The sequence below is a fragment of the Streptomyces roseoviridis genome (assembly GCF_039535235.1).
GTDB classification, from domain to species: domain Bacteria; phylum Actinomycetota; class Actinomycetes; order Streptomycetales; family Streptomycetaceae; genus Streptomyces; species Streptomyces roseoviridis.
This window is the reverse complement of record NZ_BAAAWU010000001.1, coordinates 5,461,775-5,517,822: the sequence shown is the minus strand read 5'-3', so window position 1 is coordinate 5,517,822 and position 56,048 is coordinate 5,461,775. Positions and strand designations below refer to the sequence as shown.

General features: G+C 74.0%; 48 protein-coding genes (2 of these 48 running past the window's edge). 29 read left to right on the top strand and 19 right to left on the bottom strand.

Annotated elements, in window-relative coordinates; translation table 11 throughout:
* Positions 1-524: the 5' portion of a hypothetical protein gene (locus ABD954_RS24925; protein ID WP_345489053.1), read on the bottom strand. Its footprint begins 244 nt before the window's first position; only the first 524 of its 768 coding nucleotides appear in the window; its start codon is at positions 522-524; the stop codon falls past the left edge of the window.
* An 80-nt stretch (positions 525-604) separates the two neighbouring features.
* Here ABD954_RS24925 and cobS point away from each other — a divergent pair, with 80 nt between their 5' ends.
* Positions 605-1,369, top strand: a complete 765-nt coding sequence (cobS, locus tag ABD954_RS24920) for an adenosylcobinamide-GDP ribazoletransferase (RefSeq protein ID WP_345489052.1) — start codon at positions 605-607, stop codon at positions 1,367-1,369.
* Positions 1,370-1,523: 154 nt separating this feature from the next.
* On the opposite strand, the gene ABD954_RS24915 is transcribed toward cobS, so the two are convergent.
* From ABD954_RS24915 to ABD954_RS24895, 5 genes are read right to left on the bottom strand one after another with little or no spacing between them, the layout of a single operon-like run.
* Entirely contained in the window at positions 1,524-2,306 is a 783-nt protein-coding gene (locus ABD954_RS24915; protein WP_345489050.1) for an endo alpha-1,4 polygalactosaminidase, read from the bottom strand.
* Entirely contained in the window at positions 2,303-2,950 is a 648-nt protein-coding gene (locus ABD954_RS24910) for a spherulation-specific family 4 protein (RefSeq protein WP_345489048.1), read from the bottom strand. Before ABD954_RS24910 ends, ABD954_RS24915 begins: the two co-directional genes overlap by 4 nt.
* 10 nt (positions 2,951-2,960) lie before the next feature.
* Positions 2,961-4,718 carry a hypothetical protein gene (locus tag ABD954_RS24905; RefSeq protein ID WP_345489046.1) on the bottom strand — a complete coding sequence of 586 codons (1,758 nt, stop codon included), beginning with the start codon at positions 4,716-4,718 and terminating at the stop codon, positions 2,961-2,963.
* Positions 4,715-6,223: a GT4 family glycosyltransferase PelF gene (gene pelF, locus ABD954_RS24900; RefSeq protein ID WP_345489044.1), complete on the bottom strand. Its 1,509-nt coding sequence runs from the start codon at positions 6,221-6,223 to the stop codon at positions 4,715-4,717. Before pelF ends, ABD954_RS24905 begins: the two co-directional genes overlap by 4 nt.
* A gap of 39 nt (positions 6,224-6,262) precedes the next feature.
* Positions 6,263-8,401: a hypothetical protein gene (locus ABD954_RS24895; protein ID WP_345489042.1), complete on the bottom strand. Its 2,139-nt coding sequence runs from the start codon at positions 8,399-8,401 to the stop codon at positions 6,263-6,265.
* A 302-nt stretch (positions 8,402-8,703) separates the two neighbouring features.
* Between ABD954_RS24895 and ABD954_RS24890 the strand changes: the two genes are divergently transcribed.
* The 6 genes from ABD954_RS24890 (at position 8,704) to ABD954_RS24865 (ending at position 18,581) form a co-directional block, all read left to right on the top strand.
* A complete protein-coding gene (locus ABD954_RS24890) occupies positions 8,704-10,212 on the top strand; it encodes a leucyl aminopeptidase (protein ID WP_345489040.1) in 1,509 nt (502 codons plus the stop codon).
* A 287-nt stretch (positions 10,213-10,499) separates the two neighbouring features.
* Positions 10,500-11,888 carry a dihydrolipoyl dehydrogenase gene (gene lpdA / locus ABD954_RS24885; RefSeq protein WP_345489038.1) on the top strand — a complete coding sequence of 463 codons (1,389 nt, stop codon included), beginning with the start codon at positions 10,500-10,502 and terminating at the stop codon, positions 11,886-11,888.
* 62 nt (positions 11,889-11,950) lie between these two features.
* Positions 11,951-13,816 (top strand): 2-oxoglutarate dehydrogenase, E2 component, dihydrolipoamide succinyltransferase, encoded by a 1,866-nt coding sequence (gene sucB / locus ABD954_RS24880; protein WP_345489036.1) that lies wholly within the window; start codon positions 11,951-11,953, stop codon positions 13,814-13,816.
* Between the two features lie 123 nt (positions 13,817-13,939).
* Complete coding sequence (locus tag ABD954_RS24875; RefSeq protein ID WP_345489034.1) at positions 13,940-14,563, top strand: GntR family transcriptional regulator; 624 nt, start codon at positions 13,940-13,942, stop codon at positions 14,561-14,563.
* A gap of 298 nt (positions 14,564-14,861) precedes the next feature.
* Positions 14,862-17,573, top strand: a complete 2,712-nt coding sequence (gene aceE / locus ABD954_RS24870) for a pyruvate dehydrogenase (acetyl-transferring), homodimeric type (RefSeq protein ID WP_345489032.1) — start codon at positions 14,862-14,864, stop codon at positions 17,571-17,573.
* A 45-nt stretch (positions 17,574-17,618) separates the two neighbouring features.
* Entirely contained in the window at positions 17,619-18,581 is a 963-nt protein-coding gene (locus tag ABD954_RS24865) for a helix-turn-helix transcriptional regulator (protein WP_345489030.1), read from the top strand.
* 22 nt (positions 18,582-18,603) lie between these two features.
* Here the strand turns inward: ABD954_RS24865 and ABD954_RS24860 are convergent, their stop codons facing one another.
* Complete coding sequence (locus ABD954_RS24860) at positions 18,604-19,533, bottom strand: SDR family oxidoreductase (RefSeq protein WP_345489028.1); 930 nt, start codon at positions 19,531-19,533, stop codon at positions 18,604-18,606.
* 98 nt (positions 19,534-19,631) lie between these two features.
* On the opposite strand from ABD954_RS24860, the gene ABD954_RS24855 reads away from it, so the two are divergent.
* Entirely contained in the window at positions 19,632-20,153 is a 522-nt protein-coding gene (locus tag ABD954_RS24855) for a DUF4240 domain-containing protein (RefSeq protein WP_345492448.1), read from the top strand.
* A 142-nt stretch (positions 20,154-20,295) separates the two neighbouring features.
* On the opposite strand, the gene ABD954_RS24850 is transcribed toward ABD954_RS24855, so the two are convergent.
* Entirely contained in the window at positions 20,296-21,090 is a 795-nt protein-coding gene (locus ABD954_RS24850) for an SDR family NAD(P)-dependent oxidoreductase (protein ID WP_345489026.1), read from the bottom strand.
* 118 nt (positions 21,091-21,208) lie between these two features.
* Here ABD954_RS24850 and ABD954_RS24845 point away from each other — a divergent pair, with 118 nt between their 5' ends.
* The gene (locus ABD954_RS24845; RefSeq protein ID WP_345489025.1) at positions 21,209-21,844 is read left to right on the top strand and encodes a TetR/AcrR family transcriptional regulator; all 636 of its coding nucleotides are present in this window, start codon (positions 21,209-21,211) and stop codon (positions 21,842-21,844) included.
* A gap of 142 nt (positions 21,845-21,986) precedes the next feature.
* Here ABD954_RS24845 and ABD954_RS24840 read toward each other — a convergent pair whose 3' ends face one another.
* Positions 21,987-22,484, bottom strand: a complete 498-nt coding sequence (locus ABD954_RS24840) for a GNAT family N-acetyltransferase (RefSeq protein WP_345489023.1) — start codon at positions 22,482-22,484, stop codon at positions 21,987-21,989.
* 48 nt (positions 22,485-22,532) lie between these two features.
* Here ABD954_RS24840 and ABD954_RS24835 point away from each other — a divergent pair, with 48 nt between their 5' ends.
* Positions 22,533-23,534, top strand: coding sequence for a TIGR01777 family oxidoreductase (locus ABD954_RS24835; protein ID WP_345489021.1), 1,002 nt, complete (start codon positions 22,533-22,535; stop codon positions 23,532-23,534).
* Between the two features lie 195 nt (positions 23,535-23,729).
* Positions 23,730-25,055, top strand: coding sequence for an NAD(P)/FAD-dependent oxidoreductase (locus ABD954_RS24830; protein ID WP_345489019.1), 1,326 nt, complete (start codon positions 23,730-23,732; stop codon positions 25,053-25,055).
* A gap of 820 nt (positions 25,056-25,875) precedes the next feature.
* Here the strand turns inward: ABD954_RS24830 and ABD954_RS24825 are convergent.
* The gene (locus tag ABD954_RS24825; protein WP_345489017.1) at positions 25,876-27,357 is read right to left on the bottom strand and encodes an NsdA family TPR-like regulatory protein; all 1,482 of its coding nucleotides are present in this window, start codon (positions 27,355-27,357) and stop codon (positions 25,876-25,878) included.
* A gap of 529 nt (positions 27,358-27,886) precedes the next feature.
* Here ABD954_RS24825 and lipB point away from each other — a divergent pair.
* The 4 genes from lipB to ABD954_RS24805 all read left to right on the top strand — a co-directional run bounded on the left by lipB (position 27,887) and on the right by ABD954_RS24805 (position 31,016).
* Positions 27,887-28,684, top strand: a complete 798-nt coding sequence (gene lipB / locus ABD954_RS24820; protein ID WP_345489015.1) for a lipoyl(octanoyl) transferase LipB — start codon at positions 27,887-27,889, stop codon at positions 28,682-28,684.
* Between the two features lie 102 nt (positions 28,685-28,786).
* Complete coding sequence (gene lipA / locus ABD954_RS24815) at positions 28,787-29,740, top strand: lipoyl synthase (protein ID WP_345489013.1); 954 nt, start codon at positions 28,787-28,789, stop codon at positions 29,738-29,740.
* 345 nt (positions 29,741-30,085) lie between these two features.
* A complete protein-coding gene (locus tag ABD954_RS24810) occupies positions 30,086-30,295 on the top strand; it encodes an SCO2195 family GlnR-regulated protein (protein WP_345489011.1) in 210 nt (69 codons plus the stop codon).
* 10 nt (positions 30,296-30,305) lie between these two features.
* Positions 30,306-31,016, top strand: a complete 711-nt coding sequence (locus ABD954_RS24805; protein ID WP_345489009.1) for a DUF4191 domain-containing protein — start codon at positions 30,306-30,308, stop codon at positions 31,014-31,016.
* A gap of 90 nt (positions 31,017-31,106) precedes the next feature.
* On the opposite strand, the gene ABD954_RS24800 is transcribed toward ABD954_RS24805, so the two are convergent.
* The gene (locus ABD954_RS24800) at positions 31,107-31,574 is read right to left on the bottom strand and encodes an RDD family protein (RefSeq protein ID WP_345489007.1); all 468 of its coding nucleotides are present in this window, start codon (positions 31,572-31,574) and stop codon (positions 31,107-31,109) included.
* A 232-nt stretch (positions 31,575-31,806) separates the two neighbouring features.
* On the opposite strand from ABD954_RS24800, the gene glnA reads away from it, so the two are divergent.
* The 3 genes from glnA (at position 31,807) to ABD954_RS24785 (ending at position 35,368) form a co-directional block, all read left to right on the top strand.
* Positions 31,807-33,216: a type I glutamate--ammonia ligase gene (gene glnA / locus ABD954_RS24795; protein WP_345489005.1), complete on the top strand. Its 1,410-nt coding sequence runs from the start codon at positions 31,807-31,809 to the stop codon at positions 33,214-33,216.
* A gap of 245 nt (positions 33,217-33,461) precedes the next feature.
* Complete coding sequence (locus ABD954_RS24790; protein ID WP_345489004.1) at positions 33,462-34,184, top strand: cyclodityrosine synthase; 723 nt, start codon at positions 33,462-33,464, stop codon at positions 34,182-34,184.
* Entirely contained in the window at positions 34,181-35,368 is a 1,188-nt protein-coding gene (locus ABD954_RS24785; protein WP_345489002.1) for a cytochrome P450, read from the top strand. The genes ABD954_RS24790 and ABD954_RS24785 overlap by 4 nt, the downstream gene beginning before the upstream one ends.
* A 53-nt stretch (positions 35,369-35,421) precedes the next feature.
* Here the strand turns inward: ABD954_RS24785 and ABD954_RS24780 are convergent, their stop codons facing one another.
* Positions 35,422-35,697 (bottom strand): hypothetical protein, encoded by a 276-nt coding sequence (locus ABD954_RS24780; RefSeq protein WP_345489000.1) that lies wholly within the window; start codon positions 35,695-35,697, stop codon positions 35,422-35,424.
* Positions 35,698-35,835: 138 nt separating this feature from the next.
* Between ABD954_RS24780 and ABD954_RS24775 the strand changes: the two genes are divergently transcribed.
* Positions 35,836-36,195, top strand: coding sequence for an arsenate reductase family protein (locus ABD954_RS24775; RefSeq protein ID WP_345488998.1), 360 nt, complete (start codon positions 35,836-35,838; stop codon positions 36,193-36,195).
* Positions 36,196-36,204: 9 nt separating this feature from the next.
* On the opposite strand, the gene ABD954_RS24770 is transcribed toward ABD954_RS24775, so the two are convergent.
* Positions 36,205-37,062 (bottom strand): alpha/beta fold hydrolase, encoded by an 858-nt coding sequence (locus tag ABD954_RS24770; RefSeq protein WP_345488996.1) that lies wholly within the window; start codon positions 37,060-37,062, stop codon positions 36,205-36,207.
* Between the two features lie 50 nt (positions 37,063-37,112).
* Positions 37,113-38,024 (bottom strand): Gfo/Idh/MocA family protein, encoded by a 912-nt coding sequence (locus tag ABD954_RS24765; protein ID WP_345488994.1) that lies wholly within the window; start codon positions 38,022-38,024, stop codon positions 37,113-37,115.
* 608 nt (positions 38,025-38,632) lie between these two features.
* Here ABD954_RS24765 and ABD954_RS24760 point away from each other — a divergent pair.
* The 5 genes from ABD954_RS24760 to ABD954_RS24740 all read left to right on the top strand — a co-directional run bounded on the left by ABD954_RS24760 (position 38,633) and on the right by ABD954_RS24740 (position 44,401).
* On the top strand, positions 38,633-40,180 hold the full coding sequence (locus ABD954_RS24760) for a hypothetical protein (protein ID WP_345488992.1): 1,548 nt from the start codon (positions 38,633-38,635) through the stop codon (positions 40,178-40,180).
* Positions 40,177-41,343, top strand: coding sequence for an ARPP-2 domain-containing protein (locus ABD954_RS24755; RefSeq protein WP_345488991.1), 1,167 nt, complete (start codon positions 40,177-40,179; stop codon positions 41,341-41,343). The genes ABD954_RS24760 and ABD954_RS24755 overlap by 4 nt, the downstream gene beginning before the upstream one ends.
* Before the next feature lie 145 nt (positions 41,344-41,488).
* Entirely contained in the window at positions 41,489-42,520 is a 1,032-nt protein-coding gene (gene glnII / locus ABD954_RS24750) for a glutamine synthetase (protein ID WP_345488989.1), read from the top strand.
* A gap of 97 nt (positions 42,521-42,617) precedes the next feature.
* Positions 42,618-43,547 carry a DUF6891 domain-containing protein gene (locus tag ABD954_RS24745; RefSeq protein WP_345488986.1) on the top strand — a complete coding sequence of 310 codons (930 nt, stop codon included), beginning with the start codon at positions 42,618-42,620 and terminating at the stop codon, positions 43,545-43,547.
* Between the two features lie 320 nt (positions 43,548-43,867).
* A complete protein-coding gene (locus ABD954_RS24740; protein ID WP_345488984.1) occupies positions 43,868-44,401 on the top strand; it encodes a winged helix-turn-helix domain-containing protein in 534 nt (177 codons plus the stop codon).
* 69 nt (positions 44,402-44,470) lie between these two features.
* Here ABD954_RS24740 and ABD954_RS24735 read toward each other — a convergent pair whose 3' ends face one another.
* Positions 44,471-46,057, bottom strand: a complete 1,587-nt coding sequence (locus ABD954_RS24735) for a PepSY-associated TM helix domain-containing protein (protein WP_345488982.1) — start codon at positions 46,055-46,057, stop codon at positions 44,471-44,473.
* A gap of 55 nt (positions 46,058-46,112) precedes the next feature.
* Entirely contained in the window at positions 46,113-46,730 is a 618-nt protein-coding gene (locus ABD954_RS24730) for a hypothetical protein (protein ID WP_345488981.1), read from the bottom strand.
* 200 nt (positions 46,731-46,930) lie between these two features.
* Between ABD954_RS24730 and ABD954_RS24725 the strand changes: the two genes are divergently transcribed.
* From ABD954_RS24725 to ABD954_RS24710, 4 genes are all read left to right on the top strand, one after another.
* Positions 46,931-47,731 carry a tyrosine-protein phosphatase gene (locus ABD954_RS24725; protein ID WP_345488979.1) on the top strand — a complete coding sequence of 267 codons (801 nt, stop codon included), beginning with the start codon at positions 46,931-46,933 and terminating at the stop codon, positions 47,729-47,731.
* 160 nt (positions 47,732-47,891) lie between these two features.
* Positions 47,892-49,832, top strand: a complete 1,941-nt coding sequence (locus tag ABD954_RS24720; protein ID WP_345488977.1) for a hypothetical protein — start codon at positions 47,892-47,894, stop codon at positions 49,830-49,832.
* A 99-nt stretch (positions 49,833-49,931) separates the two neighbouring features.
* Positions 49,932-50,819: a metal-dependent hydrolase gene (locus ABD954_RS24715; RefSeq protein ID WP_345488975.1), complete on the top strand. Its 888-nt coding sequence runs from the start codon at positions 49,932-49,934 to the stop codon at positions 50,817-50,819.
* Entirely contained in the window at positions 50,819-51,886 is a 1,068-nt protein-coding gene (locus tag ABD954_RS24710) for a PDR/VanB family oxidoreductase (RefSeq protein ID WP_345488973.1), read from the top strand. The genes ABD954_RS24715 and ABD954_RS24710 overlap by 1 nt, the downstream gene beginning before the upstream one ends.
* A gap of 5 nt (positions 51,887-51,891) precedes the next feature.
* Here the strand turns inward: ABD954_RS24710 and ABD954_RS24705 are convergent, their stop codons facing one another.
* A complete protein-coding gene (locus tag ABD954_RS24705; protein ID WP_382745759.1) occupies positions 51,892-52,227 on the bottom strand; it encodes a hypothetical protein in 336 nt (111 codons plus the stop codon).
* A gap of 38 nt (positions 52,228-52,265) precedes the next feature.
* Here ABD954_RS24705 and ABD954_RS24700 point away from each other — a divergent pair, with 38 nt between their 5' ends.
* Positions 52,266-52,979, top strand: a complete 714-nt coding sequence (locus ABD954_RS24700; protein ID WP_345488971.1) for a TetR/AcrR family transcriptional regulator — start codon at positions 52,266-52,268, stop codon at positions 52,977-52,979.
* Here the strand turns inward: ABD954_RS24700 and ABD954_RS24695 are convergent.
* Entirely contained in the window at positions 52,964-53,296 is a 333-nt protein-coding gene (locus tag ABD954_RS24695) for a 5-carboxymethyl-2-hydroxymuconate Delta-isomerase (protein ID WP_345488969.1), read from the bottom strand. The two genes, ABD954_RS24700 and ABD954_RS24695, sit on opposite strands and share 16 nt — an antisense overlap.
* Positions 53,297-53,634: 338 nt before the next feature.
* Positions 53,635-56,048: the 3' end of a pullulanase-type alpha-1,6-glucosidase gene (gene pulA, locus ABD954_RS24690; protein WP_345488967.1), read on the bottom strand. It continues 2,887 nt past the right edge of the window; only the last 2,414 of its 5,301 coding nucleotides appear in the window; its start codon lies beyond the right edge, outside the window; its stop codon occupies positions 53,635-53,637.

The window sequence follows — 56,048 nt, the reverse complement described above, 5'->3', positions numbered from 1 at the left end:
AACTTGCCCTTCACCAGGGTGACCAGGACGAGCAGGAAGTTCAGGCCGAGGGTCAGGAGGAAGGAGACCCGGTCCTGGCGTTCCCGCGCGGTCATGTCGTCCACGCCGAGCGGCGAGAAACCGGCCAGGGTGAACAGCACCAGGGCGGCGGTGAGGACCACCACCTCGACGCTCTTGCGGCCGTCCTCCGACCAATAGACGTCGTCGAGGTGGAGGATCAGCGCGAACTCGTCCAGGACGAGCCCGGCGCCGACCCCGAAGACCACGGCGAAGACCGCCGAACCCACGCCGTGGCGGCCGCTGGCGACCGCGCCGAAGCCGCCGAGGACCGTGAGGACGACCCCCGGCACCACGTGGTGGATGTGCAGCCCGCCCGAGGAGACGTTGCCGAAGGGGCCCTTGCCGGCCCGGATGAGCCGGGTGACGGTCCGCGTGACCAGGAAGGTCAGCACGAAGGAGGCCAGGGCCAGGAACAGCGGGAGCTTCCCGGGTTCGACGATGTTGCGCCAGAACCAGTGACCCATGCCACCACCCTCTGCCGGTTGGTCAGATTTCTGACAGTATGGCCGATTTGATCGTCTGACCGGGGCACTACCCTGCGCGGATGGACGGCCTGCGTTTCGCCTTCGGCACCCTCACCGTGCTCCCCGCCCGCATCACCCGCTGGGACCGCGACGCGGCACGCGCCGGGATGCTCTGCGCCCCGCTCGCAGGCCTGGTCGTCGGCCTGGCCGCGGCGGCCGTCGGCGGCGGGTTCCTGCTCCTCGGCGCGGGCCCGCTGCTCGCCGCCGTCCTCACCGCCGCCGTCCCCGCCCTGATGACCCGCGGCCTGCACCTCGACGGCCTCGCCGACACCGCCGACGGCCTCGGCAGCGGCAAGCCGGCCGAGGACGCCCTGCGCATCATGAAGCAGTCCGACATCGGCCCCTTCGGCGTGATCGCGGTGCTCTTCGCCCTGCTCGCGCAGGTGGCCGCGCTGTACGAGCTGTACGGGCGGAGCTGGGCGCACGGCGCGGCCGCCGCCGCCCTCGCCGCGACCCTCGCCCGCCTCGCCCTCACCCACGCCTCCCGCCACGGCGTCCCGGCCGCCCGCCCCGAGGGCCTCGGCGCGGTCGTCGCCGCCACCGTCCCGCTCCGCGCCGCCGCCCTCACGACCGGCCTGGTCCTCCTGCTGTGCGCGGCGACCGGCGCGCTCTTCTCCTGGTACGACGCCCTGCGCACCCTGCTCGCCGCGCTCGCCGCGCTCTGCGTGTCGGAACTCCTGCTGCGGCGGTGCGTGCGGCGCTTCGGCGGGGTGACGGGGGACGTCTTCGGGGCGGTGGAGGAGACGGCGCTGACGGTGGGGCTGGTGGCGCTGACGCTGGGGTGACAGGCGGGGCGACCAGGCCGTGATCCGCGGGGCGGGCAACCTTCCGGCCCGCCGACCGGTCCCCTGTCCGTGAACCGCCGCCCCCCTCCACCGCGAGGCCGTCCTGACCGTCGGCGGCCGGACGCAGCGAGGTCACCTGCTTCGTCGCCTCCCGCTAGCAGGCCCTCCGCCACGCCCCCAGCTCGTACTCCTTGCGCATCGAGCTCAGGCCCAGCTGCCGCGACCGGGGACAGAAGTCCTCCGGGTCCAGCTCGTATTCGACGTGGAAGACCGCCTTGCCCGCCCGGACGAAGGGGACGAGGAGTGCGCACTCGTCGTACTGGGCGCACTGTTCGTTGACCGCGAAGTCGAAGTCGTCGACGAGCTCGGGAATCTGGTCGAGGTCGTTCTTCAGGGCGACGGCGAGGCCGCGGTCGTGGGCGAGACCCGCGATCAGGCGGTTGTAGCGGAGCTGGTCGGCGGCGGTGAGGGGGAAGCCGGTGGGGTGGGCGTAGCCGTCCATGTTGTCGGGTTCCACCGCGTCGAAGCCCTTGGCGCGGCACATGTCGAGACGGGCGGCCATCAGCGGGCCGAGCAGGTCGGTGCGGCGGATGTCGAGCCAGCGTTCGCCCGGCCAGCCGTTGCCCTTGCCGAGGACGGCCTTCGGGAAGCGGCCGGCGTCGGGGCGGAACTCCTCCCAGGCGCCGGTGGACAGGTAGCAGACCACCTTGCGGCCCCGGCGGTGCAGGTCGGCGACGGTGGCCGCGGAGTGGTCGAAGCCGTCGATGTCGTAGACGGGGACGTCCACCGTCGGGTCGAGCCGGCCGCTGAGCTGCCACTGCCAGGCCAGGCCGGGGCGCGGCTGCCAGCGGGGTGCGGGGCCCCGGTCGTCCGGGTCCGGCGGGGTCGTGCAGCCGGCGAGCACCAGCAGCGCGAGGAGGGGCAGAAGTCGTCTCACCGGGCGGGCTCCAGGGTGTGGGGCAGCGTGCCCCAGGGGTGGGCCCCCGTGCCGGGGACCGCGCAGCCGACCGGGGTGACGGGCCGGGCGTCGGCCGGGGCCGCGTACACCAGGTGACAGTAGTGGTCGGCGACCGGCAGCTCCAGGCCGCGGTACGCGTCCCAGGGGCCCTCGAAGGTGACGAGCAGGTCGGCGAGGGCCTCGTAGCCGAAGGCCGGGTGGGCGCCGTGGTTCAGCACGAGGGTGCGTGCCCCGGCGGCCCGGGCCGCGACCGTGAGCCGCCGGTAGTGCGGCAGCGCGGACGGCTCGGTCGGCACCTGGTCGAGGAACGCGCCGTCGGCCCCGTACCAGTCGCGGTGCCGGACCAGGTCGGCGACGACGTCGGGGTGCGGGCGCCGGCCGTAGTCGGTGTCCGCGTAGCCGAGGACGCGCACCCCGGCGTCCCGCAGCCGGGCGGCGACCTCGGCGAACGCGGGGTCGGGCGCCGGGCCCGCGCCGCTCGCCGGGTTGAGGACCACGCCGTACAGGGCGGGGGCCGCCGCGACGACGGCCGCCCACTCCTCGGGGCGGTCGGCGGGGTGCTCGTAGAACGGCACCAGGAGGGAGGGGGACGAGGAGGTCCCGGGAGTCGTGGAGGCAGTCACAGTCCGGCCCCTAGATGCGGTGGGCGGTCGGTCGAACGAGCAGCGCGCAGGTCAGCACGCCCAGCACGGTGGCCGCCGCGCCCGCGGCGACCGTTCCCGCCGCCGGGGCGAGGGCCTGCGCGGTGGCGGCGAGCAGGCACACCGCGGCCGCTCCGGCGACCGCGCCGAAGGCCTGGAGCAGCAGTCCCAGCCACAGCACGGCGCCGACGAGGAGCAGCGAGCCGGTCCTCGGGGCGGACACGGCCGCGGCGCCCGGCCACAGCAGCGCGGCGGTGACGCTGAGGACGAACAGCACCGCCAGGTAGCCGACGAGGCAGCGGGCCAGGGTGGCCGTGACGGCGCGCCGGAACGCGCGCGCCGTCGTCAGCAGCCGCAGCCGGGCCAGGGCCGTGCCGCGGAAGCGGTGCAGCAGCCATTCGGCCGGGCCCATGGAGAGGGTGAGCGCGATGACGGCGTCGGCGCCCGCGTACAGCACGAGCAGCCCGCTGCCGAGGCCGAACAGGCCGTACGGGAGGGAGGCGGCGAGCGGCGGTCCGGCCCGGCCACGAGCGGGGCGGGCGGCGCCGGGGCGGCGGGCTCCCGGGCGCAGCACCAGGGCCGCGAAGGTGACGGTCGCGGTGAGGGAGAGCAGCAGGAGGAGGACCCGCAACGCATCCGGCAGGTCGTGGCGGAACGCGGGGACCGCGCCGGCCAGTGGGAGGAGCGCGCACAGCAGGGCCCGTTCCCGGCCGAGGACGAGCAGGACGGTGGCCGCGGCCAGGTAGAGGGCCTGGCCGGCGCCGAACAGCGCGGCGGGCCCCTCCCCCGGCCGGGCGGCGAGGGCCGCGACGACCGCTCCGGCGAGCGCGCCCGCGGGGGCGCCGGTGAGCAGGGCGCGGACGGCGGCGCGGCGGTCGCCGAGGCCGAGCCAGCTGTAGGCGCGGTGGGCGAGCGCCTGGTTCCACACCCAGCCGGTGACGGCCCCGGCGATGAGCGGCACGGCGCCGGGCGGCAGCCCGTGGCGGCCGGGGCCGGTGGCGAGCAGCGGGGCGCCGAGGACGTAGGCCAGCCCCGGGAGGGCGAAGACCAGGCCGCGCAGCAGACATCCGGCGAGGCCGGTGTACCAGGGGCCCGCGGGCGGGGCCTCGGGGGCGGGGTGACGGCGCTCGGTCCTGGCGTAGAGGTCCTCGGCGAGGGCGAAGGAGTCGGCCCGGCCGTAGGTGAGGCGGATGTGGTCGTCGGTCATGCCGTCGGACTCGAGGATCGCGGCTATCTCGTCGGGATGGACGGCGGCGGCGGTGAGCGCGTCGAGACGGGCGGCGAGTTCGTCGAGCGGGTCGGCGGCGAGCACGCGGGCGCCCGCGGGGGCGGGGCCGGTGCCGGAGGCGGGGCCGGTGCCGGTAGCGGACGCGGGACCGGTGCCGGAGGCGGGACCGGGGCCGGGGCCTGCCGGGCCGGGACCGGACGCGGGACCGGGGCCTGCCGGGCCGGTGCCGGAGGCGGGACCGGGACCGGGGCCTGCCGGGCCGGGGCCAGGTGTGGCGGTGTGAGCGGCGCCCGCGCCGGGGCGGGAGGCCGAGCCCGCGTCCGGCGCCGCGCCACGGCCGGGAGCCGCCCCCGCGCCGCCGGAGGCCGGGCCCGGGCCCGCGCCGGGGCCCGCGTCCGTGCCGGAGGCGGCGGCGGTGCCGGTCGCCGGGGCCGTGGGCCGCGCCGGGGTGGTGCGTTGGCGGGGGATCGGCGGGAGGGCGTCCCGCATCGTGCCGTTGGTCAGCCAGAGGGAGCCGCTCATGCCCAGGCGCCTTCCATCAGGGCCGTACGCCAGGGGTCGGTGAGGCGGACCGTCCAGTCGTCGGGTTCGGGGCGCTCGGTGACGGGGCGGCCGGCGAGTTCCAGGTAGATGCGGCGGAAGCCGTCGACCGAGCGGTGCAGGGTGAAGCGGTCGACGACCCGCTGGCGGGCCCTGCGGGCGAGGTCGGCGCGGCGGGTGGCGTCGCGCAGCAGGTCGCTGAGGGCGGCGGCCATCACGGCCGGTTCGCGGGGCGGGACGACGAGGCCGGTGTCGCCGACGGCCTCGCGCACGCCGCCGACGTCGGTGGAGACGGTGGCCCGGCCGCAGGACATGGCCTCGATCAGGGAGAAGGGGAAGCCCTCGCTGATGGAGGAGAGCACGACGACGTTTCCGGCCGCGTAGGCCCCGGCGACGTCCGAGGCGCGTCCCTCGAAGGTGACGCCGTCGGTGACGCCGAGTTCGGCGGCCAGCTTCTCCAGGCGGATGCGGTAGTCCTCGTTGCCGGCCGGGACCGGGCCGAACAACCGCAGCCTCAGCTCGGGCAGTTCGGCCCGGCAGATCGCGTACGCCCGCAGGAGGGTCTGGACGTCCTTGATGGGGTCGACGCGGCCCACCCAGCTGAGCGTGGGGGTCTCCGGTTCGGGTCCGGCCCAGGGGAAGGCTGCGGGGTCGACGCCGTTGTAGACGGTGCGGATACGGTCGGCGGGGGCACCGCCGCGTTCCTCCCAGCGCCGGTTGTACTGGTTGCACGGGGTGATGAGGTCGGCCTTGCGGTAGCCGAGGGAGGTGAGCTCCCGGTAGAAGCCGAGCAGGAACGATTTGACGGGCCAGCGCTGCGGCTCGGTGCGATAGCCGAGGTAGCGCTCGCGCAGGTAGATGCCGTGTTCGGTGAGCAGGAAGGGCACCCCTTCGAAGTGCTGGGCGGCGAGCGCCGGGAGCGTGGCGAGTCCGCTGGAGACGGCGTGGGCGACGCGGCCTTCGGGGATCGTGGCGGCGAGCGGGCGCAGGGCGTGTTCCAGCAGGTCGGTGGCGGTGAGGGCGTCGTGGACGGTGGGCCGGGCCGCGGCCGTCGGCAGATGCGGCATGGTCCAGATCCACATCAGTGAGCGCAGGGACCGCTCGGAGCGCAGGGCGGTGGTGAGCCGTCCTTCGCGGGCGAGCGCGGCGAGGGCGTAGAGCCCTTCGCCGAAGTCGCAGCCCGCGGTGGGGTCGAGGAGGGAGAGCAGGAAGTGCTCGTAGGTGTCGAGGAAGCGGCGCCGGTCGCGGCCGCGCGGGGCCCGGCCCCGCTCCGGGGTGCCCCAGAGCGGGAACGAGGTGTGGTCGGAGAGGTTCGGCGGCAGTTCCCAGGCGACGGGTTCGCGGCCGCTGCCGGTGAGGGCGAGGACCTGGAAGTCGACCTCGGGCATGCCCCGGATCAGCTGGTCGCACCAGGTGCTGACGCCGCCGTGGACGTGTGGATAGGTGCCTTCGGTGAGCATGGTGACGTGGCGGCCACTGCTCGGCATGTGTGGTGTCCCCCCGGAACGTGAGCTGCTGGTGGCGGGTCAGGTGGTGGGCAGTCGCAGGGTGATGGCGCTCTGGAGCGCCTCCGGCGTGGTCCAGGCGGAGCGCGTGCCGGCGTAGGGGCTGCCGAACGGCGCGGTCCCGAGGAGGAGTTGCCTGCGGGTTCCCTCGGGGGCGGTGAGCGGGACGGCGACGCCGGCGGGCGCCCTGACGGTGACGGTGGCGCCGACGCGGTAGGCGGTGACCTGGCCGGCGGCGAGGGCCACCTCCCAGGCCGCACGGCGGTTCAGCTCGGCGCCGACGTCCCGCTGGCGGGGGTTGACGAGCGGGGTGTGGTCCGCGAACAGCTCCCGGTAGTCGGCGAGGACCTTGTCGAGGACGGGGTAGAGGAGGCGTTCCTCGGCCAGGTTGGACTGGTGGACGTAAGTAGGCCGGGGGTCGTTGCCGAGGACGTGGCGCAGGGCGGTGCGGGCCTCCTGCGGCACGATGTGGGTGGCGTAGCCGGTGGCGGTGTCGAGCGGCGCGGGCAGGCAGGTGGAGGCCGGATCGTTCTCGCAGGCGCCGCTGCCGCCGTCGGCGCGGGAGGTGTGGATCCAGTTGTACTCGTCGGCCATCTCCGCGGCGGTGCCCACGTTGTAGTACACGTTCATGGGGTGGCGGGGCACGGTCCGCGCGGCGTTGGGCCCGGTGCCGACGGAACGCTGCCGCGGTTCGCGGGAGTTGTCGCTCGCGGTCCACCGCACGCCGTTGTCGGCGAGCGCCGGCGCGAGGTTCGGGTTGTCGACGGGCTGCTGCGGCAGGGTCCTGAGGCCGGAGTGCTCGCCGGTGACCAGTTCGCCGCGGTCGACGGCGATGCCCTTGGCGTACGCCCAGTCGAGGTTGTCGCGGATCTGGGCGGAGATCTCGGCGCGGCTCACCCACTTCGTGGCGCCGGCGGCGTCCTCGGCGCAGGTCCAGGGGACGGTCCTGGCGTCCTGTACGCAGCCGAGGAAGGGATGGGTGTAGGTGTGGTTGATCCACCGGTACCGGTCGCGGTCGGCGATCAGGCGGGCGGCGAGCGGGTCGGTGCCGCCGTGCTCGGCCTTCCACTGCTCGCCCTGGCCGCCGTTGTAGACCATGTCGAGGAGGAAGCCGGAGGACGTCTGCCAGGCGGCTGCGTACGCGGCGTCGGCGGCGGTCATCCGGATCGGGTTCCCGCCGGCCCCTCCGTCGCCGCCGGGGCAGTCGAGGTCTCCGGGGGTGCAGTCGCGCACCGGGTCCCAGCGGGCGTCGGGGGCGAGGACGTCGTCGACGTGGACGGAGAGGTAGTTGCGGCTCTGGCCGAGGTGGACGCCCTGGGTGAGCCACTCGACGATGCCGCGGGCCAGGGCCCGGGACTGACGCTGGTGCGGGTTGTAGGCGAAGGTGACGACGAGTTCGCGCCGCCCGTCGTGGGCGTACTCGCCGATCAGGCTGATCCGTCCGCCGTCCGCGGCGGGCATGTCGAGGTAGCTGGTGTAGCCGGGCCGGGGGCGGCCCGCGTAGCCGTAGCTCTCCGAGACGCGCGGGTCGTTGTCCTCGAAGGTCAGCGTCCCGCGCAGGTCGCGGAAGGGGCCGGCCTTCCCGGCGGGTGTGACGTGGGCGCGGGCGCCGTCGAGGACGCCGGACCAGCCGCCGTCGGAGGTGTAGTCGAGGCCGACGCCGGGGTGGGCCCAGGTGGAGGCGTCGACCTGCGGGATGCCGTAGGCCCGCTCGTACGCGGCGAGCGCGGCCTGCTCGGCGGAGTCGGGGCCGAAGGCGGACTCGTGCGGCAGGACGACGCCCTGGTAGCGGGCGCGGGGCCGGCCGGTGGCGCTGTCGGAGGGCTCGCTGAGGAAGGCGGGGGTCAGCAGGGGCCGGCCGGGGTCGGTGAGGTCGAGGGTGCGGTACGGGACGCCGGAGCCCTTCAGCTCGGCGGTGATCGCCTCGATGGGGCTGCTGCCGTCGTCGACGACGAGCACCGTCAGGTCGATCCGCGGGACCGGGTCGGCGGCGCCCGCCTGCGCGGAGGGCACGACGGTGGCGAGCAGCCCGGCGGCGGCGAGCGCGGCGAGCCGGGAGGCCCTGCGGGCGGGCCGGGGCGCCCGGACCGTGCGGGAGGTGCGGAGCCCGCGGGGTGGGCGTGCGGTGGTTCTGGGCGTACGGAATCGGCCGGAGTCCATCGGTGGGTGTCCCCCTCGGCAGGCGCCCGCCGAGGGCGGGGCCTGTGGAGTCGTCGCAGACGGCGCGAAGGGCGGTGGTCTCCCTTGCGCGATTGAGGCGAGTCTGGGACGGGGGCGACGGGCCCGCGCCGTAAACCCGAAAGAGACACCACGGACGAGTGAATCAACGCCGCTGTGAGCGCGGTCGCCGAGCGAGCGTAGGCTCATTACCGGCGCTCATCGGGCCGAAATACGATGCGGCGGGCACGGTCGGCCCATCCCTCGACCGCCACAGAACTCAACGGAAGCGAGAATTCACCACCGTGACTGCTCTCACTCTCAGCACCGCCGGAGCGGCGACGCTGCGCGCCGACGCCGTCGTGGTCGGCGTCGCGAAGTCCGGCAAGACGCTCGTCGTGGCCCCGGGCGCCGAGGCCGTCGACAAGGCCTTCGACGGCGGCCTCGCCGCCGTCCTGGAGACCCTGGGCGCCTCCGGTGCCGAGGGTGAGGCGATCAAGCTGCCCTCCCCCGCCGGGCTCAAGGCCCCCGTCGTCCTGGCCGTCGGCCTCGGCTCCGCCCCCGAGGACGGCGAGCCCTACCGGACGGAGGCCCTGCGGCGTGCCGCCGGTACCGCCGCCCGCGCGCTGACCGGCGCGAAGAAGGCGGCCTTCGCGCTGCCGATCGCCTCCCCGGAGGAGGCCGGCGCCATCGCCGAGGGCGCGCTGCTCGGCGCGTACGCCTACACCGCGTACCAGGAGAACGGCCAGGGCGCGAAGAAGCCGCTGGCCGAGGTCGCCCTGCTCGGCGCCAAGCCCCGCGACAAGGCCCACAAGGCCGCCGCGGAGCGCGCGGTCGCCGTGGCCGAGGAGATGAACCGGGCCCGCGACCTGATCAACCAGCCGCCGAACGACCTGACCCCGGCCGCCTTCGCCGCCGCCGCGCAGGCCGCCGGCAAGGAGCACGGCCTCAAGGTCCAGGTCCTCGACGAGAAGGCGCTCACCAAGGGCGGCTACGGCGGCATCCTCGGCGTCGGCTCCGGCTCGGCGAACCCGCCGCGGCTGGTCCGCATCGCCTACACCCACCCGAAGGCGGAGAAGACCCTCGCCCTGGTCGGCAAGGGCATCACCTACGACTCGGGCGGCATCTCCCTGAAGCCGGCCGGCCACAACGAGACGATGAAGTGCGACATGAGCGGTGCGGCCGCCGTGTTCGCCACCGTCGTGGCCGCCGCCCGCCTGGGCCTCGCCGTCAACGTCACCGGCTGGCTGGCGCTCGCCGAGAACATGCCGTCCGGCACCGCCGTCCGCCCGGGCGACGTGCTGCGCATGTACAGCGGCAAGACCGTCGAGGTCCTCAACACCGACGCCGAGGGCCGGCTCGTCCTCGCCGACGCGCTGACCAAGGCCTCCGAGGAGAACCCGGACGCGATCGTCGACGTGGCGACCCTGACCGGTGCCATGGTGCTGGCGCTCGGCAACCGCACCTTCGCCGTCATGGCCAACGACGACGACTACCGCACCGCGATCCACGAGATCGCCGAGGAGGTCGGCGAGCAGTCCTGGCCGATGCCGCTGCCGGCGGACCTGCGCAAGGGCATGGACTCCCCGACCGCGGACATCGCCAACATGGGCGAGCGGATGGGCGGCGGCCTGGTGGCCGGTCTGTTCCTGAAGGAGTTCGTGGGCGAGGGCATCACCTGGGCCCACCTGGACATCGCCGGCCCGGCCTTCCACGAGGGCGCCCCCTACGGCTACACCCCGAAGGGCGGCACGGGGTCCTCGGTCCGCACCCTGGTGCGGCTGGCGGAGCTCACCGCCGAGGGCGAGCTGTAAGCCGTGCTCGGTACGGCCCCGGGGACGCGCTCCCCGGGGCCGTACGCGTACCCGGTCGCGTCCGCCCGCGACGAAATCCGTAGGTTCGTACGCCTCCGCCACCCGCCCGTACGGACGATCGGCCGTCTCAGTGCCCGGCCCCGCGTCCCGCCATCCGGCAACAAGTGCGAAGATGGGTTCTCGGCAGGACAGGGCCCCCACCACAGGGCCGAAGAAAAGCGGCCGGAACCAGCCGCCGCCCCGTCACCGAAGACGGGCGACGAGCGCACATGCATGGAGGACGTGACGTGGCGAACGACGCCAGCACCGTTTTCGACCTAGTGATTCTCGGCGGCGGTAGCGGCGGTTACGCCGCGGCGCTGCGCGGAGCGCAGCTGGGCCTGGACGTCGCACTGATCGAGAAGAACAAGCTCGGCGGCACCTGCCTGCACAACGGCTGCATCCCGACGAAGGCCCTGCTGCACGCCGGCGAGATCGCCGACCAGGCGCGCGAGGCGGAGCAGTTCGGTGTCCGTGCCTCCTTCGAGGGCATCGACATCAAGGCCGTGCACAAGTACAAGGACGACGTGATCTCGGGCCTCTACAAGGGCCTGCAGGGTCTGGTCGCCTCCCGCAAGGTGACGTACATCGAGGGCAGCGGCTACCTGTCCTCCCCGACCTCCGTCGACGTGGACGGCCGCCGTGTCGAGGGCCGTCACGTCCTCCTCGCCACCGGTTCCGTGCCGAAGTCCCTGCCCGGCCTGGAGATCGACGGCAACCGCATCATCACCTCGGACCACGCGCTGACCCTGGACCGGGTCCCGGAGTCCGCGATCATCCTCGGCGGCGGTGTCATCGGCGTCGAGTTCGCCTCGGCGTGGAAGTCCTTCGGCACCGACGTCACGGTCATCGAGGGCATGAAGCACCTCGTGCCGGTCGAGGACGAGAACAGCTCCAAGCTGCTGGAGCGCGCCTTCCGCAAGCGCGGCATCAAGTTCAACCTCGGCACCTTCTTCCAGTCGGCCGAGTACACCGAGAACGGTGTGAAGGTCACCCTGGCCGACGGCAAGACCTTCGAGGCCGAGGTGCTGCTCGTCGCCATCGGCCGCGGCCCGGTCTCGGCCGGTCTCGGCTACGAGGAGCAGGGCATCGCGATGGACCGCGGCTACGTCCTCGTGGACGAGTACATGCGGACCAACGTGCCCACCGTCTCCGCGGTCGGCGACCTGGTCCCGACGCTCCAGCTGGCGCACGTCGGCTTCGCCGAGGGCATCCTCGTGGCGGAGCGGCTGGCCGGTCTGAAGACCGTCCCGATCGACTACGACGGCGTGCCGCGGGTGACGTACTGCCACCCGGAGGTCGCCTCCGTCGGCATCACCGAGGCCAAGGCCAAGGAGATCTACGGCGCGGACAAGGTCGTCGCCCTGAAGTACAACCTCGCGGGCAACGGCAAGAGCAAGATCCTGAAGACCGCGGGCGAGATCAAGCTCGTCCAGGTCAAGGACGGTGCCGTGGTCGGCGTCCACATGGTCGGTGACCGCATGGGCGAGCAGGTCGGCGAGGCGCAGCTGATCTACAACTGGGAGGCGCTGCCGGCCGAGGTCGCGCAGCTCATCCACGCCCACCCGACGCAGAACGAGGCGCTCGGCGAGGCCCACCTGGCCCTGGCCGGCAAGCCCCTGCACTCGCACGACTGACGCCGACGTCATCTACGGGCGCGACGACCACTTTCCGCAATTCGTGAGGAGCAACTGAAACCATGTCGGTTTCCGTAACCCTGCCGGCGCTCGGCGAGAGCGTCACCGAGGGCACCGTCACCCGCTGGCTCAAGGCCGAGGGCGAGCGCGTCGAGGCCGACGAGCCGCTGCTCGAGGTCTCGACCGACAAGGTCGACACCGAGATCCCCGCCCCCGCCTCGGGCATCCTGGCCTCCATCAAGGTCGCCGAGGACGAGACGGTCGAGGTCGGCGCCGAGCTGGCCATCATCGACGACGGCTCGGGCGCCCCGGCCGCCGCGCCGGCGCCGGCCGCCGAGGCCGCTCCGGCTCCGGCCCAGGAGGCCCCGGCCCAGGACGCGCCGGCCGCCCCGGCGCCGCAGGCCACCCCGTCCACCGACGTCCAGGAGCCGGCTCCGGCCCCGACCGCCGAGGCGGCCGCCGGTGGCGGCTCCGCCCAGGGCACCGACGTCGTCCTGCCGGCGCTCGGCGAGTCCGTCACCGAGGGCACCGTCACCCGCTGGCTGAAGTCGGTCGGCGAGAGCGTCGAGGCCGACGAGCCGCTGCTCGAGGTCTCCACGGACAAGGTCGACACCGAGATCCCGGCCCCGGCCTCCGGTGTGCTGCTCGAGATCGTCGTCGGCGAGGACGAGACCGCCGAGGTCGGCGCCAAGCTGGCCGTCATCGGCGCCGCGGGTGCCGCCCCGGCCGCCGCTCCGGCTCCGGCCGCCCCGGCGCCCGCCGCCGCCCCGGCCCAGGAGGCCCCGGCCGCTCCGGCTCCGGCCCCCGCTCCGGCGGCCCCTGCCGCCCCGGCGCCCGCCCCGGCTCCGGCCCAGCCCGCCGCCCCGGTGGCCGCTCCGGCTCCGGCGACCCCGGCTCCGGCCGCTGCCGCTCCCGCCGCCGCTGCCCCGGCCCCCGCCTCCGGTGCAAGCACCGGCTCCGCTGGAGCGGCTGGCGCCGCGCAGGTCTCTGCGCCGGCGGAGGACGGCGCCTACGTGACCCCGCTGGTCCGCAAGCTCGCCACCGAGAACGGTGTCGACCTGGCGTCCGTCAAGGGCACCGGCGTCGGCGGCCGGATCCGCAAGCAGGACGTCCTCGCGGCCGCCGAGGCCAAGAAGGCCGCCCCGGCCCCCGCCGCCGCAGCTCCGGCCTCGGCGCCGAAGGCCCCGGCCCTGGAGGTCTCCCCGCTGCGCGGTCAGACCGTCAAGATGACCCGCATGCGCAAGGTCATCGGCGACAACATGATGAAGGCGCTGCACGGCCAGGCCCAGCTGACCTCGGTCGTCGAGGTCGACATCACCAAGCTGATGAAGCTGCGCGCCCGGGCCAAGGACGCCTTCGCCGCCCGTGAGGGCGTCAAGCTCTCCCCGATGCCGTTCTTCGTGAAGGCGGCGGCCCAGGCGCTGAAGGCCCACCCGGTCATCAACGCCCGGATCAACGAGGCCGAGGGCACGATCACCTACTTCGACACCGAGAACATCGGTATCGCGGTGGACTCCGAGAAGGGTCTGATGACCCCGGTCATCAAGGGTGCGGGCGACCTCAACATCGCCGGCATCTCCAAGAAGACCGCGGAGCTGGCCTCGGCCGTGCGCGCCGGCAAGATCACGCCGGACGACCTGGCGGGCGCGACCTTCACCATCTCCAACACCGGTTCGCGCGGCGCGCTGTTCGACACGATCATCGTTCCGCCGAACCAGGTCGCCATCCTGGGCATCGGCGCCACCGTGCGCCGTCCGGTCGTCGTGAACCACCCGGACCTGGGTGAGACGATCGCGATCCGCGACATGACGTACGTCGCCCTGTCCTACGACCACCGTCTGGTGGACGGCGCGGACGCCGCCCGCTACCTGACGGCCGTCAAGGCGATCCTCGAGGCCGGCGAGTTCGAGGTCGACCTCGGCCTGTAAGGCGCGGGGCCGAAAGGCAACGTAACAAGCCTCACCTGCGGCGCCCCCGTCCGGATGTGTTTCCGGGCGGGGGCGCCGCCGTATTGTCTAAGTGTCCAGTGACTCCCTAAGGAGCGGCCTCCCATGACCATGCCCGTCGTCCATTCGCTGCGCGAGCAGATCCGCGAGCACATCGTGGAGGGCATCGTCAGCGGCCGCTGGAAGCCGGGCGAGCGCATCGTGGAGCGACGGATCGCGACGGAGCTGGAGGTCTCCCAGACCCCCGTCCGCGAGGCGCTGCGGGAGCTGGAGTCGCTGCGGCTGATCGAGTCGGCGCCCAACAAGGGCGTACGGGTGCGCAATCTGACGGCGGCCGACCTGGAGGAGAGCTACCCGGTCAGGGCCGGTCTGGAGCAGATCGCGGCGGAGCTGGCGGCGCCCCGGCTGTCGGCGGACTGCTCGGCGCTGGAGCCGCACGTGGCGGCCCTGTACGAGGCGGACGCGGCCTCCGACGGCACGGCGCAGGTGCGGCACACGGTGGCGTTCCACCGGGAGCTGGTGAAGGCGGCGGGCAACGGCGTGCTGCTGCACACCTGGGAGGGGCTCGGCATCGAGGTGTTCACGGCCCTGTCGATCCGGTGGCTGGGCACGGTGCAGAAGTCGTACGCGGAGGAGCACCAGGAACTGGTGGAAGCCTTCCGCAGGGCGGATCCGAACATCGGGGCGCTGGTGAAGGCGCACGTGCTGGGCTGCGCCCCGCGCGCCTGACGCACCGGTCCCTTCCGGCCTTCGCGCGAGCGGGTCCGCCTTGACGGCGGGCCCGCTCGTTTGTGCGAGGGAGCTCTCAGAAGCCAAGGCCCACCTACGAAAACAAGGCACCGGGTGCCCTTCTTCACGGCACCCTGTGCCGACTTTGGCGCTTCGGGCATCTTTTTCTCTGCGAAGCTTTGATCGATCATCGATCGGCGGCTTACAGTCTTCGGCGGGCCGTACCCCGGCCCTCCGCCCTGTCCTGCCAGACAAGGCCCCCTTATCTCCACCCCCACCTGTCCGGAAGGCGGCGATCATGACCGATCCCGTAGGCAAGATTCCGAGCGAGCTCGACCAGCTCCCGGACCGTGACACCGAGGAGACCGCCGAGTGGGCGGCCTCCCTCGACGCCGTCACCAAGGCCGCCGGCCCGCACCGGGCCGCCTACCTGATGCGCCGCACGCTCCAGCACGCCGAGGGCGCGGGCCTGGCCCTGCCCAAGCTCCTGGAGACGGACTACGTCAACACCATCCCCACCTCCGCCGAGCCGGTCATCGACGGCGACGAGGAGATGGAGCGGAAGATCACCGCCTGGAACCGCTGGAACGCGGCCGCGATGGTCACCCGGGGCTCCAAGCACGGCGTCGGCGGCCACATCGCCACCTTCGCCTCCGCGGCCTGGCTCTACGAGACCGGCTTCAACCACTTCTTCAAGGGCAAGGAGTCCGGTGACGCCGCCGGCTCCGGCGACCAGCTCTACATCCAGGGCCACGCCTCCCCCGGCATCTACGCCCGCGCCTTCCTCGACGGCCGTCTGAACGAGACGCACCTCGACAACTTCCGGCAGGAGGCCGGCGGCAACGGCCTGCCCTCCTACCCGCACCCGCGCCGCCTGCCCTGGCTGTGGGAGTTCCCCACCGTCTCCATGGGCCTCGGCCCGCTCTCCGCGATCTACCAGGCGCGCTTCAACCGCTACCTGACCAACCGCGGCATCAAGGACGTCTCCTCCTCGCACGTCTGGGCCTTCCTCGGCGACGGCGAGATGGACGAGCCCGAGTCGACCGCCGCCCTCGCGCTGGCGGCCCGCGAGGGTCTGGACAACCTGACCTTCGTCGTCAACTGCAACCTGCAGCGCCTCGACGGCCCGGTCCGCGCCAACTTCAAGATCGTGCAGGAGCTGGAGGCCCAGTTCCGCGGCGCCGGCTGGAACGTGATCAAGTCCCTGTGGGGCAACGCCTGGGACGAGCTGTTCGCGCTCGACACCACCGGCGCCCTGGTCCGCCGCCTCCGCGAGGTGCCGGACGCGCAGGTCCAGACGTACCAGACCCGCGACGCCGCCTACATCCGCGAGGACTTCTTCGGCAAGGACCCGGCGCTCGTCGAGATGGCGAAGCTGCTGAGCGACGACAAGATCCTCGAGTGCTTCCACCTCTCCCGCGGCGGCCACGAGCCGCGCAAGGTGTACGCCGCGTACAAGGCCGCCGTCGAGTTCAAGGGCGCGCCGACCGTCATCCTGGCGCAGACCGTCAAGGGCTTCACCCTCGGTGAGGGCTTCGCGTCGAAGAACGCGAACCACCAGATGAAGAAGCTGTCGACGGACGAGTTCAAGAACATGCGGGACCTCCTCGGGCTCCCGATCTCCGACGCGCAGTTCGTCGACGGCGTGGTCCCCTACGGCCACCCCGGCGCCGACTCCCCCGAGGTCCGCTACCTCCAGGAGCGCCGCGCGGCCCTCGGCGGCCCGGCCCCGGCCCGCCGCGTGCACCCGCTCGCGCCGCTGCCCGCCCCCGCCGAGAAGACCTTCGCCGCCTTCGACAAGGGCTCCGGCTCGCAGTCCGTCGCCACCACGATGGCCTTCGTGCGCCTGATCAAGGACCTGGTCCGCGACAAGGAGACCGGCAAGCGCTGGGTGCCGATCGTCCCCGACGAGGCCCGCACCTTCGGCATGGAGTCGCTGTTCCCCTCGCTCGGCATCTACTCGCCGAAGGGCCAGACGTACGAGCCGGTCGACCGCGACCAGCTGATGTACTACAAGGAGGCCGTCAACGGCCAGATCCTGAACGAGGGCATCACCGAGGCCGGCTCGATGGCCGACTTCATCGCCGCTTCGACGTCGTACGCGACGCACGGCGAGGCGATGATCCCGTTCTACATCTTCTACTCGATGTTCGGCTGGCAGCGGACCGCCGACCAGATGTGGCAGCTCGGCGACCAGCTCGGCCGCGGCTTCCTCGTCGGCGCCACCGCCGGCCGCACCACCCTGACCGGTGAGGGCCTCCAGCACGCCGACGGCCACTCCCCGATGATCGCGGCCACCAACCCGGCGGCGCTGACCTACGACCCGGCGTTCGCCTACGAGGTCGCGGCCATCGTCAAGGAGGGCCTGCGCCGCATGTACGGCGAGGCGGCCGAGGGCGAGGACCAGAACGTCTTCTACTACCTCACCGTCTACAACGAGCCGATGCCGCAGCCGGCCAAGCCGGCCGGCGCCGGGATCGACGAGGGCATCATCAAGGGCCTGTACCGCTTCAACACGGCCGAGTCGGCCGGCCTGGAGCTGCCCGCGAACGCCTCGCGCATCCAGCTGCTGTCCTCCGGCACCGCCATCCACTGGGCCCTGGAGGCGCAGAAGCTGCTCGCCGCCGAGTGGGGCGTGGCCGCCGACGTGTGGTCCGCGACCTCCTGGACCGAGCTGCGCCGCGACGCGCTGGAGGCCGACGCGGCCCTCCTGCGCGGCGAGGAGCGCGTGCCGTACGTCCGCCAGGCGCTGGCGGGCGTGGAGTCCCCGGTCCTTGCCGTGTCCGACTACATGCGTCAGGTCCCGGACCAGATCGCGCAGTGGGTCGAGCAGGACTACAGCTCGCTGGGCGCCGACGGCTTCGGTCTGTCGGACACCCGTGAGGCCGCCCGCCGCCACTTCGGCGTCGACGCCCAGTCGATCGTGGTCGCCGCCCTGGCCCAGCTCGCCCGCCGCGGCGAGGTCCAGGCGACGGCCGTGAAGGAGGCGCGGGAGCGCTACGGCCTGTAAGGGCCACTCGAAAGAGGTCGGTCGAGCGGCACGCATGATGGAGTCATGCGTGCCGCTCGTCTCATCAAGATGGTCCTGCTGCTGCAGAACCGCCCGTCCATGACCGCCGCCGAGCTCGCGGCCGAGCTTGAGGTGTCGGAGCGGACCGTCACCCGCGATGCCCTCGCCCTCTCGGAGGCGGGGGTTCCCGTGTACGCGGACCGGGGCCGGGCGGGCGGCTACCGCCTGGTGGGCGGCTACCGGACCCGGCTGACGGGGCTCGCGCGCGGCGAGGCGGAGGCGCTGTTCCTGTCCGGGCTGCCGGGCGCGCTGCGGGACATGGGCCTTGAGGACGCGGCCTCGGCGGCCCGCCTGAAGGTGTCGGCCGCGCTGCTGCCGTCGCTGGCGGACGCTCCCCGCTCGGCGGCGCAGCGCTTCCACCTGGACGCGCCGGGCTGGTACCAGGAGCCGCAGACGCCCAGGCTGCTCGCTCCGGTCGCGGAGGCCGTCTGGGACGACCGGCCCGTGTCGGCCCGCTACCGGCGGGGTGACGGCGAGGTGGAGCGGGACCTGGAGCCGTACGGGCTCGTCCTGAAGGCGGGGGTCTGGTACGTGTGCGCCCGGGCGGGCACGGCGTGGCGGACGTACCGGGTGGACCGGTTCAGCGCGGTCGAGGTGCGCGAGGAACGTTTCGTCCGGGATCCGGACTTCGATCTGGCGGCGTTCTGGGCCGAGCGGTCCGCCGAGTTCGCGCGCTCGCTGCTGCGGGCCGAGGTGGAGCTGCTGCTCTCGGAGGCGGGGGCGCGGCGGCTGCCGTACGTGACGGACCGGGCGGCGGCCGAGGAGGCGCTGGCGGCGGGGGTCCGGGAGGCGGACGGCCGGGTGCGCGTCACCGTGCGGGTGGAGAACGAGGAGGTCGCCTTCGGCCAGTTGCTGGGGCTCGGTGCGGAGGCGGAGGTCCTCGCCCCGGCGGCGCTGCGCGAACGGTTCGCGCAGGCCGCCCGGGCCATGGCGGACCGCTACCGGTAGCCGGGCCCGGGCGGCGAACGGCCTACCGGTAGTCCTCCACCCGGGTGTCCGGGTCGCTCTCCTTGGCCAGCATGAAGCCCCAGGAGTCGGGCCGGGATCCGTCGGCGTCGGTGAAGCCGTACTCCCGCGCGAGCTGTCCGCTGTCGAGGGACCGGCCGTTCCAGCGGGCCCGGTCGGGGTCGGCGGCGAGGGCGGCGACGGCCCGGCCGACGTAGACGGGGGACTCGGAGACGGCGAAGTCGGGCAGTTGCCTCGTCGCCTCGCGCCAGGTGTCCTCGGTGACGCCGAAGTGGGCGAGCATCTGCTCGGACCTGAGCCAGCCGGGGCTGATCGAGACGGCCGTGCAGGCCGCGTCCGCGAGCTCCTTCGCGAGGCCGAAGGCCATCCGGATCGGGGCGTTCTTGGCGAGGTCGTAGAAGAGGTTCTCGCGGTAGTGGGTGCCGTTGTACGCGGTGGTGCCGTCGGTGACCTCGACGACGAGGCCGCCGGGGTGGCGGATGAGCAGCGGCACCAGGGCGTGCGAGGTGATCAGGTGGGTCTTCACGCCGAGTTCGAGCATCCGCAGGCCGTCGGTGAGGTCGATGTCCCAGGTCTTCTTGCCGAAGGTCGAGCCGATGAGGTGCTCGCCGCCCCAGACGTCGTTGACGAGGACGTCGAGCCGGCCGTGGACGCGGTCGATGCGGTCGGCCAGGTCGCGGACCTGCTCGGGCTCCAGGTGGTCGGTGGGCACGGCGATGCCCGAGCCGCCGGCCTCGGTGACGAGTTCGGCGGTCTCCTCGATGGTCTCGGTGGTGCGGCCGACCTCGCTGACCCGGTCGCGGGTGGTGCGGCCGGTGACGTACACGGTGGCTCCGGCGGCGCCGAGCTGGACGGCGATGGCGCGGCCGGCTCCGCGGGTGGCTCCGGCGACGAGGCAGACGCGGTCGGCGAGTGGCTTCGTTTCAGCGGTCATGCGAGGAGCCTGGCAGGAAAGTACGACATCTTCTGTCCGGATTGTTTTCGGCCCTTCGGCGTGCGTCACCGCGCGCGACCCACGATGCTGGTCCCGTGATGGACGAGACGGAGTTCTGGGAGATCATCGACTCCACCCGGGAGCGCGCCGAGGGCGACCCGGAGGAGCACGCCGACCTGCTCGTCGAGCGCCTGACGCAGCTCGATCCGGACTCCGTGGTCGACTTCGCCCGCCATTTCGAGGCCCGCTACAACCGCGCGTACACCTGGGACCTGCGGGGCGCGGCGGCGGTGCTGCTCGGCGGGGCGGGCGAGGAGGCCTTCGACTGGTTCCGCTGCTGGCTGATCGCCCAGGGCCGGGAGGTCTTCGAGGGCGGGGTGCACGATCCGGACGCGCTGGCGGAGCTGCTGGAGGACTTCGACGAGGAGATCGACGGGGACGGCGAGGAGCTGGGCTTCGCGGCGGACGAGGCGTACGAGCAGCTGACCGGCGCGGAGACGCCGGACCTGGGGATCCCGCCGCCGGGCGCGGAGCCGGAGGGCACGCCGTTCGACCTGGACGACGACGCCGTGCTCGCGGCCCGCTTCCCACGGCTGTGGGCCCGGTTCGGCCCCGGGTAGGGGTACGCGGGGGCCGGACCGGGCTCTCGTAGGGGTACGCGGAGGCCGGACCGGGCCCTCGTAGGGGTATGGAGGCGCCGGACCAGGCCCTGGTGCTACGGAGGCGCCGGACCGGACCCGGTCTCCGTCCTCGTCGGGGGGCTCAGAAGTGGGTGCCGCCGTCGACGCGGACCTCGGTGCCGGTGATGAACTTCCCGTCCTCGCTGGCGAGCATGGCGACGACACCGGCGACGGTCTCCGGGCCGGCGAAGCCGTGGCCGAGGGCGGGGGCGAGCTTGGCGAAGAGGGACCAGTCGGTGTCCTCGGGCAGGCCGGGGCCGACGGACTGCCGGCTGGCGCCGGAGCCGTCGGTCATGCCGGAGGAGATGGAGCCGGGCTGGACGGCGGTGAAGCGGATGCCCTGCTTGGCGTACTCGGCGGCGAGGGCGTGGGTCATGGACTGGATGCCGCCCTTGCTGGCCGCGTAGGCCGCCATGTAGGGGTGGGCGAACATCGCCGAGGTGGAGGAGAAGTTGACGACGGCCGGGCCGTCGCCCTCCAGGAGCGCCGGTATGGCCTCGCGGATGACGAGGAAGGTGCCGGTGAGGTTGATCCGGATCACCTGCTCGAAGGCGTCGAGGCCGGTCTCGTGGGTGTGCGAGGAGCGCAGGACGCCGGCCGCGTTGACGAGCACGTCCAGGCCGCCGAGGGCGGTGACGGCGGCGGCGACGCCCTCGCGCACGGAGCTCTCGTCGGCGATGTCCACCACGAGGGTGGTGAGGCGGCCGGCGGCGTCGCCCGCCTTGGCGACGGTGTCCTTGAGCCCGTCCTCGCTGATGTCGGCGGCGACGACGGTGCCGCCCTCGGCCAGCATGCGCAGCACGGTGGCCTGCCCGATGCCGGAGCCGCCGCCGGTGACGAGTGCGCGGCGTCCTTCGTAACGGGTCAGCTGGTTCATGACGGCAACCTCTCGATCTCAAACCTCCGGAACGGTGGCAACCGTACGCCTTAGTGGCACGTTTTGCCAGATCTGCACACTGTGCACGGATGGCAGCGGCGGGCGTACGCTGGGTGGGGTGAGCACCAAGCCCCCCTCCCTGACGGAGCGCCGCAAGGCCGCCACCCAGCTCGACATCGCCCGCGCCGCCGCGGAGCTGTTCACCGAGCGCGGGCCCGACGACACCACCGCCGAGGACATCGCCCAGCGGGCCGGGGTCGCGCTGCGCACCTTCTACCGCTACTTCCGCTCCAAGCAGGACGCGGTCGCCCCGCTCCTCGCGGGCGGCGCCGACCGCTGGCGCGCCGAACTCGCCGCCACCCCGCCGGGCACGGACCTGGCCGCGGCCCTGGAACGGTCCGTCGCCTCGTCCCTGGCCGCGGCGGGCGAGGAGGCGGCGGAGGGCCTGCGCTGGACCCGCGGGCTGCTGCGCGCGGCGGAGCACGACCCGGCCCTGCGGGCCGTCTGGTACCGGGTCAACCAGGAGTCCGAGGAACGCCTCCGCGACGTCCTGGCCGCCCTCGCGGGCCCCGACGCCGACCCCGTGGACCTCCGCCTGACCGCCGCGGCCGCCACCGCCGCGATCCGCATCGCGCTGGAGACCTGGGCCCCGACGGACGCGCCCCTACGGGGCGGGGAAGGACCGGCGGCCCTGGCGGTGCGGTGCCTGCGGGGCCTGACGGGCGGCATCCCGCTGCCGGGCCGGGACGTGTGATCCCGGGGCCGCCCGTGTTCCCTCCCGCGCCCCGGGGGGCCGAAGGCGGAGCGGTTGCCCGCCCGTGCGGGGCCGAGGGCCCGGCGGGCAGCGGCAAAGGGCAGCGCCCCCTGCGGACCGGTCCGGCGGGGGCGGCGCACGGTCAGTCCGTCAGCGGGCGGCCCATCAGGATGTCGTCCACGTAGGCCCCGTCCAGCAGGAACTCGCCCCGCAGGACGCCCTCGACCCGGAAGCCCTCGCTCTCGTAGAGGGACCGCGCCGGGGCGTTGTGGCCGAGCACGCGGAGGGTGAGGCGGGTGGCGCCGTCGGCGCGGGCGCGGTCCGCCGCGGCGCGCAGCAGGGCGCGGGCCACGCCCCGGCCGCGCGCGGCGGCGTCGACGGCGAGGCCCTGGATCTGGCGGACGTGGGCGTTGCAGGCCAGCCGGGTGGGCGGGACGACCCGGACGTAGCCGACGACCGCTCCCCCGAGCTCCGCGACCAGGAAGTGCTCGGGCCGGTGCCGTTCGTCGTAGAAGGGCCGGCCCGGCTCCGGAGGGGGCGTCACGGCGTGAAGCGGCGACCAGGTGGTGCGGTCCAGCTCGGCGAGGGCGGGCTCGTCGGCGGCTCGCGCCTCGCGTATCCGTATCTCGGGCACGATCATGGTGGTCACTGTGCCACGGCCGGCCGGCGAAGGGGCAGGATGGGCGCCATGCAGCCCTCCTCGCAGCAGCACTCCGAGCAGCCCGACGCGCCGCCGCCGCACTCGTCGCCACAGGCGGACCCGGGGCACCGGCCCCCCTCCCCGCCCCGGTCCTCCCGCCGGCGCGTGGCCGTCACCGGCGCGTCGGGGCTCATCGGCTCCGCCCTCGTGCGCTCCCTGCGCGCCGACGGCCACGACATCGTGCGGCTGGTCCGGCGGCCCGCCAGGACCGCCGACGAGGTGGAGTGGGACCCGGCCCGCCTGTACGTCGACACCGCCGGCCTCGTCGGGGTCGACGCGGTGGTCCACCTCGCGGGCGCCGGCGTCGGCGAGCGGCGCTGGAGCGACGCGTACAAGCAGGAGATCCGTGACAGCCGCGTGCTCGGTACGCGCGCGGTCGCCGAGGCGCTCGCCTCGCTCGCCGACCCGCCCGAGGTGCTGGTCTGCGGAACCGCGCTCGGCTGGTACGGCGACACCGGCAGCCGCGCGGTGGACGAGAGCGCGCCCGCGGGCGAGGGCTTCCTGCCGTCGGTGTGCGTGGAGTGGGAGGCCGCGGCGGCACCCGCCGAGGCGGCCGGCATCCGCGTGACGTACGCCCGCACGGGACTGGTGGTGGCCCGGGAGGGCGGGGCCTGGGGCCGGCTGTTCCCGCTCTTCCGGGCCGGGCTCGGCGGGCGGATGGGCGACGGCCGCCAGTACTGGAGCTTCATCTCGCTGCACGACGAGGTGGCCGCACTGCGGCACATGGTCGACACCCCGTCCCTGTCCGGCCCGGTGAACCTGACCGCGCCCGAGCCGGTCACCAACCGGGAGGTGACGGCGGCGATGGGGCGCGTGCTGCGGCGCCCGGCGTTCCTGCACGTGCCGGCGCCCGCGCTGCGGGTGGTGCTCGGGGAGTTCGCGCAGGACGTGCTGGGCAGCCAGCGGGTGCTTCCGGGGCGGCTGCTGGAGACCGGCTTCGACTTCGCCTTCCCGACGATCGACGACTCGGTACGGGCCGCCGCCCGCTGACGGCGCCCCGGCCACCGGCTCCTGACGCCCCCTCACCCCCGCGCACCGCCCCGTGCTCCCCCGTGCTGCCCGCACGCCCGTCGCGCGCGGCTTCCCTCCGCGGAGGCGGTGCCTAGTCTCTTGCGAACTCGGGCATTCCGGGGGCTGCTTGGGGGCATAGGCCCCACACAGCGCGACCGACCTGGGGAGGGGCACGTGCTCGACAACGCGGACGTCGTCGTCGTGGGAGCCGGGATCGCCGGCCTCGCGACGGCTCATCAGCTGACCGCGGCCGGTCTGTCGGTCAGGGTCCTGGAGGCCGCGCCGCGGGTCGGCGGCCGGATGGCGACGGACGTCGTCGACGGCTTCCGGCTCGACCGCGTGGGCCCGCTGTTCACCACACCGGAGCTGGACGGCGTGACCATGCGCCCGTTCGCCCCCGGGGTGCTGGTGCACAGCGACGGGCGGTACGGGCGCTGGGGCGCGCCGCACGCCCCGTGGAGCGTCGCCCGGAACGCCGGACGCGGGTCTCCGTACGCCCCCCGGGGCGCAGGGGGCGCACGCGGTGTGGCGCGCGCCCTCGCCGGCGCCCCCCGCAATCCGGCCGCCTCGCTCGACCAGGCGCGCCTGGGGGCGTCCCTGGTGCGGCTCGCCACGACCCCGGCCCCGCGGCTGCTGGCCCGCACCGAGCGGGCGGCGCGCGAGGCCCTGACGGCCCGTCTTCCCGCCCGTACCGTCCAGGGGGTGCTGCGTCCGCTGCTCGCCGCGCTGCTCGGCGACCCGGACCTGACGACCTCCAGCCGCCGGGCGGATCTGGCGCTGCGGTCCTTCGCGCGGGGCCGGCTCGGGGTGCCGGAGGGCGGTTCGGGCACGCTGCCGGAGCGGCTGGCGGCCGGGCTGCCGCCGGGCACCGTACGGACCGGGGTCCGGGTCACGGAGGCGTCGATCTCGCGGGTGACGACGGCCGAGCACGGGGTGTTCGGCTGCCGGTCGGTGGTCCTCGCGACGGGCGGGCGGACGGCGGCCGAGCTGCTGCCGGGCCTGCGGGTGCCCGACTACCACGCGGCGACCGTGCTGCACCACACGGCACCGGTCCCGCCGTCGGCCGATCCGCTGCTGCTGGTGGAATCCGACGCGGGCGGCCCGGTGGCGCACACCGCGGTGATGAGCGCGGTCGACCCGAGCCGTGCGCCGGCGGGCCGGACCCTGATCACCTCGACCGTCCTGGGCGTCCCGCCGGACGACACGGAACGGCGGGTCCGCAAGCACCTGGCCACGTTGTACGGCGTCTCCACGGACGAGTGGGAGCTGCTGGGCCTGCACCACACCCCGCACGCCTTCCCGGCGATGCGGCCGCCGTTCGACCCCGAGCGCCCGGTGCGCGTCCTGTCCGGCCTCTACGTGTGCGGCGACCACCGCGCCACCGGCACCCCGGTCGGCGCCCTCTCCTCGGCGCGCCGCACCGCCGCCGCCCTCCTTGCGGACCTGGGCCTGCGGGCCCCGGAACCGGAATCCACCGCCACCCCGGAGAAGGCGGCCTGACCGACCACGACGAGGGGGCCGGCCCCGCGCTCCCGGTGCCGTGCGGGAGGCGTTTCGACCGGGCTCGGCGGAGAGCGACCCGGGCCGCCGGCACGGCCCGGGACGGCGGGCCGACGGAGCTCGGCAGGTGGGGGCTCGGCCGGGCGGAGGGGGCTCGGCCGGGCGACGGCCACGCGGCTGCCCGCGGCACCGAGGCGGGCGCGTGACCCGCCTCAGTCGTGAACGGCCCAGCCGCGAAGGGGCCCGACCGGGCTCGGCCGGGCGAGGCGCGCGGTCGCCCGCACCGCCGGGCGGGCAGCCTGCCACGCCTCGACCGGGGCACGGCACGCGGCCGACAACTCTGCCGAGAGAGGAGGTCGACCCACCTCGGCCCAGCCCGGAGTAGGGGCTCGGCCGGGCGACGGCCACGCGGCCACCCACGGCACCGAGACAGGCGCATGCCCCGCCTCGGTCGTGCACGGCCCAGCCGAGAAGGGGCCCGACCGGGCTCGGCCGGGCGAGGGGCGCGGTCGGCCCCCACCGCCGGGCGGGCAGCCTGCCACGCCTCGACCGGGGCACGGCACGCGGCCGACAACTCTGCCGAGAGGGGAGGTCGACCCACCACGGCCATGACGGCCCCGGGCCGCAGGCCCAGCCCCGAGTAGGGGCTCGGCCGAGCGACGGCCACGCGGCCACCCACGGCACCGAGACAGGCGCTGTCCCTCAGCAGCCGTGAACAGCCCAGGCCGCAGGCCCAGCCGAGAAAGCGGCCCGACCGGCGCCACGGCCGACCGGCAGGCGCGCGGCTGCCCGCGGCACCGAGGCGGGCGCGTGGCCCGCCTCAGCCGAGGGCGGCCACCCGGTCGCGGTAGGTGCGCACGGCGGGGGCGTCGCGGTAGGGCTCCAGGCGGCGTTCGAAGTCGCGGACGTATTCGACGGCGCGTGCCGAGCGCATCTCGGCGGCCTGCTGGGCGGCCTCGGCGCCCAGGGCGCAGGCCTGGTCGAGTTCGCCGAGGGCGAGCCGTGCGGTGGCGAGGACGACCCGGCAGAAGAGGCGGCTGCGGGCATAGCCGGGGGCGCGGAGCTGGAGGGCGCGCTCGGCGTGCTGGGCGGCGGCCCGGTACTGCTGGAGGTCGCGGTGGCAGTGCCCGAACTCGTCGGCGAGCTGGGCCTCGTCGAAGGGCTTGGCCCAGTACGGCACCTCGTCGCCCGGCCGGGCCGCCTCCAGGGCGCGTTCGGCCCGGACGAGGGCGGCGCCGCAAGCCCGGGACTCGCCGAGCACGCCGTGCCCGCGCGCCTCGACCGAGTGCAGCAGGGCCTGGACGACGGGCGGGGCGGCGGAGCCGACGCCCTGCTGGGCGACCCGGGCGAGCTGGACGGCCTCGCGGCCGTGGCCGAGGTAGACGGCCTGGTGGCTCATGGTGACGAGGACGTACGAGCCGTAGGCCCGGTCACCGGCCGCCTGGGCGAGCCGCAGCGCCTGGACGAAGTACCGCTGGGCGAGGCCGTGCGCGGCGATGTCGTACGAGGTCCAGCCGGCCAGCCGGGTGAGGTCGGCGGCGGCGGCGAAGAGCCTGCGGCCGATGCTCTCCCCGTAGGTCCCGCGCAGCATCGGCTCGGCCTCGTGCTCCAGGTAGCGGACGAGGGCCTGGCGGGCGTGGCCGCCGCCGTAGGCGTGGTCGAGGGTGCGAAAGAGCTCGCCGACCGAGCGCAGGGCGGCGATGTCCCCGCTGGTGACCCGCTGCCCCGGGGCCCGGTCGGTGCCCCGCTGGCGGGGGACGGAGTGGCGGCCCTGGGCCGGGACGCGCGGGTCGGCGCCGGCGCCCGCGGTGCCCTTGGCCGCCGAGGCGGCTCCGCCGAGGGGCTCCCCGCGCGCGACCCGTTCGTCGGCCCGGCCGATCAGCCAGTCGCGGCTGGGGACGACGAGCCCGGCCGGGGTGAAGGCGATCTTCCGCAGCTCGGCGTGGCTGCCGGAGTCCTTGCGCCACAGTCCGCTGACGATGTCGACGGCCTCCTCGGGCGTCGCCGCGAATTCGAGGCCCGCGTAGACGGGTGCGCAGGCGTCGAGCCCGAGGTCCTGCGCGGTGAGCCGGCGGCCGAGGCGGCGGGTGAAGACCTCGGCGATCAGGGCGGGGGTGGTGCCGCGCGGCTGCTGGCCGCGCAGCCAGCGGGTCACGGAGGTCTTGTCGTACCGCAGGTCGAGCCCGTGCTCCAGGCCGAGCTGGTCCACCCGTCTGGCGAGGCCCGCGTTGGAGAAACCTGCTTCGGCGATGAGCGCGGCGAGCTGGCGGTTCGGGATGCGCTGCGGGGGTCGTTCCGTCATCAGCTGTGCGGTCTCCTGCCTTCCGGGCCCCGGGTGGCAGCCCGTATCGACCCTCATGGCCCTCATGGAACGGCGTGAATTTAGCGGTAGGAACCGCCTTCACCACCACCTCCGCCCCACATTCATCCGATCGTGTGAGGAACCGATGGAAGGGTTGCCGACGGCCGGTGACCAGCGGCGCAGCCGGGGGGACGGGCACCCGGCCGAGAGCCGGGGACGGGACGGCGATGCGGCGGGGACGGGACGGTGACGGGCGGGTCGACAGAGGCGACAGTAGGGAGGGCGCGAGAGGGAGAACCGATTCTCCCGGCGGGGACACGCCGTGACGTTCGGTGCCGGACGCCCGGCCTCCACGACCGTTTCCACGACCGTCCGTCACGCCCGCCCGGGTCCCGTACACCTGCCGGACGGCTGTTCGCGCCGTCGCCGTACAGTGGCATGGGCGCGAATGACGCATGGTGCCGAGCCGGCTCCCGCCCCGGGACGATCCCCGGAACCCGGCCCCCGGCACCCAGGAGGAGGCATTGCCGTGAGTGAGCTGCGATTCGTCCGTCTGGGCTTCGGCGAGGACGCCGTCGACTACCAGGTGGCGTGGGACAAGCAGCGCGAGGTGCACGCCGCCCGGTTCGCCGACGAGGTCGAGGACACCTGTCTGCTCCTGGAGCACCCGCCCGTCTACACCGCGGGCCGGCGCACGGAGGAGAGCGAGCGCCCCCTGGACGGGACGCCGGTCGTGGACGTGGACCGCGGCGGCAAGATCACCTGGCACGGCCCCGGCCAGCTGGTGGGCTACCCCATCCTGAAGCTGCCCCGTCCGGTCGACGTGGTCGCCCACGTCCGCCGCCTGGAGGAGGCGCTGATCCGCACCGCCGCCGAATTCGGTCTGGAGACCACCCGGATCGAGGGCCGCAGCGGCGTGTGGGTGCTCGGCGACCCGATCGAGCAGCGGCCCGCGCTCGGCGGGCTCTCCCTGGACTTCGACCCGCGGCTGAACGACGACGAGTTCGACCCGCGGCTGAACGGCCCGGAGTACGCCCCCTCCAACGCCGGGCAGCGGCGTGAGGACCGCAAGCTCGCGGCCATCGGCATCCGGGTCGCCAAGGGCGTCACCATGCACGGCTTCGCCCTCAACGTGAACCCGGACAACACCTGGTTCGACAAGATCATCCCGTGCGGCATCCGGGACGCCGGCGTGGCCTCGCTGGCCAACGAGCTGGGCCGGGACATCACGATCGAGGAGGTGCTGCCGGTGCTGGAGAAGCACCTGCGGGACGTCCTGGAGAACGCGGAGCTCAAGCCGCGGGAGATCGAGCGGGCCTCGGCCTGAGGAATGCCGAGCTCTGGCCACGGGTTGGCCTGAGCGTCAGGGCATGAGAAGCCATGGGCGTACCCTGGTGTGCGCCGAAGAATCGAAGCTACAGGAGCCGATGTGTCCGCAGTCGCACCCGACGGACGCAAGATGCTGCGCCTGGAGGTCCGGAACAGCCAGACCCCCATCGAGCGCAAGCCCGAGTGGATCAAGACCCGGGCGAAGATGGGGCCCGAGTACAACAAGCTGCAGGGCCTCGTGAAGAGCGAGGGGCTCCACACGGTCTGCCAGGAGGCGGGCTGCCCCAACATCTTCGAGTGCTGGGAGGACCGCGAGGCGACCTTCCTCATCGGTGGCGACCAGTGCACCCGCCGCTGCGACTTCTGCCAGATCGACACCGGCAAGCCGCAGGCCCTCGACCGTGACGAGCCGCGCCGCGTCGGCGAGTCCGTCGTCACGATGGACCTGAACTACGCCACCATCACGGGCGTCGCGCGCGACGACCTGGAGGACGGCGGCGCCTGGCTGTACGCGGAGACCGTGCGCCAGATCCACCAGCAGACCGCGGAGCGTGCCGCCGGCCGCACCAAGGTCGAGCTGCTGGCCCCCGACTTCAACGCGGTGCCGGAGCTCCTGGAGGAGGTCTTCGCCTCCCGCCCCGAGGTCTTCGCGCACAACATCGAGACGGTGCCGCGGATCTTCAAGCGGATCCGCCCCGGCTTCCGCTACGAGCGCTCCCTGGACGTGATCACCAAGGCCCGCGACTACGGTCTGGTCACGAAGTCGAACCTGATCCTCGGCATGGGCGAGACCCGCGAGGAGATCAGCGAGGCGCTGCAGCAGCTGCACGAGGCGGGCTGCGAGCTGATCACCATCACCCAGTACCTGCGTCCGTCCGTGCGGCACCACCCCGTGGAGCGCTGGGTGAAGCCGCAGGAGTTCGTGGAGCTGAAGGAGGAGGCCGACGAGATCGGCTTCTCCGGCGTGATGTCGGGCCCGCTGGTCCGTTCGTCGTACCGGGCGGGAAGGCTGTACCAGCAGGCGATGGAGCAGCGCAGCCGAGCCGGAGCGTAGGTGGGGGGTCCGCCCGAGGAACGAGGGCGGGCACCCGGCCGCAGCGGTGGCGAGGCGGAGCGCGACCGAAGACCCGAGCAGCGCAGCCGAGCCGGAGCGTAGGTGCGGGCACCCGGCCGCAGCGGTGGCGAGGCGGAGCGCGACCGGAGACCCGGTCCGTCCGTCGCGCCGGGCCGTCTGCCCCTTGTCCGCGCATCGGTGCGGTCGTCCGTACGTCGTACGGACGACCGCACCGGCGTGTCATGAGCTTCATCGGTGTTTGACCACCGGGTCACACCCTGGTAACACCAATCTGTGAGGCTGTTCTCACTCACCGCCATCAAGCGCTCACGGAGGCCCTCGCCCATGCAGGCCGCGCACATCCGAGCCCACGCGATTCCGTCCGTCACCGACGCCCTGAAGGCCGTCGAGTCCGTGCTGCTCGCCCGCGGGCACCGCACCGCCCGGCGTAACGCCTGGACCTCGGTTCTGGAGGACCGCCGGCACGCCAAGGACCGGGTGGAGGCCCAGCACGTCCTGGAGGCCGTGGCGGGCCGGGCTTCCCGGGCCACGTAAACTTCAGGGCATGGCGAGGAAGGCAAACACGGGCGGCGCTGACGCCGCGAACCCAGGGCGACTGAAGCAGATCGCCCTCACGTACAAGATGACCCGGAAGGCCGACCCGAAGGTCGGTCTCGTCGTCGCGGGCGTGGGCATCGTCGTACTCGGTGTCCTCCTCGCGATCGGCTTCCTGATCGGTCACCCGGTCTACCTGGGCATTCTCGGTTTCGTTCTGGCCTTCCTGGCGATGGCGATCGTCTTCGGCCGGCGTGCCGAGAAGGCGGCCTTCGGTCAGATGGAGGGCCAGCCGGGCGCCGCCGCGGCGGTGCTGCAGAACATCGGGCGCGGCTGGACGACGACTCCGGCGGTGGCGATGAACCGCAACCAGGACGTCGTGCACCGCGCGGTCGGCCGCCAGGGCATCGTGCTGGTCGCCGAGGGCAACCCGAACCGGCTGAAGACGCTGCTCGCGGCCGAGAAGCGGAAGATGGCCCGGATCGTCCCGGACGTGCCGGTCACCGACATCATCGTGGGCAACGACGAGGACTCGGGCCAGGTGCCGCTCAAGAAGGTCCGTACGAAGATGCTGAAGCTGCCCCGGGTGCTCGCGGGCCCCCAGGTGACGGCGACGAACGACCGGCTGCGGGCGATGGGTGACCTGATGAGCAACATGCCGCTGCCGAAGGGTCCGATGCCGAAGGGGATGCGGATGCCGCGCGGCGGCAAGATGCGCTGAGGCCCTGCCTGTGCAAAGGGGGGCGCCCCGGACCGATCCGGTCCGGGGCGCCCCCTTTTTCGCGCGTCACGGGTTCTCGTGTGTCACGGGTCAGATGCGCACCTGGACGGCGCCGGAGAAGCGGTCGTGCAGGCCGCGGCCGTCGCGGTCCCAGATGAGGGCCGGGAGGGCGAGGCAGACGAGGAGGCTGCGCAGGGCGACCCGGACCAGGCCGAGCCGGCCGCCGTCGACGGAGACGACGCGGAGCCCGAAGAGCCGCTTGCCGGGGGTGGAGCCGATGGTGCCGATGGTCAGCATGCTCAGGACCAGCAGGATGAGCAGGGCCCAGTTGCCGGTGGCCTGGCGATAGCCGTCGGTGATCAGGCCGTATGCGATCAGCATGCAGAGGGCCCAGTCGACGGCGAGGGCGCCGAGGCGGCGGCCGGGGCGGGCGATCGAGCCGGGGCCGTCCTCGGGCAGGCCGAGCTGCTGCCCGCGGTAACCGAAGTCCACGCCCGCTTGCTCGGCCGCGGCGCGCGGTCCGGAGAGCCATGATCCGAGTGCTTGCCTGTTGTCCACCCGACCACGGTACTGCGCCCGTTTTTGATCACTTCGGCCTGGGTCGGGCTCGGGCGGCCGGGAGCGCGGGGGCCGGGGCGGCGCACCCGCGCCGGTTAACTTCGACGAAACAAATGGGTCATGCTTGAGAAATCCCGTCTGCCTATGGTCGGGTCCTGCGTGTGCCACCGCACTGGCCGCACGACCGAGCTGCAACCCCGCCCCTCCCCGGGCCGGGAGTAGGAGGAGTTGGATGTTCCAGAACGCCGACGAGGCCAAGAAGTTCATTCAGGACAATGACGTCAAGATGGTCGATGTCCGTTTCTGCGACCTTCCGGGCGTGATGCAGCACTTCACGATCCCGGCGACGGCGTTCGACCCGTCCGAGGAGCTGGCCTTCGACGGTTCGTCGATCCGCGGCTTCCAGGCCATCCACGAGTCGGACATGGCCCTGCGCGCGGACCTGTCGACGGCCCGCCTGGACCCGTTCCGCCGCGACAAGACGCTGAACATCAACTTCTTCATCCACGACCCGATCACGGGCGAGCAGTACAGCCGTGACCCGCGCAACATCGCGAAGAAGGCGGAGGCGTACCTGGCCTCCACCGGCATCGCCGACACCGCGTACTTCGGTCCCGAGGCCGAGTTCTACGTGTTCGACTCGGTCCGCTTCGAGACCTCGGCGAACCAGGGCTTCTACCACATCGACTCCGAGGCCGGCGCCTGGAACACCGGCAAGGAGGAGGACAACCGGGGTTACAAGGTCCGCTACAAGGGCGGCTACTTCCCGGCCCCGCCGGTCGACCACTTCGCCGACCTGCGCGCGGAGATCTCCCTGGAGCTGGAGAACGTCGGCCTCAAGGTCGAGCGCCAGCACCACGAGGTCGGCACCGCCGGCCAGGCGGAGATCAACTACAAGTTCAACACGCTGCTGGCCGCCGCCGACGACCTGATGCTCTTCAAGTACATCGTGAAGAACGTCGCCTGGCGCAACGGCAAGACCGCGACCTTCATGCCGAAGCCGATCTTCGGCGACAACGGTTCGGGCATGCACGTCCACCAGTCGCTGTGGACCGGCGGCGAGCCGCTCTTCTACGACGAGCAGGGCTACGCGGGCCTCTCGGACACCGCCCGCTACTACATCGGCGGCATCCTGAAGCACGCCCCGTCGCTGCTGGCCTTCACCAACCCGACGGTGAACTCCTACCACCGCCTGGTCCCGGGCTTCGAGGCGCCGGTCAACCTCGTCTACTCGCAGCGCAACCGCTCCGCCGCGATGCGCATCCCGATCACGGGCTCCAACCCGAAGGCCAAGCGCGTCGAGTTCCGCGCCCCGGACCCGTCCTCGAACCCGTACCTCGCCTTCTCGGCGCTGCTCCTCGCGGGCCTCGACGGCATCAAGAACAAGATCGAGCCGGCCGAGCCGATCGACAAGGACCTCTACGAGCTCGCCCCCGAGGAGCACGCGGGCGTCGCCCAGGTCCCGACCAACCTCGAGGCCGTCCTCAAGGCGCTCGAGGAGGACAACGAGTACCTGCAGGCCGGTGGCGTCTTCACCGCCGACCTGATCGAGACCTGGATCGACTACAAGCGCACCCACGAGATCGCGCCGATCCAGCTGCGTCCGCACCCGCACGAGTTCGAGCTGTACTTCGACCTCTAAGCCGGAGCTCGCCAACCGGATCCGCCGAGGCCCGTCGCCCCCTCCCGGGGGCGGCGGGCCTCGCCGTTTCCGTGACGGGAATACGCAAGGTGACGAACAGGTGAACGACTGACGAACTCTCAGCTGTACCCTTGAGTAGGAGTCTCACGCTCCGCAACTGGTCGATAGCGTGGGGTCGTCGCGGCCGCCACACCCGGAGCACAGGGCTCCGCTGGGACTAGTTGGCGCGATGAGGACATCCGAACGTGACTCAGGCGGCATATGCCCCTGCCGAGACGCTCCGACTTCAGCCGTACACCGACCACTGCCGTGTCATCGCCGAAGAGGGCGCACACGTGGTCATCGGCGTCTCACCGGGAAACAGCTATTTCACCGCCCAACGGCTGCGCGATCTGGCGCGCTGGGGGCTGGACCACTTCGATCGGGTCGATCTCGTCTACACCGATCTGCATGTCGCCGACATGTACGAGGCCCTCGGCTACGGGGCCGACGAAGCGCGGCGCAAGGCCGTGAAGAACCTGCGAGGAGTACGGGCGAAGGTCGGCGCGGCCGTCGCCGAGACCGATCCGACGGGCGTCCGGGTGCGGGCCCGGGGGATGTCGGAGTTCGGGGCGGTGCCCGCGTACCAGGAGCTGCACCGGCGGGTGGTGGCGGCGGTGGCCGGCGACCCGGTGGTGCGGGAGACGTGTGACGCCCTCGCCGGGATCTTCCTGGCCGGGAAACTGACGCCGGGGCAGGAGATCAGCGAGCGGCAGCGGCAGGTGTGCCGGGCGTACATCTGCGCCGAGGTGCCGCTGTTCCTGGACACGCCCGCGATCCTCGGGGTGCCGTCCTCGCTCAACTGCTACCACCAGGCACTGCCGTTGGCCGACCTGCTGTACGCCCGGGGGTCCGGGCTGCGGGCCTCGCGCAATCAGGGGCACGGCATCCTCACCCCCGTCCCGTCCGCCGAAGGAGATGCGCGATGACCCGTCCCACCGTCGACCTGCCGGCGTTCCCCTTCGACTGGAACGGCACCCGGCTGCCCGCCGAGATCGAGGAGCTGCGGGCCGAGCCCGTGCGGAAGGTGCGGACCATCGCCGGGGCGGAGGCCTGGCTGGTCTCCTCGTACGAGCTGTGCCGCCAGGTGCTCGACGACCCGCGGTTCAGCCTGAAGGACACCTCGGCGCCGGGGGTTCCGCGGCAGTACGCGCTGACGATCCCGCCGCACGTGGTGAACAACATGGGCAACATCACGGGCGCGGGGCTGCGCAAGGCGGTGATGAAGGCCATCAACCCGAAGGCGCCCGGCCTCGAGGAGTGGCTGCGCGCACGGGCGGGCGCCCTGGTGGACGCCATGGCCGCCGAGGGGGCGCCCGGTGAGCTGCGGGGCTCGTTCGCCGACCCGTACTCGGCGGGCCTGCACTGCCGGATCCTCGGGATCCCCGAGGAGGACGCGCCGCGGCTGCTGCGCAGCCTGGACGTGGCGTTCATGAACGCGCCGCGCGAGATCGAGGCCGCCCGGCTCAACTGGGACCGGGACATCGCCTACATGGTCGAGCGCCTCGACGATCCGGCGACCACCGGGCTGATGGCGGAGCTGGCGGCGCTGCGCGACGATCCCGACTACGCGCACGTGACGGACGAGATGCTGGCCACGGTCGGTGTGACGCTCTTCGGGGCAGGGGTGATCTCGACCGCCGGGTTCCTGACGATGGCGCTGGTGTCGGTGCTGACCCGGCAGGACGTGCGGGAGGCGCTGACCGGGGGCGGCGGGGTCGCCGGGGCGATGGACGAGCTGCTGCGGGTCAACCTGTCGATCGGCGACGGGCTGCCGAGGCTGGCGCTGGAGGACGTGTGGCTCGGTGACGTGCTGGTGCGGGCGGGCGAGCTGGTGCTCGTGCTCGTGGAGGCGGCCAATCACGATCCGGACCGCTTCCCGGATCCGCTGGCCTTCCGGCCGGACCGGGAGAACGCCTCCGACCATCTGTCCTTCGGCGGCGGAGGGCACTACTGCCCGGCGACCGCGCTCGGCAAGCGGCACGCCGAGATCGCTCTGGAGACGCTGCTCGAACGGCTGCCGGCGCTCCGGCTCGCGGTGCCCGTCGAACAGCTGGTGTGGCGCACCAACTTCATGAAGCGACTGCCCGAGCGGCTGCCCGCCGCCTGGTGAGCCGTCCCGGGTGACGGGGCGCTGCCCGGCACGGGCCGGGCAGCGCCTGGGGGTCAGCGGCTGTAGCGGATCAGGGCGCGGACCATGTGGCAGGTGGTGTCGGAGGGCGGGTGGATGCCGAGCTGGGTGGCGGTCGTGCGTATCTTCGCGTTCGTGGCGCGGGAGGGCAGGTAGACGCCCGCGTCGAGCAGGGCGATCGCGAGGCGCATGGCCTTGAGTCGGCGGTTGTGGGTGACGTACCACTCGCGGGGGCGGCCCGCGGGGAGCGGCTTCTTCTGGAGGGGCTTCCAGGGTTCGAGGGACGGTGTCCGGATCATGGCGACTGCCATGGGCGACCTCCTGGCGAACGGTGGACGGGGGCCCTCCCCGGGACCCTCGCCTTCACCCTCGATTTTAGTGGTGACCACTGACAATCGTCCCTGGCCAGAACGGCTTTCGCGGGGTGTGCGGGCGGTACGTTGGGAGGCATGGAGATCTGGATCAACCCCGCCTGTTCCAAGTGCCGCAGCGCGCTGACCGTGCTGGACGCCGAGGGCGCCGACTACACCGTGCGGCGCTATCTGGAGGACGTGCCGTCGCCCGAGGAGATCCGGGAGGTGCTGGAGCGGCTGGGCCTGGAGCCGTGGGACATCACGCGGACGCAGGAGGCGGCCGCCAAGGAGCTGGGCCTCAAGGAGTGGCCGAAGGACGCGGAACACCGGGACCGCTGGGTGGAGGCGCTGGCGGCGCATCCGAAGCTGATCCAGCGGCCGATCATCACCGCCGACGACGGCACGGCGGTCGTCGCGCGGAGCGAGGAGGCCGTGCGGGACGCGCTGTCCCGTTGATGCTCCGCCTCAGGCGAAGTGGCGGGCGATCCGGGCGTGGGCGCCCGGTGGGGCTGCCACGGGCAGGGTGAAGTGGGTCGCGTCGGGCAGGGTCTCCGTCTCCACGCCGGGGGCGGCGGCCCGGGCCCGGCGGGCCACGGCGGCCGGGTCGTGGACGCGGGACCGGCCGGCGAGGAGGACCAGCGTCGGTGCCTCCAGGGCCGCCAGCCGCTCGGGCGCGGGCCTGGGACCGGTGACCGGGCGGACGGTGGGGACGGTCGCGGCCAGGGCCTGGAGTCGCCGCCAGTCCGGGTCGAGCACGGCACCCCGCGTCTCCCAGTCGAGCAGGGCGGTGACCCGGGCCGGGCCGGGGCGCAGCAGCACCGGCAGGGCGCGCAGCAGGAAGCGCGGGGCGTAGCCGGTGAAGCAGTTCGTCGGGTCGAGCAGCGCGAGGCGGTCGACGCGGTCGGGGGCGGCGAGGGCGTAGTGCAGGGCGATCCAGGCGCCGTAGGAGTGTCCGACGAGACCGACCCGTCCCGGCGCCCGGCCGCCGGAACGGTCGAGCGCGCCGAGCAGGGCGTCGAGCCAGCCGGTGAGGTCCCCGGCGGTGCGGAGGGGGCGGCCGGGGTCGGCGACGCTGCGGCCGGGTTCGCCGACGAGGTCGACGGCGTGGACGCGGTGGGCGGCACCCAGCGCGGCGGCCGTGCCGTGCCAGCCGGTGGCCGTGGCGCCGCCGCCCGGCAGCAGGAGGACGGGCGGGGCGTCGGCGGGGCCGTGGCTGATGAGGTGGGTGGTGCCGTACGGGGTGGGCACCCTGGTGGTCGTGGTGTCCCCCGGCCACCTGGCGAGGACGGCGTCGTAGGCCCGGTCGAACCGTTCCCGTGCCATGCGCGAGTCCTCTCCCCCGGTCCGCGTGGTCGGCACCCTACCCCCGCCCGTCAGACCGTCACCATGGGTGCCGCGGCTTCCGCCCGGGCCAGGATCTCGGTGAGCCGCGCCCCGAAACGCACGTCGCAGGAGTGCGGCTCGCCGGTCCGTATGGCCTCCAGGAGGGCGTCCACCGCGCCGCCGAAGGCGTCGAGGGCGCCGTCCCAGCCGGGCATCGTCGACCGGCCCCGCTCCCCGTACAGCGAGAGCGCGGCCTCGCTCGCCGCGGGCGGGGCGCTGAGGGTGAGCGTGGCCGTGCTGCTCGCGCCGGAGGTGTGGCGCAGCACCAGGTGGCGGGTGTCGGCGGGGCCGGCCGCGCAGGTGACGGATGTGACGTCGCCGAGGACCGGCAGGAACACGGACAGGACGTGCGGGCCCACGTCCCACAGGCCGCCCTTCTCGCGCCGCCAGGGCGAGGCGGCGTAGGCGCTGGCCGAGCCGGGGGCGAAGAGCGAGCCGAGCCAGTGCGCCTCGCCGAGGAACCAGCCGCCCACCGCCGCCTGTTCGTCGATCCAGCGGGCGGTGGCGGGGGCGAACCGCAGGGTGCAGAACACCACGGACGCGACCTGGGCCTTGGTCACCGCGTCGGCGACCTCGCGGGCCGTCGCCGCGGAGGTCGCCACCGGCTTGTCGAGGATCACGTGACAGCCGGCCTCCGCGGCGCGCACGGCCAGTGGCGCCTGGACGTCCGGCGGCAGGGCGAGGGCGACGGCGTCGCTCGCGGCGAAGAGGGCGTCCACGTCGTCGTGGGCCCGGGTGCCGCAGGCGGCGGCCAGCGCGGCGGCTGCCTCGGGGCGTCTGCCCCACACTCCGCTGAACTCGACGCCCGGGTGGGCGGCGAGGGCGGGCGCGTGCGTGCGCTCGGCCCAGGGGCCGGTGCCGAGGAGACCGATACGGGGCTTGCCGCCCGGGAGCTTCGTCATGCCCACCAGTCTGCCGGGCCGCCGTGGCTCCCGGCTCCGGGATCCCCCCGAGCGGTCCCCGGTCCGCCCCGGAGCGCACGCTCCGGGCGCGCCCCGCACCCCCGGCCGCCCGCCACGCGCCCCGACACCTCGCGCCCACCGTCCGGCCCCGTGCACCACGGCAACCAGCCCCACCGCGCCCGGCCCCGTGCACCACGGCAACCAACCCCACCGCGCCCCGCCCCACGCACCACGGCAACCAACCCCACCACACCCGGCCCCACGCACCACGGCAACCAGCCCCACCGCACCCGGCCCCACCGCGGGCCGGCTTCGCCACACCCGGCCCCACCGCGGGGCCGGTTTCGCCACGCCCGTCAACGCCCCCGCGCCCGCCGTCCGGCACCCGCCGTGCGCCGGGTCCCCGCCCCACCGTGCCCGCCCACGCCCCCGGTCGCCCTCCCCCGCCACCACCCGGATATCCGGTGGACCGGCGCCCCTCCCCCGGTGTTAGCGTGCTCCGGCCGGCCGCGGGACTCCGGTGCGACTTCCGGGACCTGCCTCTGAAGCAACGTATTCGCTGTTCGCGCCCCCATTCCCCGGCCGGCACCCGTGAACGGAGAGAAGGAATGTCGTCCGACCTCGTCGCCGCCGAGGACGTGCTCCTCTTCGTCAACGCGGCCGTCACGGCCACCGGCCAGCGGGAGTTCCGCGCCACGGCCGGGGAGCAGCGGCTCTCCCTGGCGTTCCTGCACGAGTACGTGCGGGTCAACTACCGCCCGCTGTACGCCGCCGCGCTCGCCCTCGACATCAACGACCACAACGCCGCGCTGATCGTCGAGGCGCTGCTGCGCACGCCGGCGGAGGCCGAGCCCCTGGAGGGCCGGCTGATCGCGGCGCGGCTCGCGAAGATGCCGCCGCAGCGCGTCTACCGGGTCTTCCGCGCCCTGCGCGCCGCCGGGGTGAACAACCGGCGCACCCGGGCGATCGTCCGCGACTGGCTGGCGGGCCGCCCCGATCTGGCGCACGACGCCGTGAAGTACCGGCCCGGTCTCAAGGCCGCCGCCCGGCACGCGCACCTCCCGCTTCCGGGCGGCCACGGCGGCGAGACCGGCGACTTCCTCTTCGCCCCGGGCCGTCGCGCCCGCTACGCACAGCCCGTTCTGGAGGCGTTCCGCCGGGCGCGCCACGAGCAGGGGGCGCTGTACGAGCTGCCGTTCACGGTGGCGGAGGGGTTCGCCGCCCGGCACGGGATACCGCGCGAGGTGTTCCTGGAGCGGATGGCGTCGCGGATGACGCGCCTGGAGCGGCTGCGGAACCGCCCCGCGGCGACCGGGGCCGATCTGTCCGTGATGCCGCTGACCCGGCTCGCGCTGTACGTCCTGTCCCTCCCCTTCGGGGAGCGGAGGGAGCGGCGCGCGGAGCTGACGGGGGCGCTGCGGGCGGCGGCGCGGCGCGTGGCCGGGCCGCACGCGGGGAGCTGGGGCCGGGTCGCGGCCGTGCTCGACGACAGCTGGTCCTCGTCCGGTTCGGCGGTGAAGCGGCGCCGGCCGCTGGCGGTCGCGCTCGGCTGCCACTTCCTCCTGGAGGCCCTGGCCGCGCCGGGCGCGTACACGGCGCACTGGACGTCCGGGGCGCGCGATCCGCTGCTCGTACGGCCCTTCGGCGCCACACCGCTCGGGATGCGGATCGTCGACGCCCTGGAGGACGCTCCGGAGCGTCTGCTGATCGTCTCGGACGGCTGGGACAACGCGCCGCCGGGGCTGGCGGGAGAGGTGCTGCGGGTGTGGCGCTCGCGGCTGGATCCGCAGCGGCGGACGAGCGCGGTCCATGTGAACCCCGTATACGACGCGGACGTCTTCGACGTGCGCCGGCTGGCTCCCGGGGTGCCGACGGCCGGGATCCGGGACGCGGAGGACCTACCGGCGCTGGTCGAGATCGCCCGCTTCGCTGAGGGCCGGGAGAGGCTCGCCGGGCTGCGGGCGTATCTGGACCGCCGGGTGGGGCTGTTCCTCGGCGGAGCCGGCGACGGCCCCGCGGACGGGCCCTTGGCCGTGGCCGCGGAGGGCGCCCCCGACTCGCCCCCGGACGGACCCACCGACGAGGCCCTGCGCGCGATCCCGGACGGGCCCTCGGACGGGGTCCCGGACGGGCCCCGGGAAGGAGGCGGGTGGTGACCCGGATCGATCTGGCGGGGCTGCGGGTGCGGCCCGCGCAGGTGTGGGGCGGGGTGCGGCTCGTGCCGCTGGTGCGGGACGAGCCGGTCGAGGGACTGCGGCTGCACCGCGAGGTGTACGCCCGCTGCGGCGCCACCGCCGTGGACGTCGGCGACGGCACCACGTACACGTCCTACGTCCCGCACGGGCTCGTCGCCGACTGGTCGGAACCGGGCGCGGCCGACGGCACCGGCACGGGCGCGCGGGGAGAGGCCGCCGTCTACGGGACGCGGCTCGGTGACGGCGCGCCGGTGGCCGCCGTCCCCGTACGGCGGCTCGCGCGGCGCCGGCACGGCGAGCCGCGGCTGCGGTTCCTTCCGCTGCACCTGGCCCTGGAGGGCTATCTGGCCCTGCACTTCGGCGGCCCGTCCGTGGTGTGGGACGAGTGGTCCCGGCAGGCGGTCCGGCAGGGCCTGTCACCGCGCGCGGAGGCCGCCTACGCGGGCTGGCAGGTGCCGGGGCTCGCGGAGGCGCTGCGGGTCTTCGAGATCCATCCGGGGCAGTGCGGGATGGTGCTGTACGTCGCCGACGCCCTGGCCGCGGCCTTCGTCGTGCCGCACCCGGAGGACTACCGGACGCTGCACCCGACCCTGGTGGAGGACCTGTTCGGGGAGCTGGTGCACCAGTACGGGCTGTACGGCGGCCCGGTGCAGGAGTTCACGGCCGCCCTCGACGGCGACCGCGTGCACTCGCTCGCGCAGCTCCGGGCGGCGGCGGACGCGCAGACGCGGGAGTGGGCGGCGGCGCACGACGGCCTGATGGCGCGGGACCTCCTGGAGACGCCGTATGCCTTCGAGCGGGTGTACCGGGCCGGACGGTTCGGTCTCTACCGGTTCCTGCCGCCGTTCCTGCGCTCGGGTCAGGAGCAGCACATCGGCGAGCTGATCACGGACCACCGGGGGCGGACGGCCTACCTGAAGACCTTCCGGCTGTCGGAGGCGCAGATCCGGCGGGGCTACCTGCTGCGCCGGCTCGCGGACTGCGACTGGCACCCGGGGCGTACGGCGGAGGCGCTCGGCACCTCGTACGCCGAGCTGGTGGCGCGGATCCGCAGGGCGGGCCTGGGGGAGCTCCTGGAGGCGCACGTGATCGCACGGCGGCTGCGCGAAACGCAGGAAGGCTGAGTAACACGGGGTTCACAATCGGGCAACCGACGGGAAATGCCGTGTTGCGAAGCTGCGAGCGCGCAGACACGCCACCGCAGCTCTCGCGACGTCGCGAGCCGCCGCCCCGCCAGCACCCGCAGCACCACGCCAAAGGATGAGGCCCGTGACCTTCAAGGCTGAGTACATCTGGATCGACGGCACCCAGCCGACCGCCAAGCTCCGTTCGAAGACGAAGATCATCCCGGGCGAGGGCCTTCCGCTGGAGGAGCTGCCGATCTGGGGCTTCGACGGTTCCAGCACCAACCAGGCCGAGGGTCACGCCTCGGACCGCGTGCTCAAGCCGGTCTTCTCCTGCCCGGACCCGATCCGCGGCGGCAACGACGTGCTGGTGCTGTGCGAGGTGCTCAACACGGACATGACGCCGCACGCGTCCAACACGCGTGCCGCGCTGGTGGAGACCTACGAGCGGTACGCCGCGCAGGAGCCGATCTTCGGCATCGAGCAGGAGTACACCTTCTTCGAGGGCACCCGTCCGCTCGGCTTCCCCGTGAACGGCTTCCCGGCCCCGCAGGGCGGCTACTACTGCGGTGTCGGCGTGGACGAGATCCACGGCCGTCCGATCGTCGAGGCGCACCTGGAGAACTGCCTCAAGGCGGGCCTGGGCATCTCCGGCATCAACGCCGAGGTCATGCCGGGCCAGTGGGAGTTCCAGGTCGGCCCGCTGGCGCCGCTGGAGGTCGCCGACCAGCTGTGGGTGGCCCGCTGGCTGCTCTACCGCACGGCCGAGGACTTCGACGTCGCCGCGACCCTGGACCCGAAGCCGGTGAAGGGCGACTGGAACGGCGCGGGCGCGCACACCAACTTCTCCACCAAGGCGATGCGCGAGGGCTACGACGCGATCATCACCGCCTGTGAGGCGCTGGGCGAGGGCTCGAAGCCGCTGGACCACGTCAAGAACTACGGCGCGGGCATCGACGACCGCCTGACCGGTCTGCACGAGACCGCCCCGTGGGACCAGTACTCCTACGGCGTCTCCGACCGCGGTGCCTCGGTCCGCATCCCGTGGCAGGTCGAGCAGGACCGCAAGGGCTACATCGAGGACCGCCGCCCGAACGCCAACGTGGACCCGTACACGGTGACCCGCCTCCTGGTGGACACCTGCTGCGAGGCCCTGGAGAAGGCCGGCCAGGTCTGAGACCGGGTCCGATCCGCACCTTCCGGGGAGGGGGTGCCCGCCGTCACGGCGGGCACCCCCTCCCCGCGTTGTCAGTGCCGTCTGCCATCGTGCACCCATGCTCGACATCACAGTGCGGACCGAGAACGGGGAGCGGCACGTCCGGCCGTCCGAGGAGGACCTGGCCGGGCTCGTGCGGCGGATCGGCGCGGAGGGGGACCGCTTCCTGATTCTGCAGCGGATACCGGACCTGCCGGCCGTGTTCGCGCAGGTCTGGCACGGCGGCTCCGGCCCCTACCAGGTGGAGCACCGGGCCGGGGCGCCCGAGCTGCACTTCGAGACGCGGCTGGACGAGCCGGCCCGGGTCGCGGAGGTCCTCACGGCATGGGCGCGCGGCGCCGCCGAGTTCGCCGCCCGCGGCGAGGCCGAGGGCGTCGTCTGGGAGAACATGGGCTTCCCGCCCGAGCCGGCGGCGCCCGAACTGCCCGAGGAGATACGGGTGCGGCTGGAGGCCCGGGTGCGCGAGCTGCTCGTCTGCGGCTACGACGACCGGGCCCGGCTGGCCGAGACGGCGGAGGACCACCTGACCACGCGGGACGAGCGGCCGGTGTCGCGGCGGCAGGCCGAGGAGCTGGTGGACCGGCTGTGGCTGGAGCGGGTCGCGGAGACGGCCGGCTGGGAGGGCACGACGGACCCGGAGCGGATCACGGCCGCGTTCACCACGCTCGGCGCCGCCGGGATCGTCGCCCGCGAGCACTTCACCTGCTGCCGCTCCTGCGGCCTGTCGGAGATCGGCATGGAGGACGGCGCCGAGGAGGCGCGGGGCTTCGTCTTCTTCCACACGCAGGGCACGGAGGGCGCCGCCTCGGGCGGGTCGCTGCATCTGCTGTACGGGGGGTTCGACGGCTCCGAGGAGACGACCGCGGCGGTCGGCGGGGAGGTGGCCGAGGCGCTGCGCGGGCAGGGCCTGACGGTGGAGTGGGACGGGGATCCGCGGCAGGCGGTGCGGGTGACGGGGCTGGACTGGCGCAAGCGGCTGACGGGTTGAGCCCTCGTCAGCCGAGGCCGTCGACGCCCTTTCGGGGGCGGTGTGACGTACCGGGGGCTGCCCAGCTCACTTCCCTCCTGGTTTAATAGGGATATGGCCAGCATGCAGAACGACACCGCGACGGGTCGCCCCGACCTCGAGCCGTTCTGGCCTTCCCGCCAGCACCACGACTTCGACCGGTGCTGTCGGCGCGTGAGGAACGCGTCGGCCCTCTAAAGCCCCGACCGGCCTTTCCGGTCCCGCGGCCTTCGGCCGACGCGCATGACGTACGCACGACGTTCCCCGTCCGTCCGTGACCCGCGCGAAAGAGCTGATTCCTCATGGCCCACACCCAGGCTGCCACCGCCACCCTGTCCACCGCCCGTCCCCGCCTGCGCGCCGTCGACCCCGACGAGGTCGCCGGTCTCGCGCGGGTGGCCGGCTTCCTGCCGCCCGGCGCCACGCTCCTGCCCGCCCCGCAGCACGCGCTGCCGGCACTGCCGGGCCGGCCGCCGATGGTCGGCTATCTGGTGCTGCTGCCCGCCGACCAGCAGCCGCCGGCGCCCGTGGGGGCGCCGGCGACGGACGCCGGGCAGGGCCCGGTGGTCATCGACGGGGTGCAGCGGATCGCCCGCGTCGACGGGCGGGCGCTCGACCTGACGTACCTGGAGTTCGAGCTCCTCGCCCACCTCGTCGCCCACCCGCACCGGGTGCACAGCCGTGACCAGCTGGTCACCACGGTGTGGGGATACGGGCACGTGGGCGACGGCCGGACCGTCGACGTCCATGTGGCCCGGCTGCGCCGCAAGCTGGGCGCCGAGCACCGCCACACGATCCAGACCGTGCGGCGGGTCGGCTACAAGTACACGCCCTGAGCGGCCGGTCCTCGGGCGGCCGGGCGGCCGGTCCTCGGTCAGCCAGGCAGCCGGGCGGCCGGTCCTCGGTCAGCCGGCCGACGCGCCCTGCTTCGCCCGCGCCTTCGCCTTCGCCCGTGCGACGCACCCGAGGGCGAGGTCGACGGCCAGGAACGCCACCAGGCTGATGCCGAGCAAGGGCACGAACCAGCCGGTCAGCGCGGTCGCCGCGAGCAGCGGCAGCAGCAGGGGCGCCGGGACCTTGCGCCACGCCCCGCGCGCGGCCGGGCGGCCCGGACGGCGCAGCCACCACATGCGGTAGCCCCACACGATCAGCAGGATCAGGGCGAGCGCGAGGGCGGCGAGCGCCAGCTGGTTGAAGAGGCCGAGGAAGACGCCCATGTGGGCGTCGATGCCGATGCGCGTGAGCTTCGCGAGCAGCGGGTACTCCGCGAAGCGGAGCTCGTCGAGGACGGTGCCGTCGGCCGGGTTCAGGGCGACCGAGTCCAGTTCCGCGGGGAACTGCTTGTCGGTCTCCTTCACCACGTAGCCGGCTCCCTCGGCGGGCGGCGCGACGGAGATCGACGGGCTGTCGATCCCGGCCGCGCGGGCCGCCTCGACGGCCTTGTCGATGCCGATGTCCGTGCCCGGGGCGGCGTGGGGCGGCACCGGGTGGTGGCCGACGCCGTGCCCCGCGTGCTCACCGCCGGCTCCGGCACCCGCGCCGGCTCCCGCGTCGATGTCCGCGGACAGCGCGGGGGTGGCGCCGCCGAGCCGGTCCTGGACGCTGCCGATGTTCTCGCCCGCGTACTTCGACCAGGTCAGGCCGGTGGCGGAGAGCGCGACGAGGCCGGTCACGGCCCACAGGCCCACCGCGCCGTGCCAGGACAGCGTGCGGCGGCGGGACTTGGGACCGCGCTCGGGCAGGAAGAGGGCGCGGCGGTTCCTCCTGCGCCGGCCGAGCCAGAGCAGCAGCCCGCCGAGCGCGACCACCCACAGCCAGCTCGCGGCCAGTTCGCTGTAGTTGCGGCCGAGCTCGCCGAGGTGCAGGTCGACGTGGAACAGCGAGATCCAGGTGCGCAGCGGAAGTGCGCCGCTGCTGCCGTAGCTGGGGAGCTGTCCGCGTATCTCCGCGGTGTACGGGTCGACGAAGACGGCCATCGAGGTGCCTTCGGGGGCGTCCGGGTCGGCCATGAGGACGCGGGTGGTGGCGTCGGGTTCGGCGGCGGGCCAGACGGAGGTGACGGTGCCGTCGGTGTTGGCGGCACGGGCGGCCTCGACCTGGCGCGAGAGCGGCAGGGCGGCGGCGCCGTCCGGCACCGGGACCGTCAGCTCGTGCGCGTACACCAGCTTTTCGGCCGGGTAGGAGAGCGCGTAGAGCAGGCCGCTGACGGCGGCCACGAGGAGGAACGGGGCGACGAGGACGCCCGCGTAGAAGTGCAGGCGCAGGACGAGGGGGCGCAGCGCCGCCCAGCCGCGCGGCGACCGCCCGGAGGTCCCGGTGGTGTCGCTGGTGGAGGCGGTGTCGCTGGTCTCGGCGGTGTCGGTGGTGTCGCTGGTGCCAGGGGTGTCGCTGGTGGAGGCGGTGTCGGTGGTGCCGTAGGTGTCAGGGGCGCCGGGGGTGCCGGCGGCGGGTGTCTCCCGGGTTTCCGGGCGCGGCAGGTCGTCGATGGTCATGACGGTCCTCACGAGTGTGTGTCGACATGGGGAAGCGGCCCCCGGTCGATCCACGTCAGAAGTGTGCTCCGAGGGCCGTGGCGCGGGGTGCGGGCGGGCGGGGCGGCCCGCGCCGGGAGACGGAGTGGGCGAGGACGACGCCATGGAGCCGGCGCGCCTGCGCGCGGGGGCGCACGGGCCGCGGGGCGGGCGGTACGGGGGCGAGGAGGTGTCCGGCGGCGAGGAGCAGCCGCAGCGGGGCGGCGGCCCGGGCGCCGGCGGTCCGCGCGAGGGCGAACAGCGCGGCCTCGCCGCGGGCCAGCCACAGCCCGCAGACGAGGGCGGCGAGGAGGTGGGCGGCGAGCATGCCGGAGGCGGAACCCGCTCCGGCGGAGCCGCCGCCCATGGCCATGCCGTGCCCCATGTGCTCCGCGTGCGCGGCATGAGCCGCGTGGGCGGCATGCGCGGCGTGGGTCAGGTAGGGGTCGGCGAGCACTTCGGCCGGAACGTCCGCCACCGCCGTCGCGGTGTGCTCCCCCGCCCCGAAGATCAGGTGCAGCACGCCCTGGACGGCCGCCAGGCCGGTCGCGATGGCGAGGGGGCCGCGGCGGCGGTCCGCGGCGGCCCAGGCGAGGGCGGCCGTCACCGCGAAGGCGGCGAGGAGGGAACCCATCGGGATCGCATGGGCAGACATGGACGAATGCCCCGTCGCGGCCAAAGTCACGCACACCGCCGCGAAGAGCGCGGCACGGAGGGCGCGCAGCGGCGACCGGGTGTGCGTCATGGTGGGGCCATCGTTTCATTCCGCCGCCGCACCGGTAAGACCGCCTGCCGGAGTATCGGCTACGGTTCACAGAAAAGCATGATTCATACCGTTTTCGGAGGAGTCGACGTATGCCCGCCATCCCCGCCGCCAGCGTCGCCAACCTCCGCGATCTCGGCACCCTCCCCCTCGGCGAGGGCCGCAGCGTCCGTGAGGGGCTGGTCTTCCGCTCGGGGCAGCTCGACCGGCTCGATGCCGCCGAGCCCCTGGTGTCGGCGCTCGGGATCCGTACGGTGGTCGACTTCCGCACCGCCGCCGAGCGGGCGGAGCGGCCCGACCGGGTGCCGCCGGGCGGGCGGCTGCTCGTCGCGGACGTGCTGGCCGACTACCTGGCGACGAGCGGTCTGCCGCCCGCCGCCCGCCTCAAGACGCTGCTCTCCGATCCGGCGCTCGCCGAGAAGCACCTGGGCGGCGGCCGGGTCCTCGACGCCTTCACCCGGACCTACCGCGCCTTCGTGACCAGCGAGTCGGCGCGCGCCTCCTACCGGGCCTTCCTCACCGAGCTGGGCGATCCGTCGGCGGGCCCGCTGCTCTTCCACTGCACGGCCGGGAAGGACCGGACCGGCTGGGCGGCGACGCTCGTGCTCTCGGTGCTCGGCGCGGACGAGGAGACGGTGATGACGGAGTACCTGGCGGTCAACCCGGGAGCGCGCCAGGCGTTCGCGCCGCTGATCGAGGGTTTCACGGCGCAGGGCGGCGACCCGGACCTCGCCCTGGCGCTGATCGGGGTGGTGCCGGAGTACCTGGAGGCGGCGCTGGACGAGGTGGCGGTGCGGCACGGTTCGATGGAGAAGTACGTACGGGAGGGGCTCGGCGTGCCGGAGGAGGTCACCGACGTGATCCGGGAGCGCCTGACGGTGTACGCGGCCTGAGGCCGTCTCGGCGGCGGCCGACGGCGGACCGGCCCGCCGGCGGCCCGTCGGAACGGCGGCCCGGTGGGCCGAGGGGCGGTCAGCCCGGCGGGGCCGACGGCGGCCCCGGCCCCCGCGCGGGCCGGGGTGACCATCGCATCATTCGCTCGTTCTGCTGAACGTGAGCACCCAGGAACTCGCCCCCGCCCCCGGCTCCCCCGGTCCGGTCGACGTCGAGCAGGCCGAGGCCGCGCTCGTCGAGCACTATCCGAGGCTCGTCCGGATCGCCTATCTGGTGCTGCCGCCCTCCCTGGGGCGCAACCGGCGGGTGCTGACCGCGCACGCCCTGGTGCAGCGGTCGCTGCCGCGCCGCCGCGTCTCCGGTGGCGCCGGCGTGGTGCCGGGGGCGCGCGGGGCGGCGGAGGACGCCGTCGACCCGGGGTACGCGTACGTGCGGGGCGAGGTGCTGCGGCAGGCGCTGGTCGCCGGGCTGCCGCTGCGGCGCCGGGCGCTGCCGCGGCGGGCGCAGTTCCCGCCGCTGCTGCCGCAGGTGTGGGGCCTCAGGCTCTTCCCACGGGCCGGCGGCGCCGACGAACTGGCCCTGGACCAGAGCTTGTCGGCGCTCTCCGGAGCGGGCCGGGCGGCGTACGTGCTGCGCGGTCTGGAGCGGCAGGGCGACCCGGAGGTGCTGCGGGTCCTGGCGGCGGCCGGGGTCGAGGACCCGCGGGCGGCGCTCGCGGAGGCGGACGGGGTCCGGGCGCCGGGGGGATTCGGCGGGGCCGTGCTCCTGGAGTCGGCCGAGTTCGACCCGTGCTCGCTCCAGGCGCGGCCGACGGACCTGATGCGGCGGCGCCAGCACGGCAAGGCGGCGCTGGCGGCGGCAGCGGCGGTCGTGGTGTGCGGGACGCTGCTCGGGCTGCCGGCCGACGGATGGGGCAGAAACGGTGCTGCGGCACCCTCGTACGCCCGCAACCCGGCCGCGGAGGCGGCGCTCGACCCGGAGGGGCTGAAACGGGTCGGCGCGGCCGGCCGGCAGATCTCGTCCCGGACGGACTTCTCGGTGTGGCCGGTGCGCGGCGACCTGACGGACGACGCGGCGCTGCTGCGCCGGGCGCTGGCGGTGTGGGCACGGCCGGGGCCGGCCGTGCGGGCCTCGGCGACGCCCGGGACGCCGCCGGGACCGCCGATGGGTTCGCCGCAGCTGCTGTTCGCGGGGCGGGTCGACGCGGCGAACGTGGTGCTGTTCTTCGACGGGCTGCGGGTGGTGCGCTATGCGGAGCCGGCCGGGAGCACCGGCGGGGCGGCGCTGGACTTCGCGCGGACGGACGGGGCGGACGCGGTCGGCTCGGCGGCGCTCGTGGTCTCCCGGGCGGCGGGCAACGTCCGCTATCTGACGGCGCCCTGGGTGCGGGAGGCGGCGGTGCTGGACCTGTTGCTGCCGGACAAGGAGCCGCGGGTCCTGGCGCGGGACGCCCACGGGGTGACGGAGCCCCTCCCGAGCCCGGCCACGGCGCCGGGCTGTACGCGCTGGAGCGCGCTCCAGGTGCGGGACGAGACCGGGACGCGGCTCCTGACCGACCTCGGCGAGCTGGTCCCGGCCCGGCTGACCTCGGGGCCGCCCGGCCGGCCCGCGGACGTGACGGGCGGTGCGGCCCGGGCGGAGTGGGCGCGGGTCGCCTGTCAGTTGCCGGCGATGTTCTCGCGCGGGGTGCGGTCGGTGAACTCCTGGGCGTACGCGGCCCAGCGGCTGCCCGAGGGCGCGGGGCGTGCGCAGTGGCTGTGCGCGCGGGCGGAGACCTGGCGGGGCACGGGCAGCCGGGCCCTGGCCCTGTTCCTGGGGCCGGGCACCACCGGCCCCGCGGCGGTCGCCGGCCGCTCGGACGGGTCGCCGGCCTGCGGGGCACGGGAGCCGCGGGTGCTGGCGGGAGCGGTGTGGCAGGCGAAGGGCGGGCAGTGGTACGCGCTGGCGGCGGGGACGGAGGACTTCGCGTCGCTGACGTTGTCGGGGGGCGTGAAGGAGCGCTCCGAGGGGCCTCTGCTCGCGGTGAAGGCGGCACCCGGGAGCCGTGCGGACCTGTCCGGCACCCTGCGGGACGGGACGCGGGTGCGGTCGTTGCGCTGACGGGCCGCCCGCGGGGCTCGGGGCCAGGGGCCCGGGCGGAGCGGAAAAAGGGTGTGCACGACCCTGGTCCCGTCGTCTACCCCTCAGTACATTGACGCCATGTCTAATACGCAGCCCGCACCGGTGGCGTCGGAGCACATCGCACTCAAGGCCCGCAAGGTCTCCTTCGACTGGGAGGGGACCCCGCTCCACTGGGTTCCCGGCGACCCCTTCACCACCCACACCATCAACGTGCTGCATCTGCTCCTGCCCGCCGGCGAACGCTGGTTCGTGCACGTCTACAAGCAGGTCCTGCCGTACATCACCGACGAGCGGCTGCGCGCGGACGTCATCGGGTTCATCGGGCAGGAGGCCGTCCACTCCCAGGCCCACGACGACGTCCTGCCCCACCTCAAGAAGCTGGGGCTCGACCCGACCCCGTACACCGCCCAGGTCGACTGGTTCTTCGAGAAGCTGCTCGGCGACCGGACCCTGCCGCCCGGCCGGCCCCGTCGCTGGTGGCTGATGGAGCGCGTGGCGCTGATCGCCGCCATCGAGCACTACACCGCCTTCCTCGGCAACTGGGTGCTCAACGCCGAGGCGCTCGACCGGGCCGGCGCCGACCCGGTCATGCTCGACCTGCTGCGCTGGCACGGCGCCGAGGAGGTCGAGCACCGCTCGGTCGCCTTCGAGCTGTTCCTGCACCTGGACGGCACCTACCGGCGGCGCGCCCGCACCTGGGCGACCGCGTTCACCGCGCTCGTCTTCCTGTGGCAGCGCGGGGTCCGCTTCTTCATGGAGAACGACCCGACACTCCTGGGCGCCAAGCCGTCGATCGGGCAGCTCGTCCGCAAGGGCCGCGAGGGCGTGCTGCCGTCGACACCGGACATGCTGCGCTCCATACCCCGGTACCTGAGCCGGAGTTACCACCCCACGCAGGAGGGCTCCACCGCGCAGGCCGCCGCCTATCTCGCGAACTCCCCCGGCGCGGGCGGAGGCCGGCACTGATGGGCCGCACCCGACTCCGTACCGCCGTCCTCGTCGCCGGAGCCGCGCTGCTCGCCAGGCGGGCCCTGCGGCGCCGGATCGAAGCCTCGCCGCTGTGGCCGATGCCCGCGCTCGACGAGCCGGTCTCCGGCCGCGGGCGGCAGGCCACCGTCACCCGGCGCGTACTCGTGGCCGCGCGCACCGAACCCGCCGAAGGCGTGGTCCAACTGCGCCTGGAAGGTACGGGACTGCCCGCCTGGCAGCCCGGCGCACACGTCGACCTCGTCCTGCCGTCGGGGCTGGTCCGCCAGTACTCGCTGTGCGGCGACCCGGCCGAGCGCGACGCGTACACCGTCGCCGCCCGTCTGGTCGAGGACGGGGCGGGCGGCCGGGGCGGCTCCCGCGAGGTGCACGAACAGCTCCACGTCGGCACGGAGATCGAGATCCGCGGGCCCCGCAACCGCTTCCCGCTCGTCCCCTCCCCGTCCTATGTGTTCGTCGCCGGAGGCATCGGCATCACCCCGGTCCTGCCGATGGTCCGCGCGGCCGAGGCCGCCGGCGCCGACTGGCGGCTGCTGTACTGCGGGCGCAGCCGGGCCACCATGCCGTACGCCGACGAGCTGGAGCGTCTGGGCGGCGCCCGCGCCACCGTGGTGGCGGAGGACGAGGACGGCCTGCCCGACCTGTCCTTCCTGGCCACGACCCCCGCCGAGACGGCCGTGTACTGCTGTGGCCCCGAGGGGCTGATGGACGCCGTGGCCGCCGCCCTGCCGGAGGGCCGGGTACCGCGCCTGGAGCGCTTCTCGGCCGCCCGGACCGAGGGCGGCGAGCCCTTCGAGGTCGAACTGCGGCGCAGCGGACGGACCGTGACGGTGGCGGCCGGCCAGTCGGTGCTCTCGGCGGTCCGCGAGGCGGTGCCGGACGTGCTCTACTCCTGCCGGCAGGGCTTCTGCGGGACCTGCCGGCAGCGGGTCCTGGAGGGCGAGGTCGACCACCGGGACGAGCTGCTCACCGACGCCGAACGGGCCGGCTCCATGCTGATCTGCGTCTCGCGGTGCTCGGGCGGGCGGCTCGTGCTCGACCTCTGAAGGCCCTACGGCAGGACCAGCCAGTCCAGGGCCAGGGCGGCGAGGAGGCCGCCCGCCAGGAGCCAGGTGGCGAGGCGGGTACGGCCGTTGCGGGAGAGCTCGATCACCACACCGCACAGGATCATGGCGAGCCCGTACACGCCGACGACGAGGACGGAGGTGTGGGCCGCGAGGCGCACCGCCAGGACCACGCCCATCACCACGAGCAGGACGGCGCCGACGACGACGCGCAGGAGCCGGGCCTGCCGGGGCGTGAGACCGGTGCGCTCGGCCAGCTCGTCGGCCTCGGTTGCGGCCGCGTCGGGCCCGGTCTCCGGCGTGTCCTGCTCAGAAGCACTCATGTGCCGGGAGCGTAACGGACTCCCGTTAGGCTGTTCGCATGACGACCGGGGTACGCCGCAGGATGGGCGTCGAGGAGCGCAAGAGGCAACTGATCGGGGTGGCCCTCGAGCTGTTCAGCCACCGCTCCCCCGACGAGGTCTCCATCGACGACATCGCCGCCGCCGCGGGCATCTCCCGGCCGCTGGTCTACCACTACTTCCCCGGCAAGCAGTCCCTGTACGAGGCGGCGCTGCGGCGGGCGGCCGACGAGCTGGCCGCCCGGTTCCTCGAACCGCCCGAGGGCCCGCTCGGTGCGCGTCTGCTGCGGGTGATGGGCCGGTTCTTCGACTTCGTCGACGACCACGGCCCGGGTTTCGCGGCGCTGATGCGGGGCGGCCCGGCGGTCGGTTCCTCCACCACCCAGACGATGATCGACGAGGTGCGGCAGGCCGCCTACGAGCAGATCCTGGCGCACCTGGAGGTCCCCGAGCCGTCCGCGCGGCTCGAACTGGTCGTCCGTTCCTGGGTGTCGCTCGCCGAGTCGACGGCGCTGCTGTGGCTGGACGGCCGCCGGGTGCCGCGCGCGGAGCTGGAGTTGCAGCTCGTGCACGACTTCGCGGCGCTGGCCGCGGTCAGCGCCGCGCACGACCCGGAGACGGCGGAGATCCTGGTCCGCATCCTCGCCGACGAGCCGGCCGACGGCCCGTTCGGCGACCTGGTGGCCCGGCTCGTCGCCCTCGTCCCGCGGCTGCCGGGTCAGCGCTTGGCGTAGGACGGGTCGAGGTCGCGGACCTCGGCGGAGATCCGGACGCCCTCCCGCTCCTTCAGGTGCTCGGGCACCAGGGCGAGCACGCCCTGGACGAGCCGTGCCTTGGCCTCGTCGGTGCGGCCGGCGAGGAGTGCGATCTCCACGTGGACGACCGCGTCGTCCGTGGCGCCGTCGCCGACGACGAGCTCCTCCACCTCGCGGAAGCGGGTCTTGCAGGCGTCGAGGCTCGCGTCGACGGTCTCGACGACGAGCGGGTGCAGGGCGAGGGCGAAGCCGCGCCGGTCGAGGGGCGCGGAGTAGTCGACGGTGATCTGGGGCATGGGTCGCTCCTCGTGGTCGGGACACCGGGTCGGGGGGTGTCGGGCCCACCCTTACGGGGAGCCTCGTGACGGCACAAGTGACCATCCGGCAGGCGGACGGCCGCGATCTCGACACGTTGGTGAAGCCGCACGACGGACCAGGTGAAGCCCCTGGCCCGGCGGGGCCGGCCCCTTGCGGAGCTCCCGGCCCCGTCGGGCCCCACAAAACGCGTGGGCACCCGAGGGGCCGGAGCGGAGGCGCCCGCAGGGGCGCCGTTCCGTCGTGCCCACCCGTTCCGCCTGGGGCCCCCGGACGAAGTGCGGGGGGAGGAACGGATGGGCACAACGGGTGGTGAGGACTAGCGCGCGGTGAAGACCGCCACCGTGCGGGCCGGGACCGTGAAGGTGCCCGAGGCCGTGTCGTAGGCGGAGGACTTCACCGTCGCGTCGGCGCCGTTCGCCTGGACGGGGTGGAGGCGGTGGCCCTTCCCGGCCAGGGCGCCGACCGTCTGGCGCTGCGTCTGCGGGGTGGCGTTGAAGACGACGACCAGGTCGCCCAGGCGCATGGTGATGACGCCCGGGGTCTCGTCGCGGCCGGAGAGCGGGAAGGACAGGGCGTCCTGGACCCGAGCGGCCGTGTCGAGGGAGAAGACCGGCTCGGTGGTGCGGATCGTCTGCAGGTCCCGGTAGGCGGCGGAGGCGCCGTCGATCTCGGCGCAGCCGACCGTCAGGTCCGGGTCGGTGAGCAGCGGCTTGCCGTGGGCCCACTTGGCCTTGTTGTCGGCGGCCGGGGGCAGGCCGCGGCCGAAGCCGTTGCCGTCGCGGCAGTCCCAGTGGATGGCGTTGAACCAGTCGCCGCTGTCGTACGAGTTGCGGTCGAGGGACTTGGAGCGGAGCAGGTCGCTGCCGGCCTGGGAGAGCGCCGGGCCCTGCGAGAGGGTCGCGGTCGCCATGGCGAGGACCTGCATGCGGGCCCGGTCGGCCGGGGACGTGTCGGCCGGGAGCTTGAAGGCGAGGGCGTCGTAGAGGGTCTCGTTGTCGTGGGCGTCGGCGTAGGCGAGGGCGTCGCCGGGGGCGGCGGCGTAGCCGGCCGGGGCGCCGTTGTAGTCGACCTCGGAGCCCTTGACCGTGCGCCCGGAGGTGTCGGTGAAGGTGTAGGAGGCGAGGTTGCCGGACAGGCCGACCTTGATCAGGTCCTGGTAGTGCAGGAGCCGGGCCTTCTGCTGCTCCGGGGTGCCGTTGGCCAAGGAGGAGTTGGGGGCGGTGTACAGGCCGGAGGCGAAGCCCTGGACGCCGGGGTCCTCGTCGAAGGGGCCGCCGCCGCGGACGGCGTCGCGGGCCCGGTCGGAGAAGGTGGCGATGCCGGTGCCGGCCATGTTCTTCTGGGTGGCCTGGACGAAGCGGGCGTCGTCGGCGATCTCGCCGAAGTTCCAGCCCTCGCCGTAGAGGACGATCGCCTTGCCGTCGACGCCGTCCTTCTCGACGGTGAGCGCGTCGAGCGCCTTGCGGACGGCGAGAATGTTGTCCTTGGGGTGGTGGCCCATGAGGTCGAAGCGGAAGCCGTCGACCTTGTACTCCTTGGCCCAGGTGACGACGGAGTCGACGACGAGCTTGCCCATCATCGCGTTCTCGGGCGCGGTGTTGGCGCAGCAGGTGGAGGTGGCGACGGTGCCGTCGGCCTGGAGGCGCTGGTAGTAGCCGGGCACGATCCTGTCGAGGACGGACTTGTCGGACTGTCCGGCGGCGACGGTGTGGTTGTAGACCACGTCCATGACGGTGCGCAGGCCCTGGCCGTTGAGGGCCTGGACCATCCGACGGAACTCGACGGTGCGGCGGGTGCCGTTCGGGTCGGTGGCGTAGGAGCCCTCGGGGACGGTGTAGTGCAGGGGGTCGTAGCCCCAGTTGTAGGCGTCCTTCGCCGCGGCGGCGGCGACGCAGGCCTGCTGCTCCTCGGAGTCGGGGGCGTAGACCTTCAGGTCGCAGGCGGGTTCGGTCTGCTCGGACTTCTTCTCCGGGATGGTGCCGATGTCGAAGGCCGGGAGCAGGTGGACGTAGGAGGTGCCGGAGTCGGCGAGGGCCTTGAGGTGCTTCGAGCCCTTGCTGCCCTTGTCGGTGAAGGCGAGGTAGGTGCCGCGGTGTCCGGGGTTCGCCGTGCGGTCCGCGATCGAGAAGTCGCGGACGTGCAGCTCCTGGATCTGGGCGTCGCGCAGCGGCACGGCGGCCGGCTTCTTCAGGGTCTTCCAGCCCTGGGGCGCGAGCCGGGTGTCGGTGAGGTCGACGGCGAGGCTGCGGGCCGAGTCGGTGGTGAGGGCGGTCGAGTAGGGGTCGGTGACCTTGTTGACGACGACCTTGTGGACGCTGGGGGCCCAGACCTTCACGACGTACCGGTAGGGCTTGCCCGCCCAGGACCTGGGGCCGGTGACGGACCAGACGCCGGAGGCGTCGTCGCGCCGCATGGGCACGGTCTTCCCGTCGAGTTCGAGGGCGACGGACTGCGCGGTGGGCGCCCACAGGGAGAGCGTGGGGCGGCCGTTGCGGAAGACGGGCCCGAGGGCCGTCTTCGTCGCCTTCGCCGCGTACAGGTCGTCGAGGACGCCGGCGGTCTGGACGCCGGTGGCGGCGAGCAGGGCGCCGTTGGCGGCGCGCTGGGTGGCGATCAGCTGGCCGCGCAGGGAGGCGCGGATCCGGTCGGCGTCGCGCGGGTCGACGGTGAAGGCGGGGTAGTCCTTCAGGTGCGGGAAGCGCGCCTTCTGGGCGTCGGTGAGGGCGCCCG

Bases quoted from the DNA above. Each gene is read 5' to 3' on its own strand.
- ABD954_RS24875 (WP_345489034.1), top strand. From the start codon at position 13,940: ATGACCATGCCCGTCGTCCATTCGCTGCGCGAGCAGATCCGCGAGCAC.
- ABD954_RS24710 (WP_345488973.1), top strand. From the start codon at position 50,819: ATGGGCCGCACCCGACTCCGTACCGCCGTCCTCGTCGCCGGAGCCGCG.
- ABD954_RS24865 (WP_345489030.1), top strand. From the start codon at position 17,619: ATGCGTGCCGCTCGTCTCATCAAGATGGTCCTGCTGCTGCAGAACCGC.
- ABD954_RS24725 (WP_345488979.1), top strand. From the start codon at position 46,931: ATGCCCGCCATCCCCGCCGCCAGCGTCGCCAACCTCCGCGATCTCGGC.
- ABD954_RS24805 (WP_345489009.1), top strand. From the start codon at position 30,306: ATGGCGAGGAAGGCAAACACGGGCGGCGCTGACGCCGCGAACCCAGGG.
- ABD954_RS24760 (WP_345488992.1), top strand. From the start codon at position 38,633: ATGTCGTCCGACCTCGTCGCCGCCGAGGACGTGCTCCTCTTCGTCAAC.
- cobS (WP_345489052.1), top strand. From the start codon at position 605: ATGGACGGCCTGCGTTTCGCCTTCGGCACCCTCACCGTGCTCCCCGCC.
- ABD954_RS24780 (WP_345489000.1), bottom strand. From the start codon at position 35,697: ATGGCAGTCGCCATGATCCGGACACCGTCCCTCGAACCCTGGAAGCCC.
- ABD954_RS24775 (WP_345488998.1), top strand. From the start codon at position 35,836: ATGGAGATCTGGATCAACCCCGCCTGTTCCAAGTGCCGCAGCGCGCTG.
- ABD954_RS24705 (WP_382745759.1), bottom strand. From the start codon at position 52,227: ATGAGTGCTTCTGAGCAGGACACGCCGGAGACCGGGCCCGACGCGGCC.
- ABD954_RS24700 (WP_345488971.1), top strand. From the start codon at position 52,266: ATGACGACCGGGGTACGCCGCAGGATGGGCGTCGAGGAGCGCAAGAGG.
- ABD954_RS24695 (WP_345488969.1), bottom strand. From the start codon at position 53,296: ATGCCCCAGATCACCGTCGACTACTCCGCGCCCCTCGACCGGCGCGGC.
- glnA (WP_345489005.1), top strand. From the start codon at position 31,807: ATGTTCCAGAACGCCGACGAGGCCAAGAAGTTCATTCAGGACAATGAC.
- sucB (WP_345489036.1), top strand. From the start codon at position 11,951: ATGTCGGTTTCCGTAACCCTGCCGGCGCTCGGCGAGAGCGTCACCGAG.
- aceE (WP_345489032.1), top strand. From the start codon at position 14,862: ATGACCGATCCCGTAGGCAAGATTCCGAGCGAGCTCGACCAGCTCCCG.
- ABD954_RS24715 (WP_345488975.1), top strand. From the start codon at position 49,932: ATGTCTAATACGCAGCCCGCACCGGTGGCGTCGGAGCACATCGCACTC.
- ABD954_RS24835 (WP_345489021.1), top strand. From the start codon at position 22,533: ATGCAGCCCTCCTCGCAGCAGCACTCCGAGCAGCCCGACGCGCCGCCG.
- ABD954_RS24850 (WP_345489026.1), bottom strand. From the start codon at position 21,090: ATGAACCAGCTGACCCGTTACGAAGGACGCCGCGCACTCGTCACCGGC.
- ABD954_RS24730 (WP_345488981.1), bottom strand. From the start codon at position 46,730: ATGTCTGCCCATGCGATCCCGATGGGTTCCCTCCTCGCCGCCTTCGCG.
- ABD954_RS24735 (WP_345488982.1), bottom strand. From the start codon at position 46,057: ATGACCATCGACGACCTGCCGCGCCCGGAAACCCGGGAGACACCCGCC.
- ABD954_RS24770 (WP_345488996.1), bottom strand. From the start codon at position 37,062: ATGGCACGGGAACGGTTCGACCGGGCCTACGACGCCGTCCTCGCCAGG.
- ABD954_RS24840 (WP_345489023.1), bottom strand. From the start codon at position 22,484: ATGATCGTGCCCGAGATACGGATACGCGAGGCGCGAGCCGCCGACGAG.
- ABD954_RS24810 (WP_345489011.1), top strand. From the start codon at position 30,086: ATGCAGGCCGCGCACATCCGAGCCCACGCGATTCCGTCCGTCACCGAC.
- ABD954_RS24765 (WP_345488994.1), bottom strand. From the start codon at position 38,024: ATGACGAAGCTCCCGGGCGGCAAGCCCCGTATCGGTCTCCTCGGCACC.
- ABD954_RS24785 (WP_345489002.1), top strand. From the start codon at position 34,181: ATGACCCGTCCCACCGTCGACCTGCCGGCGTTCCCCTTCGACTGGAAC.
- ABD954_RS24825 (WP_345489017.1), bottom strand. From the start codon at position 27,357: ATGACGGAACGACCCCCGCAGCGCATCCCGAACCGCCAGCTCGCCGCG.
- ABD954_RS24745 (WP_345488986.1), top strand. From the start codon at position 42,618: ATGCTCGACATCACAGTGCGGACCGAGAACGGGGAGCGGCACGTCCGG.
- ABD954_RS24895 (WP_345489042.1), bottom strand. From the start codon at position 8,401: ATGGACTCCGGCCGATTCCGTACGCCCAGAACCACCGCACGCCCACCC.
- ABD954_RS24860 (WP_345489028.1), bottom strand. From the start codon at position 19,533: ATGACCGCTGAAACGAAGCCACTCGCCGACCGCGTCTGCCTCGTCGCC.
- pelF (WP_345489044.1), bottom strand. From the start codon at position 6,223: ATGCCGAGCAGTGGCCGCCACGTCACCATGCTCACCGAAGGCACCTAT.
- ABD954_RS24740 (WP_345488984.1), top strand. From the start codon at position 43,868: ATGGCCCACACCCAGGCTGCCACCGCCACCCTGTCCACCGCCCGTCCC.
- ABD954_RS24905 (WP_345489046.1), bottom strand. From the start codon at position 4,718: ATGAGCGGCTCCCTCTGGCTGACCAACGGCACGATGCGGGACGCCCTC.
- ABD954_RS24855 (WP_345492448.1), top strand. From the start codon at position 19,632: ATGGACGAGACGGAGTTCTGGGAGATCATCGACTCCACCCGGGAGCGC.